The sequence below is a fragment of the Novosphingobium piscinae genome, assembly GCF_014230355.1.
GTDB lineage: Bacteria > Pseudomonadota > Alphaproteobacteria > Sphingomonadales > Sphingomonadaceae > Novosphingobium > Novosphingobium piscinae.
Window position 1 is genome coordinate 1 of record NZ_JACLAX010000016.1, and the last position, 57671, is coordinate 57671.

Here is a 57671-nt window from a genome sequence, read left to right on the forward strand (position 1 = left end):
GCCGGGACCGCCTCGGCCCGCGCCGAGGCCGCGGCCAGCCAGGCCCAGGCCGCCGCGAGCGCCGCCGCCGAGGCGCGCGGCAGCGTGGCGACCCTCGCCGCCCACCCCGTGCCCGAGGGCTTCCGCAACGGCGCCACGACGATCCGGCTGGGCGGCTACCTCAAGCTGATCGCGGCGTTCAGCCGGTTCGACCGGGGCTCGGTGCCGAGCAACACGCTCGGCCGCGATTTCTACCTGCCGCAGGTCATCCCGACCACGCCGGGCGGGCAGCCCTTCAGCTCGGAGGACTTCACCGCCAAGCAGACCCGACTGTGGCTCAGCTTCGCCTCGGCGGTCGCCGGCCACTCGGTGAAGGGCTATCTCGAGACCGATTTCCAGACCACGCCCAGCCCCTCGGCCAGCGTCGTCGGCGGTGGCTCGCAGCGCACCACCAACGGCTATACCCTGGCGCTGCGGCGCGGGACGCTGACGGTCGACCGCTTCACCTTCGGCCAGGACTGGACCACCTTCCAGTACACCGGGGCCCTGCCGGAAAGCACCGACTATGTCGGCGGGGCCGAGGGCACGGTCTTCGTCCGTGAGCCGTTGATCCGCTATTCCGCCCCGCTGTCGCGCCAGGTGACCCTGCATCTCGGGGTCGAGAACCCGGAAAGCGCGCTGGCCATGGCCGGGACGGCGGCCATCATGGAAAGCGGCACCGACCACTGGCCCGACCTGACCGCCCGGCTGGTCTACACCGGACACCGCGGCGAGCTCTCGCTGGCCGGGCTGGTGCGCCAGGTCCGCGGCGAGAGCACCGGCACCGCGCTGGTCAACAACACTGCCAATACTGGCGCGGTCGGGCGCGGCGTGACCGCCACCGGGCTTGGCGCCAGCCTTGGCGGCAAGCTGTTCCTCAACGCCGCCCAGACCAGCGACCTGCGTTTCATCGCCGCCTATGGCCAGAACATCGGCCGCTATGTCGGGCTCAACTTCGCACCCGACGCGGTCTATGATCCGGCCAGCAACAGCCTGCGGCCGGTGGACGTCTTCGCCGCGCTGGTCTCGGCCCACGTCGCGCTCGCGCCGCAGCTGCGGTTCAACCTGATGGGCAGCTACCAGGCGGTGCACTATGCCCCCGGCCTGACCCGCGCCCAGCTCGGCGGCCTCAACAAGCAGGCCTACAGCGCCGCCGCCAACCTGTTCTATTCGCCGCTGCCGATGATCGATCTGGGTCTCGAGTATCGCCATGGGGCGCGAACCGTGATCAATGCGACAACGCCGGGAGGCACGGCGACCGGCCGGGTCGACCGGGTCGAGTTTGCCGCCAAGTACAGCTTCTAGGGACATAACGAGGAGAGGTTCCATGCCAAGACTGGAGATACCCGACGACGTCTCCGCCCTGCCGCGGCACCACCAGGCCACGCACAGCGAGAAGCTGATCATCACCGCGTCCTCGCTCGGCACGGTGTTCGAATGGTACGACTTCTACCTCTACGGCCTGCTCACCGCGATTATCGCGGCCAAGTTCCTGACGGGGCTGAACCCGACCACCTCGTTCATCATGGCCCTGCTGGTCTTCGCCGCGGGCTTCATCGTCCGGCCCTTCGGCGCGCTGGTGTTCGGCAAGATCGGCGACACCTTCGGGCGGCGCTACACCTTCATCATCACCCTGCTGGTGATGGGCCTCTCCACCTTCCTGGTCGGCTGCCTGCCCACCTACGAGACCGCCGGCGTCGCCGCGCCGATCATGCTGGTGGCGCTGCGCATGTGCCAGGGGCTGGCGCTGGGCGGCGAGTATGGCGGCGCGGCGACCTACGTGGCCGAACATGCCCCGAACGGGAAGCGCGGGTTCTACACCAGCTGGATCCAGATCACCGCCACGGCCGGACTGGCCATGGCGCTGCTGATCGTCATCACCGTGCGCTCGCCGGTGACCGGCGTGGGCGAAGAGGCGTTCAAGGACTGGGGCTGGCGGATTCCCTACCTGATCTCGGGCCTGTTCCTGGCGATCGGGCTGTGGCTGCGGCTGAAGCTGCACGAAAGCCCGGTGTTCCAGAAGATGAAGGCCGAGGGAACCAATTCCAAGGCCCCGCTGACCGAGGCCTTCGGCGAGTGGAAGAACCTCAAGATCGTGCTGATCGCCTTCTTCGGCGCGATCGCCGGGCAGGCCGTGGTCTGGTACACCGGCCAGCTCTATGCGATGTACTTCCTCGAGAAGATGCTCAAGGTCGATGGCCTCACCGCCAACAGCCTGACGATCATCGCCCTGCTGCTCGGGACCCCGTTCTTCCTGGTGTTCGGCGCGCTGTCGGACCGGATCGGGCGCAAGCCGATCATCATGGCCGGCTGCGCGCTGGCCGCGGTCACGCTGTTCCCGGCGTTCCATGCCCTGACCGACGCGGCCAACCCCGCGCTGGCCCAGGCCCTGGCGACGGCTCCGGTCACGGTCACCGCCGATCCGGCCGAATGCTCGTCACAGTTCGACCCGGTGGGCGCCAACAGGTTCGACACGACCAGCTGCGACATCGTCAAGAACGCGCTGGCCAAGGCGGGGATCAACTACGAGAACGTCGCCGCCCCGGCAGGGACCATCGCCGCGATCACGATCGGTGCGACCACCGTGGTGGCGCCGGATCCGGCCAAGGTCACGGGTGACGAGAAGAAGCAGGCCATCGCCGCCTTCACCGCCCGGGTCATCGGCGCGCCGGCGGTCAAGGCCAGGCCGGCCGAGGGCGGCAAGCCCGCGGTCGCGGCCAAGGAGGCCGTCGTGGGTGAGCTCGCCAAGGTCGGCTACCCGACCAAGGCCGATCCGGCGCAGATCAACAGGCCGCTGGTGATCGCGATCCTGTGGTACCTCGTGCTGCTGGTGACCATGGTCTACGGCCCGATCGCGGCCATGCTGGTGGAGCTGTTCCCCAGCCGCATCCGCTACTCGTCGATGTCGCTGCCCTATCATATCGGCAACGGCTGGCTGGGCGGGCTGCTGCCGGCGATCGGCTTCGCCATGGTGGCGGCCAACGGCAACATCTATCACGGCTTCTGGTACCCGGTCATCGTGGCCGCGGCGACGCTGGTGATCGGGCTGGTGTTCCTGCCCGAGACCGCGCGGCGCTCGATCGACGGGTAAATGAGCCAGGGGGCGGTGTGGTTCGGCACCGCCCCCTTCGCCCTCTCTCCTCGCGGAGAGCGGGCTTTTCTGGGCCTGAAATCCGCGCATCTTGCGCTCGATCAAGGCCAGGTGCCGGTCCGTGCTGCAAGTGCGAAGTCATCGATCCAACGGAGACCTGCGATGACCGCTCTCGCCACCCTCACCAAGCTGACCACCCGCACCGGGCTGGTCCTGACCGTCCGTCCCGCGACCACGGCTGACGAGCCGGCGCTGGCCGCCTTCTTCGACGCGGTCAGCGCCGAGGACCGCCGCTTCCGCTTCTTCGCCGCTGCCGCCCATGTCAGCCATGACCAGCTTGAGCCGCTGATCCACGCCGACCACTTCCGCTCCGAGAGCTATCTCGCCTTCGACCAGGCGGATGGCGCACTGGTCGCCTCTGCCCTGCTCGCCTGCGACAACGCGCTGGAGACCGCGGAGGTCGCGGTGTCGGTCCGGGGCGATCGCAAGGGACGCGGGATCGGCTGTGTCCTGCTCGATCACCTCGCCCATGAGGCCGCGCGCCGCGGGGTGCGCCGGGTGATCGCGATCGAGAGCCGCGACAACCACGCCGCGATCGCGGTCGAGCGCGACGAGGGTTTCGTGCCCGAGCCCTTCGACGGGGATCCGACTTTGGTCGTCCTTGCGAAGACCCTGCGCTGAGGCGCAGGGTCTGCCGGAACCGGGCGGCCCCGTGAGCCCGCCCGGCCGGAACAGGAGAGGGCAGATGAGCGAGGCCTATACCCGCGCCTGGCAGGCGAGCATCGCGCAGCCGGAGGCGTTCTGGCTAGGGGCGGCGCAGGCCATCGACTGGAGCAGCCCTCCCGCCGCGGCGTTCGATCCGGCGCGCGGCTGGTTCCCCGGCGGCCGGCTCAACACCGCGTACAATTGCGTCGACCGCCATGTCGCGGCGGGGCGGGGCGATGCCCTCGCGCTGATCTACGACAGCCCGGTCACCGCCACGGTCACCCGCACCACCTATGCCGAGCTGCAGCACGAGGTCGGCCGTGTCGCCGCCATGCTGGCGCATCTGGGGGTGGAGCGGGGCGACCGGGTGGTGCTCTACATGCCAATGATCCCGCCCACGGTCTTCGCCATGCTGGCCTGCGCGCGGCTGGGGGCGGTCCATTCGGTGGTGTTCGGCGGCTTCGCCCCGCTCGAGCTGGCCAAGCGGATCGACGATGCGACGCCCAAGGTCCTGCTCACCGCCTCCTGCGGGATCGAGGGCGCCCGGACGATCGCCTACCAGCCGCTGGTCGACGAGGCGCTGGCCCTGGCCCGCCATGCGGTCGACCATGTCGTGGTCTATCAGCGTGAGCGGCTGGCGGCCGAGCTGAGCGGTCCGCGCGATCACGATTGGCAGTCCCTGCGAGACGCGACGGCTGCCGATCCGGTCCCGCCCGCCGTGGCGGTCGCCGCCGACGATCCGCTCTATATCCTCTATACCTCGGGCACCACCGGCACTCCCAAGGGCGTGGTGCGCGAGCACGGCGGCCATGCGGTGGCGCTCGCCTGGTCGATGGCCAACATCTACGGGATCGGCGCGGGCGACGTGTTCTGGGCCGCCTCGGACGTGGGCTGGGTCGTGGGCCACAGCTATATCGTCTATGCCCCGCTGCTGGTCGGGGCGACCACGGTGCTGTTCGAGGGCAAGCCGGTCGGCACCCCCGATCCGGGCACCTTCTGGCGCACCATCGTCCGCCACGGGGTCAAGACCTTCTTCACCGCCCCCACCGCGATCCGCGCGGTGCGCAAGGAGGATCCCGAGGGCCGCTTCCTGGCCGAGATCGGCACCGGCCCCTGCCAGGCGATCTTCCTGGCGGGCGAGCGCGCCGATCCCGAGACCATCGCCTGGGCCGAAGCCAGGACCGGGCTGCCGGTGATCGACCACTGGTGGCAGACCGAGCTGGGCTGGCCGGGCGTCGCCTCGTGCGCGGCGCTGGGCGATCTGCGCCGCCGCCGCGGCTCGGCGGGATTCCCGGTGCCGGGCTACGAATTCGCGATTCTTGACGAAAGCGGCCACCCGCTCCCGACCGGGCAGAGCGGGGCCGTGGCGATCAAGGCGCCGCTGCCGCCCGGCGCCTTCCGCACCTTGTGGAACAACCCGGCCGGCTTCGCGAAGAACTTCGCCGCCTTCCCCGGCTGGTACGAGACCGGGGACGCCGGGTTCTTCGATGCGGACGGGTTCCTCCACATCATGGGCCGCACCGATGACATCATCAATGTCGCCGGGCACCGCCTGTCGACCGGGCAGATGGAGCAGATCGTCGCGACGGTGGACGGGGTGGCGGAGTGCGCGGTGATCGGCGCGGACGATGCGCTGAAAGGCATGATCCCGATCGCCTTCGTCGTGCCGCGCGCCGGCGCCGGGGGCGATGCCACCCTGCCCGCCCGGGTCATCGCCGCGGTGCGGGGCGAACTGGGCGCGGTGGCGGCGCTCAAGACCGCTTTCGTCGTGCCGCAATTGCCCAAGACCCGCTCGGGCAAGATCCTGCGCAACCTGCTGCGCAAGATCGTCAACGGCGAGGAGGCCCCGACCCCGCCGACGATCGACGATCCGGCCGTGCCTGACCTGCTGCGGGCAGCGGTGCTCGGGGAGAAGGTCTAGCCACTCTGGGGACCGCCAGCGCGTGGCCTTCGACAGGCTCAGGCTGAGCGAGCCACGGGTATGGGACTTCCATGAACCATGCCTAAGCCGTGCCACAGGTTGGCCGCAGCCTGATGTTGCTCAGCACAACACCCGCTCAGCCTGAGCCTGTCGAAGGCCACGCGCGGCCGCTGATCCCGGGCTGGGCCAAGCCCGAGCCCGCGCTCAGTTCTTCTTCGGCACGCTGAACGATCCGCTCACCCGGCCACCGGGGGCGGCGCTGCCCGCCTTGGCCGTGCCCCGCCCGTCGACGCTGGCCAGCCCGCTGTTGAGATCGATCACCAGCCGGCCGCCGTTCAGCGTGTCGGTCCCGCGGTTGAGCGAGACGTTGCCGGCCATGGTGATCACCCGGCGGTTGAAGTCATAGACCGCCACGTCGCCGCGGGCGGTCTGGCCGCCGCGGGTCACGGTGACCCCGCCGGTGGCATCGATCCGCTGGATCTTGACCCCGCCGTTGTCGGTATAGGCCACCGTGGTGCGCGCCGCGCGCAGCTTGAGGTCACCCTGCGTGATGTCGACATTGCCGGCCAGGACCACGCGGTTCGCCTTGTCCTGCAGCACGATGCTGTCCGCCGCATAGTCGACCGGGGCATTGCTGTTGAACCCGCTCAGCGACTGCGCCCCGGCCTCTCCCGCGCCGGTGGCGAGGACTGCGAACAGGGCCAGGCCAAGGCCGATCGACAGGCGATGCAGCCGCGGGGCGGCGCAAGGTAACATGGGCGGACAAGCAGGCATGGGGGGCTTCTAGACCATCGCACGGCAAACAGGGAACGGCTTTTTCCGCAGCCGACGCCCGGTAGGGCGGCTTAGCGGGCGGGGGGCGTGCCCTGCATGCGCAGCCGCGCCCGGCCCCTGAGCGCCACGACCCGCGCGTCAAGGTCGGCCTCGATCCGCTCGGCGCTGAAGGTCCCGCTCGGTACGGCGCCGGCCACGCCGCCGGTGCCGGTGACCTGCTGGCGCTTGAGATCGATCAGCACATTGCTGGTGGTCATGCGGTAGCCGTCGGCAGCGCGGAAATCGATCGGGCCTGCCACATCCATGGTATTGGCGCGGATATCGTAGCGCGCCGAACCGGCCTTGAGCTCGGCCGGGCCGTCGCTCAGCAGGATGCGCGCCGACAGGTCGTTCATCTCCACCTCGGGCAGGCTGTTCGAGCGCTGGACGGCCTGGCCGGCGGTCACCGAGAAGGGCCGCCCGCGCTTGTCCTCGCCGCGGTACATCGCCTGTTCGACCCGCAACCGCTCGGAGGTGAGCGCCACCTTGTTGCGGTCGAGCAGGAAGCTCACCTCGCCGCGCGGGAACAGCGGGGTAATCACCATCACCGCTGCCACCGCGCCGATCCCGGCGGGGAGGAACCGCGCAAGGAATCCCACCAGCCGGTCGTGCGAGCCACCCGGCATGGCGAAGAGCCGGCGGCGGTTGCGGATCAGGTCAGCCTGGTCGGTCATGGGTCTCGGTCCGGGGCGCGCGCGCCCCTACTCGTGGCTGAAGATGTCCTTTTCGGCCCAGCCGGCAAGGTCGAGCCGGGCCCGCATCGGCAGGAAATCGAAGCAGGCCTGGGCCAGTTCAGTGCGCCCCTCGCGGGCCAGCCGCTCGACGAAGATCGCGTGCATGGCGTGGAGATAGCGCACATCCGAAGCGGCATAGTCCTGCTGCGCATCGCTCAGCACCGGGCCGCCCCAGTCGCTCGACTGCTGCTGCTTGGAGATCTCCTTGCCCAGCAGCTCGCGCACCAGCTCCTTCAGCCCGTGGCGGTCGGTGTAGGTGCGCACCAGCTTGCTGGCGATCTTGGTGCAGAACACCGGAGCGGCGGTGACGCCCAGGTAGTGCTCGATCGCGGCCAGGTCGAACCGCGCGAAATGGTAAAGCTTGAGCCGCGCGGGATCGCTCAGCACCGCGCGCAGGTTGGGCGCGGCATAGTCGGAGCCCGGCTTGAAGCGGACGAGGTGCTCGTCCGGCCCGCCGTCCGAGATCTGCACCACGCAGAGCCGGTCGCGCGGGGTGATCAGCCCCATGGTCTCGGTGTCGATGGCGATGGGCCCCGGGGCAAGCACGCCTGCGGGGAGATCTTCTTCGTGGAGATGGACAGCCATGGTCCCGGTGCTTAGGCGCAATGCCGGGCAAGCGAAAGCCCCCGCAAAGCAATGTGAGGCCGCGATGCTGCAGTCGGTTCCCCCCTCCTGGCGCGATGCGCTGGCGCCGGTGCTGTCCACCCCCCAGGCGCGCCAGCTGGGCGGCTTCCTCCAGGCCGAGGAGGCCGCCGGCAAATGCATCTACCCGCCGCGCGGGACCCGGCTCGCCGCACTCGAGCTGACCCCGCTCGACGCGGTCAAGGTGGTGATTCTCGGGCAGGACCCCTACCACGGCCCGGGGCAGGCGCACGGGCTGTGCTTCTCGGTCCAGCCGGGGGTCAAGGTCCCGCCCAGCCTGGTCAACATCTACAAGGAACTGGAAAGCGACCTCGGCCTGCCGCGCCCCGCGCACGGCAATCTGGTAGCCTGGGCGCGGCAGGGGGTGCTGCTGCTGAACAATGCGCTGACGGTCGAGGACGGCCGGGCCGGATCGCATGCCGGCAAGGGCTGGGAGCCGATCACCGACGCCGCGGTCGCCGCGGTCGCGGCCAAGCCCGAGCCCTGCGTGTTCCTGCTGTGGGGTAGCCACGCGAGGAAGAAGGCGCTGGCCGTGCCGGGCCTCGCGCAGAGCCATCACCTGGTCCTGACCGCGCCGCATCCCAGCCCGCTCTCGGCCCATGCCGGCTTTCTCGGCTGCCGCCACTTCAGCCAGGCCAACGCCTTTCTGGAGGCGCAGGGGCGCGGGGCGATCGACTGGCGGGTCTAGAGCCTGTCCTGTTTAGGTGGATACGCCGTGACGGAGCCGATTTTGGCTCAGGGCGAGGAGCGAGGAGGGAGCTATGCCGTGGCATAGTGACCGACGAGGGACGCTGCAATGGGCCAAAATCGGCCCGCCCCAAGGGGTTGGGCGGAGCGGGTCGGTGGCCGCGTTGCGCCGCTTGCAGGGGCAACCAGCCCCTGCGGCGCGCCGCGCCTCCCCACCGACCCGCTCCGCCCAATCCCGGCGCACCCACCTAAACAGGACAGGCTCTAGCCGCGCCGCTACCGGTCGAGCGCGGCGAGCGCGATCTTGATGTAGGTCTGATCGTCGCCGGTTCCGCTCACCGCGATCGCGCCGACGAAGGCGCCCTTGACGAAGATCGGCTCGCCCCCGGCCAGTAGCGTGAGACCGGCCGAAATGAAGGCTGTGGCGAGCGGCAGGTTGGGGGTGCCGCTTTCCAGGAAGGTGCCGGTCGGGATCTGCATCTTGGCCGCGCTCGAGGCCTTGGCCAGCGCCGCTTGCAGGCTGCCGAGATCGGCGCCGTCCATGCGCTTGAGCGCGATCAGGTTGGCGCCGCGGTCCACCACCGCGATGGTCACGGCGTTGCGGGTCCGTTCGGCCTCGGCGGTCACGGCATCGACCATCCGCTGGGCCCCGGCCGCGCTCAGCGTCGGGACCAGCAGGGTTGTGCTTTTGGCCTGATCGACCGGCGGCCGGTTGAACACCGGGGGCGGACCGCCGCTGGCCGGGGCCTGGGCGGCCAGCGGCGCGGCCAGCGCGGCCACAACCGCCACCATCGCCTGCCTGATCCACATGCTCGTCTTCATCGCCGCGTCTCCTGGCTCGTTTGCCCCAGCCTAGCCCCGCGTCCCGAGCAAGGGAAGTCGCGCCCGCCGGGCGTCCTCAGTTGCCTGCACTGCGGCCGGGCAGGGCGTGGTGATAGAAATGGGTATCCACCGCCATGCGGGGAAACTGCGCCGGGAGCGTTTCCGCGGCGATCGGCGCGAACCCGTGTTTCGCGTAGAAGCGGTGCGCGGCGTGAAGGCGCTCGATCGTGCCGAGATAGATGTCGGTGAGGCCATGGGCGCGGGCGTGGCCAAGCAGGGTTGCCAGCAGCGCGGCGGCGGTACCGGCCGCGCGCCCGCGCGCCGCAGGGGCGACGAACATCTTGCGCAGCGCCGCCTGGCCGCCGCCGAAGTCCTTGAGCGCAATCGTGCCGACCACCAGGCCGCCCGCCTCCGCCACCCAGAACCCGCCACCCCCGCGCTGGTAGAAGTCCGGGATATTGGCCAGGTCGGGCTGGTCCTCCGCGGTGATCGCAATGCCGAACTCGCCGCGTTGGATGCCGACGATCAACGCGACCACGGCCGCGTGATCCGCCGGGTGGAACGGGCGGATCACGCCAACCGCCGCACCGCTTCCTCGCGCCCGATCAGCGGCAGCAGCGCGGCCATGTCGGGGCCGTGCTCGCGCCCGGTCAGGGCGAGACGCAGCGGCAGGAACAGCGCCTTGCCCTTGCGTCCGGTGCGCGCCTTGAGCGTGCCCGTCAGATCCTTCCAGACTTCGGCCGACCAGTCGAGCCCGGCCAGGACCGCCGCCGCCTCGGCCAGATAGGCGCGGTCCTCGTCGCCCAGGTCCGCTGGCGCCACGGGGCCGGTCACCACCTGCCACCAGTCCGCCGCCTCGCCGATATGCGCCAGGTTCGGGCGGATCGCCGCCCAGCCGGCCTCGTCCATCCCCGCGGGCAACAGGTGCGCCACCCGCGCGAAGGGCAGCTGGTGGACGATCTGGGCATTGAGCCGGTGCAGCTCGGCCTCGTCGAAGCGCGCGGGCGCGCGGCCGAAGGTGGCCAGATCGAACCCGGCCGCCAGCGCCGCGCGGTCAGCCACCGGCTCGACTGGTTGCGAGGTGCCGAGCCGGGCAAGCAGGGCCAGCAGCGCCTCGGGCTCGATCCCCGCCGCGCGCAGCTCCGCCACCCCCAGCGAGCCGAGCCGCTTGGACAGTTTGCCCTCGCTGCCCACCAGCAGCGCCTCATGCGCGAAGGCCGGCGGCACGGCGCCGAGCGCGGTGAACATCTGGACCTGCACCGCGGTGTTGCTGACATGGTCCTCGCCGCGCAGCACCTGGGTGACTCCCATGGCGATATCGTCGATCACCGAAGGCAGCATGTAGAGCCACGAGCCATCGGCGCGGCGCACCACCGGGTCGGAGAGCTGCGCCGGATCGAACCGCTGCGGCCCGCGGATGCCGTCGTCCCAGGTGATCGTCTCGGCATGGTCGAGCTTGAAGCGCCAGTGCGGCGCCTCGCCGGCCGCCGCCCTGGCGGCATGGTCGGCCTCGCTCAGCTCCAGCGCGGCGCGGTCGTAGACCGGCGGCAGCCCGCGCCCCAGCCGGACCTTGCGCTTCAGCTCCAGCTCCTGGGCGGTTTCGTAGCAGCGATAGACCCGCCCGGCCGCGACCAGCCGCTCGAACTCGCGTTCGTAGAGGGCGAACCGGGCTGACTGGCGTTCCTCGCCGTCGGGTACCAGCCCCAGCCAGGCCAGGTCGGCGCGGATCGCGGTGACATGGTCCTCGCGGCTGCGCTCGGCATCGGTATCGTCGATCCGCAGCAGGAACCGCCCGCCGCCGCGCTTGGCGAGCAGCCAGTTGTGCAGGGCCGTGCGGATGTTGCCGACATGCAGCAGCCCGGTGGGCGAGGGCGCGAAACGGGTGACGGTGGTCATGCTCCGCGCCCTACCGCGCCGGGGGGCGGATGGCCAGCGTCGGGCATAGTGGTCCGCGCCGCGGCTCGATCACCCGTTCGACCGGGCGATCACCGCGCGGCGATGGCTTCGCGCTCCGAGCGACCTATGCGCGAACCCCTAAGCGCTCCGGAAGGAATGGGTGATCGGATAGCGCCGGTCGCGGCCGAAGTTGCGGCTGCCGAGCTTCACCCCCGGGGGGGCCTGGCGGCGCTTGTACTCGGCCAGGTTGAGCAACCGTTCGATCCGCGCGACGGTCTCGCGGGCGAAGCCTTCGCTCACCAGCTGGGCCACGCTCTTCTCGTGCTCGACCAGGCCGAGCAGGATCGCGTCGAGCTCGTCGTAGGGCGGCAGCGAATCCGAATCCTTCTGGTTCTCGCGCAGCTCGGCGGTCGGCGGCTTGGTGATGATGGTCTCGGGCATCACCGGGCCGTCCGGCCCCAGCCCGATCTTCGGGCGGTGGGCGTTGCGCCAGCGCGAGATGGCAAAAACCGTGGTCTTGTAGGCGTCCTTCAGCGGATTGTAGCCACCCGCCATGTCGCCATAGATCGTGGCATAGCCGACGCTCATCTCGCTCTTGTTGCCGGTGGTCAGCAGCATCGGCCCGAACTTGTTGGACAGGCCCATCAGCGTCACCCCGCGGATGCGGCTCTGCAGGTTCTCCTCGGCCAGATCGGGCGCGCGCCCGGCGAAGGTCGGGGCGAGCATGCCGGTGAAGGCCTCGACCGCCGGTCCGATCGGGATCGTGTCATGGCGGCAACCGATCAGCCGGGCGCATACGGTCGCGTCATCCAGGCTTTCCCGGCTGGTGAAGCGGCTGGGCAGCATGACCGTCCAGACCCGTTCCGGCCCCAGCGCGTCGGCCGCGATCGCCGCGCAGATCGCGCTGTCGATCCCGCCTGACAGGCCCAGCACCACGCCGGGGAAGCGGTTGCGGTCAACATAGTCGCGCAGCGCCAGCACCATCGCGCAGTAGATGTCTTCGGGGTGATCGGCCAGCTTGGCCACCTCGCCGCGGTCGCAGCGCCAGCCCTGCGCGGTGCGGGTCCAGCGGGTCTCGACCACCTGCTCCTCCCAGTCGGCCAGCTGCACCGCCAGGCTGCCATCCCCGTTGATCACGAACGAGGCGCCGTCGAACACCAGCTCGTCCTGCCCGCCGACGCGGTTGAGGTAGGCCAGCGGCAGCTTGGTATCGACCGCGCGCAGCTTGGCCACGCCATCGATGCGCAGCGTGTCCTTGTCGATCTCGTAGGGGCTGCCGTTGGGCACGATCAGCAGCTCGGCGCCGAAATCGGCCAGGTGGCGGCACACGTCGGGCTGCCAGATGTCCTCGCAGATCGGCACCCCGATCATCACCCCGCGGAACACGATCGGCTCGGGCAGGGGGCCCGGCTGGAACAGGCGCACCTCGTCGAAGGTGCCGTAATTGGGCAGCTCGTGCTTGAAGCGCACCGCGGCGATCTTGCCCTGGTCAAGCAGGGCCACGCCGTTGTGCAGCGCCCCGTCGCGGACGAAGACCGAGCCGACCAGCATGGCCGGGCCGCCGTCGGCCGTCGCCTCGGCCAGCGTCTGCAATTCGGCCGCGGCGCGCTCGATCAGCGCGGGCTTGAGGATCAGGTCCTCGGGCGGATAGCCGATCAGGTGCAGCTCGGGAAAGACGATCAGGTCGGTCCCCCGCGCCCGTTCACGCGCGGCGAGCATGGCGGCGGCGTTGCCGGCGAGATCGCCGACCACCTGGTTGAGCTGGGCAAGCGTGATGCTGAGGGTATCGACCATGCGCCTTCCTTAGGAAGGCAATGGGCAGGGGGCAATCGGCTTGCTGGGGCAGGGGTGGCGGAAGACACTGGCCAGGCACAGCGGCAGGGCCGTCGGGGCCTCCCGGGACATGCGGAACCGGGTTGAGCCTAATCGTCGCCCCGGACTTGATCCGCGGCCCAGCTTCGGCTCTGGCCGAAAGCGGGCGCAAGCGGGTCCCGGGTGAAGCCCGGGACGACGAGAGTTCAGCGGTCGACGGACGCGCGGCTGGGTCTACTTCCCCGTAGCGTAGGCCTTGACCAGTTCGGTCAGCATGGTCCGCGCGGTGTAGACGCCCTGGACGCTGATGCGCTCGTTGAGCCCGTGGGTGCCGTTGCCGTCGGGATCGCCGATCACGCCCGGCGGGCCGTAGGAAGGGATGCCGATCGCCGAGAGGTAGATCCCGTCGGTCGCGCCGGTCGACATGAAGGGCACCAGCGGGGCCTTGGGATAGTACTTGGCGGCAATTGTCTGCGCCGGGCCGACGATCTTGGGATCGAGCGGCGGCGGGGTGCCCGGAGGGCCGCGGTCGTCGGCCAGCGCCACGGTCATGCGCGGATCGGCGATCACCCGTTCCAGCTCCTTGCGCACGTCCTCGATGGCTACGCCCGGGAAGATCCGGCAGTTGACGTTGGCGGTGGCGCGCTGCGGCAGGGCATTGTTGGCATGGCCCGCGCTGACCAGGGTGGCGACGCAGGTGGTGCGCAGCATCGAATGGAACGACTTGTCGGTGTTGAGCAGCGCCTCGGCCGCCTTGTCGCCCGGATTGGCGGCAATCGCCTCCATCGCCTTGCCCAGCTCGCCGCCGCGCGCCTTGCCGGCCTGGCTGAAGAAGGTGCGGGTGGTGTCGTTGAGCATCACCGGGAAGTCGAAGTCGCGCAGCTTCACCATCGCGTCCGACAGCTCGTAAATCGCATTGTCGCGGACCGGGGCCGACGAGTGGCCGCCCGGGTTGGTCGCCTCGATCCGGAAATTGGCCACGACCTTCTCGCCGACGTGGAGGTTCTGCACCACCACGCTGCCCTTGCCGTCGGTGCGGCCGCCGCCGCCCTCGTTGAGCGCGAATTCGGCCGCGATCAGCTCGGGCTTGTTCTGCGTCAGCCAGCGCGCGCCGTTGAACGCGGTCGAGGTTTCCTCGCCGCAGGTCAGCGCCAGCTTGATCGTGCGCGGCAGCTTGGTGCCCTCCTTGCGGAAGCGGGCGAGCATATCGACCCAGATCGCGTCCATCGCCTTCATGTCGGCGGTTCCGCGGCCGTAGAAGTAGCCGTTCTCCTCGATCAGCTTGTAGGGATCGCGGGTCCAGTCCTCGCGCTTGGCCACGACCACGTCGAGGTGGCCCAGCAGCAGCATCGGCTTCAGCGTCTTCGACGTGCCCGCCAGGGTGACGACGATGCCGCCCTCCTTCGGCGCCTCGGGCACGGCGAAGCGGTAGATCTCGGCATCGCCGAAGCCCGCGCCGCGCAGGTGCGCCTCGATCTTGTAGGCCAGCAGGGTGCAGCTGCCGGTGGTGATCGAGGTGTCGGTCTCGATCATCTCCTGGTACAGCGCGCGGAAGGCGGCGACGTCGGGGGCCAGCGCCGGGGCCGAGGCTGCCGGTTGGGCCAGCGCCGGGGCGGCCAGGCTGGCCGCCAGCACCAGGGTTCCGGCCGTTCCGGCCGTTCCGGCCAATGCCCGCTTAATCCGCTTCATCGTGTTTGCCCCTCTGGCCCCTTTGGCCGTGGCGCGCATGGTGCCCCAAGGGGAGGCCCAGGCCAAGGGGGAATGCTTGCCTTGGTGGGCAGATGGCGTGGTAGAAATGCTCCCCAAGACGATCCCCTAACTCACCCAAGCCCGCTCAGCCTGAGCCTGTCGAAGGCCACAGTCGACATTGCCCGCCTCCAAACCACGCCTCAACTCCCCATCCCCCCAAACGAAAAGCCCCGCCGGATCGCTCCGGCGGGGCCTTCTGTCTCACTCAGACTGAGAGACTTACGCCTCGTCGCCCTCGATCAGGTAGTCGCCGGCATCGGCGTCGGTGCCGTGGGTCTCGCCCTCGACCGCCGCCAGCGGATCGTCGCCGATCGCCGCCTCGGGCCCCTGGGCCAGTTCGGCCGCGTGCTCTTCCGCCGCCGAATCCGGCGCGATCAGCGCTTCCTGCAGCTTGCGGTACTGCGCGCGCAGCGCCGCATCGCGGCTGGTCGCCGCCACGCGCAGGCGGTTCATGCCGGCGCCGGTGCCGGCCGGGATGAGCCGGCCGACGATCACGTTCTCCTTGAGCCCGATCAGGCTGTCGCGCTTGCCCTCGACCGCGGCCTGGGTGAGCACGCGGGTGGTCTCCTGGAACGAGGCCGCCGAGATGAACGAGCGCGTCTGCAGCGAGGCCTTGGTGATGCCGAGCAGCACCGGCTTGCCCTCGGCCGGCTTCTGGCCGGGGGCGAGCTTGGCGTTGTACTCGTCCATCTCCTGGCGATCGACCTGCTCGCCGGCGAGCAGCACGGTGTCGCCGCCGTCGGTGATCTCGACCTTCTGCAGCATCTGGCGAACGATCACCTCGATGTGCTTGTCGTTGATCTTCACGCCCTGCAGGCGGTAGACCTCCTGGATCTCCGCAACGAGGTACTCGGCCAGGGCTTCGACGCCCATGACCTCGAGGATGTCGTGCGGATCGGGCGAGCCCGAGATCAGGTTGTCGCCCTTCTTGACCCAGTCGCCCTCCTGGACGTCGATCACCTTCGACTTGGGGATCAGGTATTCCACCGGATCGCCCTCCTCGGGGATGATCGCGATCTTGCGCTTGGCCTTGTAGTCGCGGACGAATTCGATCCGGCCCGAGATCTTGGCGATGATCGCGTTGTCCTTCGGCTTGCGCGCCTCGAACAGCTCGGCCACCCGCGGCAGACCGCCGGTGATGTCGCGGGTCTTGGCAGCTTCGCGGCTGGCACGCGCCAGCACGTCACCGGCCTCGACCGCCTGGCCATCCTCGACCGACAGCGTGGTGCCCGGCGCCATCAGGTAGCGCGCGGCCTCGCCCGACTGCTCGTCGAGCAGAGTCAGGCGCGGACGCAGGTCTTCCTTCTTGGCGCGGCCACCGGCGCGGTTCTCGGTCACCACGCGCTGCGCGATGCCGGTCGCCTCGTCGGTCAGCTCGGTCATGGTCCGGCCGTCGATCAGGTCCTGGTACTTCACGACGCCCGACTTCTCGGTGATGATCGGGGTGGTGAAGGGGTCCCATTCGGCCAGGCGATCGCCCTGGCTGATGATCGCGCCGTTCTCGTGCAGCAGGTGGGTGCCGTAGGGCACGCGGTGCATCGCGCGCTCGCGGCCCTCGCTGTCGAGCACCACGATCTCGCCGTTGCGGGCCAGCGACAGCCGGCGGCCGCGCTTGTCCGTGATCGTCGGGATGTCGCGATACTGCACGGTACCGTCGCAGATCGCCTCGAGGTGCGACTGCTCGTTGACCTGCGCCGCACCGCCGATGTGGAAGGTGCGCATGGTCAGCTGGGTGCCCGGCTCGCCGATCGACTGGGCCGCGATCACGCCGACCGCCTCGCCGATGTTGACCGGGGTGCCGCGGGCCAGGTCACGCCCGTAGCAGGTCGCGCAGACGCCCTGTTCGGCCTCGCAGATCAGCGGCGAGCGGATCCGCGCGCCCTGGACGCCGGCGGCCTCGATCTTGGCCACGGCCGGCTCGTCGAGCAGGGTGCCCTTGGCCACCAGCACGGCGCCGGTCTTGTCGACGATGTCCTCGGCCAGGGTGCGGCCGAGGATGCGCTCGCCGAGCGAGGCGATGGTCGAACCGCCCTGGACGATCGCGCGCATTTCCAGCGCCCGTTCGGTCCCGCAGTCCTGGATCACCACCACGCAGTCCTGCGACACGTCGACCAGACGGCGGGTCAGGTAGCCCGAGTTCGCCGTCTTGAGCGCGGTGTCGGCCAGACCCTTGCGGGCGCCGTGGGTCGAGTTGAAGTATTCAAGGACGGTCAGGCCCTCCTTGAAGTTCGAGATGATCGGCGTCTCGATGATCTCGCCCGAAGGCTTGGCCATCAGGCCGCGCATGCCCGCCAGCTGCTTCATCTGGGTCGGCGAACCACGCGCGCCCGAATGGCTCATCATGTAGATCGAGTTGACCGGCTTCTCGCGGCCATGCTCGTCCACCGGGGTGGCGCGGATCTCGTCCATCATGGCGGCGGCCACCTGGTCGCCGCAGCGGCTCCAGGCGTCGATCACCTTGTTGTACTTCTCCTGCTGGGTGATCAGGCCGTCCTGGTACTGCTGCTCGTAGTCGGCCACCAGCGCCTTGGTCTGCTCGACCAGCTCATCCTTGCTGTCGGGGATGATCATGTCGTCCTTGCCGAACGAGATGCCGGCCTTGAACGCGTGACGGAAGCCCAGCGCCATGATCGCGTCGGCGAACAGCACCGTGTCCTTCTGGCCGGTGTGACGGTAGACCTGGTCGATGACGTCGCCGATCTCCTTCTTGGTGAGGAGCCGGTTGACCACCTCGAAGGGCACCTTGGCGCTCTTCGGCAGGCACTCGCCGATCAGCATGCGGCCCGGGGTCGTCTCGAACCGCTTGATGTAGGTCACGCCGTTCTCGTCGGTCTGCGGCACGCGCGCCGTGATCTTCGAGTGCATGGTGACCGCACCGGCCTCGAGCGCCTGGTGCACCTCGGCCATGTCGGACATGATCATGCCCTCGCCGGGCTCGCCCTTGCGGTCCATCGACAGGTAGTAGAGCCCCAGCACCATGTCCTGCGAGGGCACGATGATGGGCTTGCCGTTGGCGGGGCTGAGGATGTTGTTGGTCGACATCATCAGCACGCGCGCTTCGAGCTGGGCTTCGAGGCTGAGCGGCACGTGGACGGCCATCTGGTCACCGTCGAAGTCGGCGTTGAAGGCCGAGCAGACGAGCGGGTGCAGCTGGATCGCCTTGCCCTCGATCAGCACGGGCTCGAAGGCCTGGATGCCGAGGCGGTGCAGGGTGGGGGCGCGGTTGAGCAGCACGGGGTGCTCGCGGATCACCTCGTCCAGGATGTCCCAGACCTCCTTGCGCTCCTTCTCGACCCACTTCTTGGCCTGCTTCAGGGTCATCGACAGACCCTTGGCGTCGAGCCGGGCGTAGATGAACGGCTTGAACAGCTCGAGCGCCATCTTCTTGGGCAGGCCGCACTGGTGCAGCTTGAGCTCGGGACCGGTCACGATCACCGAACGGCCCGAATAGTCGACGCGCTTGCCGAGCAGGTTCTGGCGGAAGCGGCCCTGCTTGCCCTTGAGCATGTCGGACAGCGACTTGAGCGGACGCTTGTTGGCGCCGGTGATGACGCGGCCGCGGCGGCCGTTGTCGAACAGCGCGTCGACCGCTTCCTGCAGCATGCGCTTTTCGTTGCGCACGATGATGTCGGGCGCGCGCAGCTCGATCAGCCGCTTGAGGCGGTTGTTGCGGTTGATCACGCGGCGGTACAGGTCGTTGAGGTCCGAGGTGGCGAAGCGGCCACCGTCGAGCGGGACCAGCGGACGCAGCTCGGGCGGGATGACCGGCACGACCTCGAGGATCATCCACTCCGGACGGTTGCCCGAATCGATGAACGATTCGACCACCTTGAGGCGCTTGATGATCTTCTTCGGCTTCAGCTCGGACTTGGTCTCGGCCAGCTCCTTGAGCAGGTCCTCGCGCTCCTGCACGAGGTCGAGGCTCATCAGCATGTGCTTGACCGCCTCGGCGCCGATCCCGGCGGTGAAGGCGTCCTCGCCGTACTCGTCCTGGTACTCGTAAAGCTCGTCCTCGGTGAGCAGCTGGTACTTCTCGAGCGGGGTCAGGCCCGGCTCGGTGACCACGTAGCTCTCGAAGTAGAGGATGCGCTCAAGCTGCTTGAGCTGCATGTCGAGCAGCAGGCCGATGCGCGAGGGCAGGCTCTTCAGGAACCAGATGTGCGCGACCGGGGCGGCCAGCTCGATGTGGCCCATGCGCTCGCGGCGGACCTTGGTGACGGTGACTTCGACACCGCACTTCTCGCAGACCACGCCCTTGTACTTCATGCGCTTGTACTTGCCGCACAGGCACTCGTAGTCCTTCACCGGGCCGAAGATGCGGGCGCAGAACAGGCCGTCGCGCTCGGGCTTGAAGGTCCGGTAGTTGATCGTCTCGGGCTTCTTGATCTCGCCGAACGACCACGAGCGGATGCGCTCGGGGCTGGCGATGCCGATCTGGATCTGGTCGAAGGTTTCGGGCTTCGCCATCTGGTTGGTGAACTTGGTCAGGTCGTTCATATTTCGCTCCAGTTCCCCTCCCGCAGGCGGGAGGGGTTAGGGGAGGGCATGTTCAGTCTGGGGAGGTGCTTGCCCTTACAGGCCCTCCCCCGGCCCCTCCCGCACGCGGGAGGGGAGATCGGCTCACTCCGCGGCTTCGGCCAGCCCGCTGTCGTCGTCCTCGTCGAGCGAGGACAGTTCGACGTTGAGGCCGAGGCTGCGCATTTCCTTGACGAGCACGTTGAAGCTCTCCGGGATCCCGGCCTCGAAGGTATCGTCACCCTTGACGATCGCCTCGTAGACCTTGGTGCGGCCGACCACGTCGTCCGACTTCACCGTGAGCATCTCCTGCAGCGTATAGGCGGCGCCGTAGGCCTGGAGCGCCCAGACCTCCATTTCGCCGAAGCGCTGGCCGCCGAACTGCGCCTTGCCGCCCAGCGGCTGCTGGGTGACGAGGCTGTAAGGCCCGATCGAACGCGCGTGGATCTTGTCGTCGACCAGGTGGTGCAGCTTGAGCACGTACTTGTAGCCCACGGTCACCTTGCGGTCGAAGGCCTCGCCGGTGCGCCCGTCATAGAGCGTCACCTGGCCCGATTCATCGAGCCCGGCGAGCCGCAGCATGGCCGAGACGTCGGCTTCCACCGCGCCGTCGAACACCGGGGTGCCCATCGGCACGCCGCCGCGGACGTTCTCCGCCAGGTCGACGACCTGCTCGGGCGTACGGCCCTGGATCTCGGCGGAATAGTTGTCGCCGTAGATCTCGACCAGCAGCTCGCGGACCGCTTCCGGCGCCTGGCCGGCCACGGGGTTCGGGTTGGCCTCGCGCCAGGCATCCAGCGCCGCACCGACCCGCTTGCCCAGACCGCGCGCGGCCCAGCCGAGGTGGGTTTCGAAGATCTGCCCGACGTTCATGCGGCTGGGCACGCCCAGCGGGTTGAGCACGAAGTCGACCGGGGTGCCGTCTTCCAGGAAGGGCATGTCCTCCTGCGGCAGGATGCGGCTGATGATGCCCTTGTTGCCGTGACGGCCGGCCATCTTGTCGCCCGGCTGCAGCTTGCGCTTCACCGCGACGAAGACCTTGACCATCTTGAGCACGCCCGGCGCCAGCTCGTCGCCGCGCTCGAGCTTCTCCTTGCGATCCTCGAACTTCTCCTGGATCGCCTTCACGGCATCGTCGTACTGGCCCTTGAGCGCCTCGATCTGCCCCTGCGCGGCGTCGTCCGCGACGGCGAACTTCCACCACTCGTAGCGCTCGGCCTCGGCGAGCACCTCGTCGGTGATCTCCACGCCCTTCTTCACGCCCTTCGGCGCCGCCGCGGCGACCTGGCCGAGCAGCATCTCGCGCAGGCGGTTGAAGGTGGCGCGGTTGAGGATCGCGCGCTCGTCCTCGCGGTCCTTGGCGAGGCGTTCGATCTCCTCGTTCTGGATCGCGCGGGTACGGTCGTCGATCTCGATGCCGTGGCGGTTGAACACGCGCACGTCGACGATCGTGCCCGAGACACCCGGGGGCAGGCGCAGCGAGGTGTCGCGCACGTCGCTGGCCTTTTCGCCGAAGATCGCGCGCAGCAGCTTCTCTTCCGGGGTCATCGGCGATTCACCCTTGGGGGTGATCTTGCCGACCAGGATGTCGCCGGGGTGCACTTCGGCGCCGATGTAGACGATGCCCGCCTCGTCGAGGTTGCGCAGCGCTTCCTCGCCGACGTTGGGGATGTCGCGGGTGATGTCCTCGGGCCCGAGCTTGGTGTCGCGGGCCATGACCTCGAACTCCTCGATGTGGATCGAGGTGAAGACGTCGTCCTTCACGATCCGCTCGGAGATCAGGATCGAGTCTTCGTAGTTGTAGCCGTTCCAGGGCATGAACGCGACCAGCACGTTGCGGCCCAGGGCCAGCTCGCCCAGCTCGGTCGAGGGACCGTCAGCGATGATCTCGCCGGCCTCGATCAGATCGCCCACCTTCACCAGCGGACGCTGGTTGATGCAGGTCGACTGGTTCGAGCGTTCGAACTTCTGCAGGCGGTAGATATCGACGCCGGACTTGCCGGCCTCGATCTCGCCCGCGGCGCGGATCACGATGCGGGTGGCGTCGACCTGGTCGACCACGCCCGAGCGCAGCGCGGCGATCGCCGCGCCCGAATCGCGCGCCACGGTCGCTTCCATGCCGGTGCCGACGAAGGGCGCCTCGGCCTTGACCAGCGGCACGGCCTGGCGCTGCATGTTCGAGCCCATCAGCGCGCGGTTGGCGTCGTCGTTCTCCAGGAACGGAATGAGCGAGGCGGCGACCGAGACCAGCTGCTTGGGGCTGACGTCCATCAGGGTGACCTGCTCGCGCGGGGCCATGACGAACTCGCCGCCCTCACGCGCCGAGACCAGCTCTTCCACGAACGAGCCGTCCGCGTTGAGTTCGGCCGAGGCCTGGGCGACGGTGTGCTTCTGCTCCTCCATCGCGGAGAGGTAGACCACCTCGTTGGTGACCTTGCCGTCGATGATCTTGCGGTAGGGCGTCTCGATGAAGCCGTACTTGTTGACCCGGGCGAAGGTGCTCAGCGAGTTGATCAGGCCGATGTTCGGGCCTTCGGGCGTCTCGATCGGGCAGATCCGGCCGTAGTGGGTCGGGTGCACGTCGCGCACCTCGAAGCCGGCGCGCTCGCGGGTCAGACCGCCCGGCCCGAGCGCCGAGACGCGGCGCTTGTGGGTGACTTCCGAGAGCGGGTTGGTCTGGTCCATGAACTGGCTGAGCTGCGACGAGCCGAAGAACTCGCGCACCGCGGCCACGGCCGGCTTGGCGTTGATCAGGTCGTTCGGCATGACCGTCGACACGTCGACCGAGCTCATCCGCTCCTTCACCGCGCGCTCCATGCGGAGCAGGCCGACGCGGTACTGGTTCTCCAGCAGCTCACCCACCGAACGGACGCGGCGGTTGCCGAGGTTGTCGATGTCGTCGACCTCGCCCTTGCCGTCCTTCAGGCTCACCAGCTCCTTGACCACGGCCAGGATGTCCTCGGTGCGCAGCGTGGTGATCGTGTCCTCGGCGTCGAGGCCGAGGCGCATGTTCAGCTTCACGCGGCCCACGGCCGAAAGGTCGTAGCGGTCGGCGTCGAAGAACAGGCCGTCGAACAGGGCCTCGGCGGTCTCGCGCGTCGGCGGCTCGCCGGGGCGCATGACGCGGTAGATGTCGGCCAGCGCGTGGTCGCGATCCGGGGCCTTGTCGGCCTTCAGGGTGTTGCGGATCCACGGACCGGTGTTGATGTGGTCGATGTCGAGCAGCTCGATCCGGTCGATCCCGGCCTTGTCGAGCGCGTCGAGGTTCTCGGGGGTGACCTCGTCACCGGCCTCGATGTAGATCCGGCCGGTCGCCTCGTTGATCAGGTCGTGCGCCGAATAGCGGCCGAAGATCTCCTCGGTCGGGATCAGCAGCTCGACCAGACCGTCCTTCTGCGCCTTGTTCGCGGCGCGCGGGCTGATCTTGGTGCCGGCCGGGAACACGACCTCGCCCGACTTGGCGTCGACGATGTCGAAGGCCGGCTTGGCGCCGCGCCACTGCTCGACCTGGAACGGCACGCGCCACCCGCCTTCACCGCGGTTCCACGAGACGGTCTCGTAGAAGTGGTTGAGGATGTCCTCGTCGTTGAGGCCCAGCGCGTGGAGCAGCGCGGTGACCGGCAGCTTGCGCTTGCGGTCGATGCGGACGTTGACGATGTCCTTGGCGTCGAACTCGAAGTCCAGCCACGAGCCGCGGTAGGGGATCACGCGGGCGGCGAACAGGTACTTGCCGCTGGAGTGGGTCTTGCCGCGGTCATGGTCGAACAGCACGCCGGGCGAACGGTGCATCTGGCTGACGATCACGCGCTCGGTGCCGTTGATGAAGAACGTGCCGTTCTCCGTCATCAGCGGCATGTCGCCCATGTAGACGTCCTGCTCCTTGATATCGAGCACCGAGCGGGTCTCGGTCTCGGCGTCCACCTCGAACACGATCAGGCGCAGCGTCACCTTCATCGGAGCGGCATAGGTGATCCCGCGCTGGCGGCACTCGGTCACGTCGTACTTCGGCGCTTCCAGCTCGTAATGCACGAAGTCCAGCTCGCTGGTGCCGGCAAAGTCGCGGATCGGGAAGACCGAGCGCAGGGTCTTCTCCAGACCCGAGACATAGCCGGTGGCCGGGTCCGACCGCAGGAACTGCTCGTAGGACTCGCGCTGCACCTCGATCAGGTTCGGCATCTGCACCACTTCGTGGATGTCGCCGAAGATCTTGCGGATGCGCTTCTTCCCCGACACGCGCGCGGCGCTGGAGCTGGGGGTCTGGGCCTTGGTTGCCATGGAGGAGTATCTCGCCTCTTCGCTCGGTGCCGGGGGAAGGGTCCGCCCGGCGAAAAATCGTGTCACGCGCGGCGGTGACCATGCCGACGCGAATCGGTCGGACGCGCCCCATCCCTCACGGGATCGGCTGTCCGAACCGGTTCGCATCACGCATGAAAGCCCGGTTTTCCGCTTCCTTCCTGGGTCGGCCCCCGCGCATGGGCCGCCTTGCTCGAAGCGTTGGGCGAGCGGCGCATATAGGCGAAGGGTGCGCGAAGTCAAGGATTTGGGGGGTGGATCGGGGGTGGGCGGGCAGGGCGCGCGGCCTTCGACAAGCTCAGGCTGAGCGGGGTCTGGCGATGGGGCTGCATTGCCGCACACCCACACTCAAGCCCGCACCTACACCCGCTCAGGCTGAGCCTGTCGAAGCCCACGCGCCAGCGCCTGCCCGAAACTCAGCCGCGACATCGCGCCAGCTCGGACACCCGCGCCCAGTCTCCCTCCACCAGCGCCTGCTTTTTCGCCCTGCTCCAGCCCTTGAGCCTGCGCTCGGCGGCGAATGCGTCATCGCGGGTCTGGAAGGTGTCGGACCACAACAGGGTCACGGGCAGGCGTTTGGCCGTATAGCCGCCCAGCGCACCCGTGGCGTGCTGCGCCATCCGCCTTTCCAAATCGTCGGTGTGGCCCACGTAGTAGCTGCCGTCGTTGCAGCGCAGGAGATAGGCGTAGAAGGCCACGCGTTCTTGTCTAGCGTCGGCGCGTGGCCTTCGACAAGCTCAGGCTGAGCGGGGTTTGGTGATGGGGTGGAGGTTCCGTTCGGGCACCCACACCCACACCCGCTCAGGCTGAGCTTGTCGAAGCCCACGCGCCAACCCAGGCCCCGCGGGCCCATCCCCTCACTCCGGCGCCGGAAATCGCGTCTTGAAGTGAAAGGCCTTTGCGCTCGGGCCATAGCGGTCGAGCACCCACAGCTTGGCGAGCCCCTCCTCGATCGGTGGGCGGTGTCCGGCCGGGACCCACCACAGCGCATGGTAGGCGCCGTCGAACCGTTCGAAGTATTCGCGCCGGCGGGCCATCTCGGGCGCGTGGGCGCTCTGGTAGACATAGGCGTGGAGCGAATCCGGGTCGGTCCAGACCGAGATGTTGACCAGCAGCAGCGGATCGGGCGCCGGCTGGATCGCGGTGGCGTTGCCCTCCTCGGTCTGCAGCCGCCAGACGAAGCCGGGCGAACGGTCGGCCAGGGCGTTGATCCGGGCGAGGGCCGCGAAGAACGGGGCGACGCGCGGATCGCCCTCGGGCGCGACCAGCCGGGCGATGTTGATCTGGGCAAGGTGCCAGCCTGTTGCGTCGGTCATCGTGGTCCGTCCTCCTCGTCCCGCAGGGGTGTCGACCCGCCCCGATCATGCCCGCAGCCCGGCGGGTCGGGCAAGGGGGGTGGGGAGGGGGGCAGGTGAGCCTGACCGTCCTTCGTATCGTTTTTCGATATTATTGATTGACGATATGCCCGACTCGGTATATTGAATATCGATATTGAGCTTATCGGAGAACAACCAATGGCCGCCAACCGTGCCCCGCTCGCCGCGCTCCTGCTGGCCGTGCTTGTCGCCGTGCTGTGGAGCCCCCCGCTGACCATTCAGGTGCACGTCGTGCTGGGGGCCACCACGGCCCCCCACAGCGCCTGACCCATCCATTCCCAGGAGGAAAACATGTCTCTCAGACCCAAGGATCCGCTGCTGGCCGCGGCCCGCGTCGTGCTGATGATCGCGATGGCGACGATGGCCGTGGCCTGCGCCGCCATGGTGATTGCCGTCCCGGCCATCATCGTGTTCAAGACCGCCGTGCTCGCGGAACTGTCCAGCAAGGCCGTACCGGGCGAGGCGCTGTGGGCGCTGGTCCTGATCCTGCTGCTCGCCGCGCTCTGCACCGCGCTTGGCTTCCTGTTCTTCCGCCACATGTACCGCATCGTCGGCACGGTCGCCGATGGCGACCCGTTCATTCCCGCCAATGCCAGCCGGCTCAGCGCGATGGGCTGGATCGTCGTGGCGGTGAACGTGGCCGGCATCCCGCTCGTGTCCACCCTGCGCTGGCTGGAGAGCGTGAGCGAACACATGCACACCGAGGCCGGCAACGATGTCGATGGACTGCTCCTCGCCCTGGTCCTGTTCATCCTCGCCCGGGTGTTCCGCGAAGGCACCCGCCTGCGCGACGAAGTGGAAGGGACGGTGTGATGCCGGTGACCGTCAAGCTCGACGAGCTGCTCTACCAGCGCCGCATGACGCTGACCGAACTGGCCGAACGGGTGGACATCACCCTGGCCAACCTCTCGATCCTCAAGACCGGCAAGGCCAAGGCGATCCGCTTCTCCACGCTCGAGGCGATCTGCCAGGTGCTCGAATGCCAGCCGGGCGACCTGCTGGGGTTCGAAGCCGAAGCCGAAGCCGAAGCCGAAGCCTGAAGGCCGTCCTGTCCTACCGGCCGCGCGGATGCCATGCTCCGCGCGGCTCTTTCTCACTGTCAGGCAAACGCACTTGGGCGCGATCTTCGCGCGCGAACTTTACACTGCGCGCTCGTGTGAACTTCGCGAAGTTCAGAACAGGCCCGGGATCAGCCGCCAGCGCACGGTCTGCATGTAGGCGGCATAGTCGGCGTCCTGCGCCAGCAGCCGCTCTTCCGCCAGCAGGCGCAGGATCTGGGCCCACCAGCCGATCGCGTAGATGACGATGTTCATCGGGTGAAACATCAGGATCATCACCGCGAGATGGACCAGCGCATAGCCCGCGTACATCGGATGGCGCACGAAGCGGTAGGGGCCCGAGATCTTGACCCCGCGGTTGGCCGGGGCGACCCCGAACGAGCGGCGCAGCACCAGCTTGGCCCAGGCCTGGATCAGGTTGCCGGCCACGGCCAGGAAGACCCCCAGCGGGATCAGCGCGGGCACCAGGGCCACGCCCGGCAGGACCAGCAGCCCGGCGCAGGTCGCGGTCATCGCCAGCAGCCAGTCGCCCAGGTCCATCGAAAGCTTGTCGGTCGGGCGGCGGATCAGGGTGAAGACCGCGACGGCGGTTTCCGAGATCAGCAGCAGCGGCGCCCAGGGATTGCCCGAGAGCTCGACCCGCGAGGCCAGCACGATCCACAGCAGCACGATCGCCACCTGCTCGGCCCGGTCGAGCACGGCGGGGCGCAGCCAGGCGGGCGGCTTGCTCAGGGTGGTGGTGGTCATTGCATGGAGCCCTCGTGACAGTGCCGTCCGGGGTGCCAGAACGCGGTTAACAAAGCGTTAGGTGGGCTGCCGGAGGGGCGGCCCGGTCCGGCCGGTCCGGAGCGCCTTCCTTGACTCGGCCCGCGCTTGCGCCTAACCGCCGCCCCGACCGAACGGGATTCGTCCCGCCGGTCATCCGTCCGAGACCGCTGGTGCGGGGGTTTGCCCCGCTTAATCTCCAGCCTAGACGGGGAAAAGAGTTTTACCGCCCGCGCCGTCAGGCGTGGTGCTTCGCGCGGCTCCCGCTTTCCGGGGCGTGCACCTCCTTCCCCTTCAACGGACTCGCCCGTGTCGCTCCGGCGGCACGGATCCCTGCTTTCGCAGGGACAAGCAACGTAGCCGGTCGCCCGTTCGCGGGCGGCCAATGTGAAGGAGTAAGGCATGGATCGTTCGCAGAAAGCCGAATCGGTCGCATCGCTGAACGCGACTTTCAACGAGGTCGGCGTGGTGGTGATCACCCGCAACCTCGGCATGACGGTGGCCCAGTCCACCGCCCTGCGCGGAAAGGTGCGCGAAGCGGGCGCGACCTACAAGGTTGCGAAGAACAGTCTTGCCAAGCTTGCCGCCAAGGACACGGCCTACGAGGGGATCATCGATCTGCTCACCGGCCCGACCGCGATCGCCTCGTCGGTGGATCCGGTCGCTGCCGCCAAGGCCGTGGTCGATTTCGCGAAGACCAACGACAAGATCGAAATCGTTGGTGGTTCGCTAGGATCGGTCGTCCTCAACGCTGACGGGATCAAGGCGCTCGCCACGATGCCGTCGCTGGACGAGATGCGCGCCAAGCTCATCGGCCTCGTTCAGGCTCCGGCCACGAAGATCGCCCAGCTCTCGACCGCTCCGGCGGCCAAGCTGGCCCGCGTCTTCCAGGCCTATGCCGACAAGGCTGCCTAAGACTGTTCGTACCCATTCCCGGAGGGGTTGCCCTTCCGGTCCATCAATCAGGAGTGAAGCATCATGGCCGATATCGCCAAGCTTGTTGAAGAACTGTCGAAGCTGACCGTCCTCGAGGCGGCTGACCTTGCCAAGGCCCTCGAGGAAGCGTGGGGCGTCAGCGCCGCCGCTGCCGTCGCCGTGGCCGCGCCGGCCGGTGGTGGCGAAGCCGCCGCTGCCGTCGAGGAGCAGACCGAATTCGACGTCATCCTGACCGGCGACGGCGGGAAGAAGATCCAGGTCATCAAGGAGGTCCGCGCGATCACCAACCTGGGTCTGACCGAAGCCAAGACCCTGGTCGAGAGCGCCCCGAAGGCGATCAAGGAAGGCGTCTCGAAGGCCGAGGCCGAAGAGATCAAGAAGAAGATCGAGGAAGCCGGCGGCACCGTCGACATCAAGTAAGCCGTTCCGGGGTCATCCCGGACAGGCACGAAGGGCGGTCCCGTGGGGCCGCCCTTTTTCGTGGGCGGCGCAGCGCGTGCTTTCCAACCCCGGCGCGGGGGCCTATCGGCTGGCCGCGATGGCCCGCTCTGCCCCCTCCCGTGCGCGCCGCGCCGAATTCGCCGCCACCCTGCGGCTCGCCGGCCCGCTGGCCGCGGCCAATGTGCTGCAGATGCTGGTCTATGCGATCGACGTGGTCTTCGTCGCCCGGCTCGGATCGGAACCGCTCGCCGCCGCCAGCCTCTCGACCGCGCTGTTCGGGCTGATCGCCTGGAGCTTCTCGGGCCTGACCGGTGCGGTGGCCCCGCTGATCTCGGCCGAGCTGGGGCGCCGCCGCCATGCCGTGCGCGAGATCCGCCGCAGCGTGCGCATGGCGCTGTGGCTGGCCATGGCCTGCGCGGCGGTGGGCATGCTGGTCTGCGCCGGGGGCGAGCGGCTGATGCTGGCGACCGGGCAGGCCCCGCGGGTGAGCGCCCAGGCCGGCGCCTTCCTCGCGGTGCTGATGCTGGCGCTGCCGCCGATCATCGCCGGCAACGTGCTGCGCACCTTTGTCTCGGCGATGGGCCGCCCCTATTTCGCCACGGCCATCACGGCGCTGGCGATCGCGGTCAACACCCTCGGCAATCTGCTCTTCGTGTTCGGCTATGGCGGGGCCCCGGCGCTCGGACTGGTCGGTTCGGCGGTGTCGAGCGTGCTCACCGCGGTGGTCACCCTGCTCGCCTATGTCGTGGCGATCCGCCGCGACCGGCGTCTGCGCCGCTATCACCTGTTCGGGCGGCTGTGGCGGGCGGAGTGGTCGCGCCTGGCCGAGCTCCTGCGGATCGGCCTGCCGATCGCCGCGACGATCCTCGCCGAGGCCGGGCTGTTCAGCGGCGCGGCCTTCCTGATGGGGCGGATCGGCGAGGCGCAGCTGGCCGGGCACACCGTGGCGCTGCAGGTCGCGGCCTTCTGCTTCCAGATCCCCTTCGGCGTAGGCCAGGCCGCGACGATCCGGGTCGGCTACCATTTCGGGGCGGGCGACCGGGCCGGGGTGGCCCGCGCCGGCTGGGCCGCCCTGGCGATCGGAGTGGGGGTCATGGCCTGCACCGCCGGGACCATGTTGCTGGTCCCGCGCAGCCTCGTGGCGCTCTACGTCGACCTCGCCGATCCGGCCAACGCCGCGATGATCGGCTTCGCCACCCAGTTCATGCTGGTGGCCGCCGCCTTCCAGCTGTTCGACGGGATCCAGGCGGTGGCGGCCGGGGTGCTGCGCGGGTTGCAGAATACTAGCGTGCCGATGGTGATCGCCCTGTTCGCCTACTGGGTGCCGGGCGCGGCAGCGGCGATCGGACTGGGCCTGTTCACCCCGCTCGCCGGGCTGGGGGTGTGGCTGGGCCTGCTGATCTCGCTGGTGGTGGCCGCTACCCTGCTGCTGTGGCGCTGGGCCGCGCGCGAGCGGCTCGGGCTGGTCCCGGCCTGACCGTTCAGCCCAGCAGGTCGGCCGCGAGGGCTTCCGCCACCTTGATCCCGTCGACCGCCGCCGAAAGGATCCCGCCGGCGTAGCCCGCGCCTTCCCCGGCGGGGTAGAGCCCGCGGGTGTTGAGGCTCTGCAGGTCCTGGCCGCGGGTGAAGCGCACCGGCGAGGAGGTGCGCGCCTCGACCCCGGTGAGGATCACGTCGGGATGGTCATAGTCCTTGATCTGGCGGCCGAATACCGGCAGCGCCTCGCGGATCGCGGCAATCACGAAGTCGGGCAGGCACAGCGACAGGTCGGTCAGGGTCACCCCCGGCTGGTAGCTCGGCACGACTGCGCCGAAGTCGCCCGACGAGGGCCGCCCGGCAAGCAGATCGCCCACCTTCTGGCCCGGCGCGCGGTAGTTGCTGCCCCCGGCGACGAAGGCCGCGCTTTCCCACCTGCGCTGGAAGTCGATCCCGGCCAGCGGCCCGCCCGGATAGTCGCGCACCGGATCGATATCGACCACCAGCCCCGAGTTGGCGTTGAACTCGGCCCGCGAGTACTGGCTCATCCCGTTGGTGACGACCCGGCCCTCCTCGCTGGTCGCGGCCACCACGCGCCCGCCCGGGCACATGCAGAACGAATAGACCGTGCGCCCGTTGCTGGCGCGGTGGCTGAGCGCATAGGCCGCCGCTCCCAACACCTTGTTGCCCGCGTTAGGGCCATAGCGGGCGCGGTCGATCCAGCCCTGCGGATGCTCGATCCGGACCCCGATCGCGAAGGGCTTGGCCTCGGCATGGACCCCGCGATCGTACAGCGCGTGGAACGTGTCGCGCGCCGAATGGCCCACCGCGCAGATCACATGGCGCGCCGCCAGGAAGGAGCCGTCCGACAGGTGCAACCCGGCCAGCCGGCGCCCGCCATCGGCCGCGGTCTCGATCGCGAAGTCCTCGACGCGGGTCTCGAAGCGGTATTCACCGCCCAGGCTCTCGATCGTCTCGCGGATCGACATGACCATGGTGACCAGCCGGAACGTGCCGATATGCGGGTGTGCCTCGGTCAGGATGTCCTCGGGTGCGCCGGCCTTCACGAACTCGGTCAGGACCTTGCGCGACAGGTGCCGCGGGTCCTTGATCCGGCTGTAGAGCTTGCCGTCCGAGAAGGTGCCTGCGCCACCCTCGCCGAACTGGACGTTGCTTTCCGGCTTCAGCTCGGAGCGGCGCCACAGCCCCCAGGTGTCCTTGGTCCGCTCGCGCACGGCCTTGCCGCGCTCGATGATGATCGGCCTGAGCCCCATCTGCGCCAGGATCAGCGCCGCCATTACCCCGCAGGGACCGGCCCCGATCACCACCGGCCGCTCGCCGGCATAGCCTTCGGGCGCGCGCACCGGAAACCGGTAGGAGGTATCGGGGGCGGGCCGGACATGGCTGTCGCCGGCATGCCGGGCGAGCACTGCCGCCTCGTCACGCACCACCAGGTCGAGCACGTAGACCAGCTTGATCGCGGTCTTCTTGCGCGCGTCGTTGCCGCGGCGGACCACGCTGAACCGCTCGAGCTGGCCGGGCGCCAGACCCAGGCGGGCAACGACCGCCGCCTCGAGCGCGGCGGGTTCGTGGTCAAGGGGCAGGGCGAGATCGGACAGCCGGATCATCGCGCTGCGCTAGCGCGGTTGCCGCGGGGAGGGAAGGGTGCCCGCAAGTCCGACCGTTCAGTCGAGCCCATCAAGCAGGGCTGTGAGGTCGAGGACGGGTGGTGGAGCCGCGGGAGCCAGTCTCACGAGGCGCGGCCGGCTGGTGCGCGACCACTGCCAGCGACCAAGCCGGACAAAGCTGTGATGGGCCAGCACGGTGCCCCCCATCCGGCGGTGCGCGGTAAGCGCTGGCAGGTTGTAGTCGGCGATGCGGCTGAGCGAATGCGAGAAACCATGGCCCTCCATCCACGCGCCAACACCGGCCCAGAGCGCCGCGAAGCTTCGCCCCATCCGACGGCTCGGCTCGATCCACAGCCCGGTGTCCCAGCAGCACCGGGTCGGCAGCTGGAAGCGGACGGCCACTTCGTCCTCATGGTAGGATCCGGCCCCGAGCCAGACCACCCCGGTCAGCGCGCTGCGCGGCTCGAACACCCCCAGGCAGGTCAACCCGGCGGCGAAACGCCGCGCCTGCGTGGCCGGGTCGGCATCGACCGTGTGGCCCGCAAGCGCGGCAGGGTCGAGCACCTCTACCCGGTAGCCGCGCGGCATCACCGGCAGGCTGGCGCGCGGCTGGGCGAGGATCGCGTAGCGGTGGAATCCGGCCAGCCGCGATGCGCGCGCCAGGCGTGCGGCCAGGTAGGACGAAGTGCCCAGTACACCCAGCATTTCGACGGTATGGCTCAGCGGCATGGCGGCCGGCTTAAGGCAGCTTCCCTAAGGAAGCGCAAAGCTGCGGTTCAGGCGCAGCCCTCCACCAGCCATAGCGCCGGCGGCCGCCCGAGATGGATCAGCGCGACCCGCCGCTGGCCGTCGATCTCGAAGCGCAGGCCCGGGGTCATGGTTCCATCGTCCGGCGAGGTCAGGGTCCCGGCCGGGGGGGCGTCATACTTGTGCGGCTCGGCCTCGAGTTGGGGATAGGCGGCGCGAACCGCGGTGGCGCTGCTGCCCGGGCCGACCCCGCCGGGCAGGCGTTGCCCCGAACCCGGACCGAAGGTCACCCGCTCCAGCCGGCCGGCGATGACGATCGCATAGCTGTCCGGAACCTGCGCCGACCGGTAGATCGTGCAGCCGTCCGCGGGCTGGCCATCGCCCGGCTCTGCCGTGGCCTGCCAGCTGCTGCCAGCCGGGATCGGGGCGCCGAAGCGCAGCCCGGCCAGAGCCGGCAGGCCGGCGGCGATCCGTTCGGCCGAAGGGGCTCGAGGCAGTGCGGCCGCCGCCACCGGGCCTGGCACCACTAACGCTGCGGCGGTTGTGCTCGGCGGGCCTGCCGGCGCGGTGCGTTCGGGCGCCTCGCCGCAGGCGCCAGGCAGGACCAGCGACGCGGCGAGCAACCAGCGGCGGCTGGCCGCAACGCCCGCCCGCAGCGGGCAGGAGCGGTTCAATCGAACGGGGCGGACCTTGCGGCCCGTCCCCGTGATCGCTGCCAGCGGCACGCGCCTCAGCGCGGCAGCTGGCTGGTGCCCATCAGCGCCAGATCGACCGCGCGCGCCGCCTGGCGGCCTTCGCGGATCGCCCAGACCACCAGGCTCTGGCCGCGCCGCATATCGCCGCAGGCGAAGATCTGCGGATCGCTGGTCTGGTAGTCGGCCACGTTGGCCGCCACGTTGCCGCGGGGATCAAGCGCGACTCCGGCCTGATCGAGCAGGCCCTGCTTCTTCGGTCCCACGAAGCCCATGGCCAGCAGGATGAGGTCGGCCTTGAGCGTGAACTCGCTGCCCGGGATCTCCTGCATCTTGCCGTCGACCCACTCGATCCGCACGCATTCAAGCCCGCTCACGTCGTTTTCGCCGACCACGCGCTTGGTCAGCACGGCGAAGTCGCGCTCGCAGCCTTCCTCGTGGCTCGAGGAGGTGCGCAGCTTGAGCGGCCAGTTGGGCCAGGTCAGCGCCTTGTCCTCCTTCTCGGGCGGCTTGGGCATGATCTCGAGCTGGGTGACCGAGAGCGCGCCCTGGCGGTTCGAGGTGCCGACGCAGTCCGAGCCGGTATCGCCGCCGCCGATCACGATCACGTGCTTGCCGGTGGCGGTCAGCGACCCGCGCGGCGCGGCGCGCAGCTCGTCGTCGCCGGCATTGCGCTTGTTCTGCTGGGTCAGGAACTCCATCGCCAGCCGCACCGAGGGCAGTTCCGCGCCGGGGATCTCGAGCTTGCGCGGATCCTCGGCGCCGCCCGCCAGCACGATCACATCGAAGTTCGCCTTGAGCGAATCGACCGAGACATTGACCCCGATCTCGGTCGAGGTGCGGAACTCGACCCCCTCGGCCTCCATCTGGACGGCCCGGCGGTTGATCAGGTGCTTCTCCATCTTGAAGTCGGGGATGCCGTAGCGCATCAGCCCGCCGATCCGGTCGTTCTTCTCGAACACGGTCACCGAGTGGCCCGCCCGTGCCAGCTGCTGCGCCGCAGCGAGGCCGGCCGGCCCCGATCCGACCACGGCCACGGTCTTGCCGGTGCGCTCGGCCGGAACCTGCGGCGTGATCCAGCCCTCCTGCCAACCCTTGTCGACAATCGCGCACTCGATCGACTTGATGGTGACCGGCTGGTCGACGATGTTCAGCGTGCAGCTCGCCTCGCACGGGGCGGGGCAGATGCGGCCGGTGAACTCGGGGAAGTTGTTGGTCGAATGCAGCACTTCCAGCGCATTCTTCCAGTCGCCCTCGTAGACCAGATGGTTCCAGTCCGGGATGATGTTGTTCACCGGACAGCCGTTGTGACAATAGGGAATGCCGCAGTTCATGCAGCGCGAGGCCTGAGCCTTGAGCTCGGGCTCGGCGTGCGGGACGACGAACTCCTTGTAGTGCTTCAGACGCTCCTTCGGATCCGCATAGCCGCGGTCCTTGCGGTCAAGCTCGAGAAAGCCGGTTTCCTTGCCCATGATTAGCTTACCCTAACTTATTCTGCGGCCACCGAGGCGGCGGCAAGCCGCTCGGCCTCGAGTTGCTTGAGTGCCTTGGCGTAGTCGCGCGGCAGCACCTTCACGAACTTCGCCAGCGCCGTGTCGAAGTCGTCCAGCAGGGCGCGGGCGCGCTTGCTGCCGGTGTGCAGGTGATGGCGTTCGAGCAGGATGCGGATGCGGTCGGCATCGTGGCGGAGCATGTCGCCCATGCCCGGATCGCCGGCGCCATTGGTCCGCTGCTGCGGCCGTCCGGCACCCTCGTCCTCATCGCGCCCGGGCGCCACCGGCAGCAGGTCAACCTGCGCCGGGTTGCACAGCTGCGCGAACTGGCCAGCCTCGTCATAGACATAGGCGACGCCGCCCGACATGCCCGCGGCGAAGTTGCGGCCGGTCTTGCCCAGCACCAGCACGACGCCCCCGGTCATGTATTCGCAGCCATGGTCACCGGTGCCCTCGACCACCGCGACCGCGCCCGAATTGCGCACCGCGAAGCGCTCGCCGGCCACGCCGTTGAAGAACGCCTCCCCGGCGATCGCGCCATACAGCACCGTGTTGCCGACGATGATGTTCTCGGTCGGCTCGCGGTCGACATGGGTCGGCTGGCGCACGATGACCCGGCCGCCCGAAAGGCCCTTGCCGACATAGTCGTTGGCATCGCCGGTCAGGTCGAGCGTCACGCCGTGGGCGAGGAAGGCGGCGAACGACTGCCCGGCCACCCCGGTGAGGGCGATGTTGATCGTGTTGTCGGGCAGCCCGGCATGGCCGTAGCGCCGCGCCACCTCGCCCGAGAGCATGGCTCCCACCGTGCGGTTGACGTTGATCACCTTGCGCTCGATGCGCACCGGCGCCTTGCTGTCCAGTGCCTCGGCGGCGGCGGCGATCAGCTCGTTGTCCAGCGCGTGCTCAAGCCCGTGATCCTGGCGGCCCGACCAGTTGAGCGTCGTGCCCGGAACCGGATCGACCTGGTGCAGCAGCCGCGACAGGTCGACGCCCTGCGCCTTCCAGTGGTGGATCGCCTTGCGCGTGTCGAGCCGGTCGACCCGGCCGACCATCTCGGCCAGCGTGCGGAAGCCCATCTCGGCCATGATCGCCCGCAACTCCTCCGCAACGAAGAAGAAGTAGTTGATCACGTGCTCGGGCTGGCCGGTGAAGCGCGCGCGCAGCACCGGGTCCTGGGTGGCGACGCCAACCGGGCAGGTGTTGAGGTGGCACTTGCGCATCATGATGCAGCCGGCCGCAATCAGCGGGGCTGTGGCAAAGCCGAACTCGTCGGCGCCGAGCAGCGCGGCCACCGCCACGTCACGTCCGGTGCGCAAGCCGCCGTCGGCCTGGACGCAGACCCGGCTGCGCAGGTTGTTGAGCAGCAGGGTCTGCTGGGTCTCGGCCAGGCCGATCTCCCAGGGCGATCCGGCATGGGTCAGCGAGGTCAGCGGCGAAGCGCCGGTGCCGCCCTCGTAGCCCGAGATCGTGATGTGGTCAGCCCGCGCCTTGGAAACGCCGGCGGCGACCGTGCCGACCCCCACCTCGGACACCAGCTTGACCGAGATCCGCGCCTTGCCGTTCACGTTCTTGAGATCGTGGATCAGCTGGGCGATGTCCTCGATCGAATAGATGTCGTGGTGCGGCGGCGGCGAGATCAGGCCGACTCCCGGGGTCGAGTGGCGGGTCGCGCCGATCGTCTTGTCGACCTTGTGGCCGGGCAGCTGGCCGCCCTCGCCAGGCTTGGCGCCCTGGGCCATCTTGATCTGGATGTCGTCGGCATTGACGAGGTATTCGGTGGTCACGCCGAAGCGGCCCGAGGCCACCTGCTTGATCGCCGAGCGCATCGAATCGCCGTTGGGCAGGGGCAGGAAGCGCTTGGGATCCTCGCCGCCCTCACCCGTGTTCGACTTGCCGCCGATCCGGTTCATGGCCAGCGCGAGGGTGGTGTGCGCCTCCCATGAGATCGATCCGTAGCTCATCGCCCCGGTGGCAAAGCGCTTGACGATCTCGCTCGCCGGCTCGACCTCCGAAATGTCGAGCGGCCGCTCAGCCTTCTTCAGCTCCATCAGCCCGCGGATCGTCAGCATCCGCTCGGACTGGTCGTTGATGGTCTGGGCGAACTCCTTGTACTTGTCCGGCATGTTGCCGCGCACGGCATGCTGGAGCGCGGCGATGTTCTGCGCCGTCCAGGCATGCTCCTCGCCGCGCAGGCGCAGACCGTACATCCCGCCCACATCAAGCATGTTGCGGTAGATCGGGGCATCGCCATAGGCGGCGGCGTGGCGGCGCACGGTCTCCTCGGCCACTTCCTGCAGCCCGACGCCCTCGATCGTCGTGGCCGTGCCGGTGAAATAGGCCTCGATGAACTTGCTCGACAGGCCGACGGCGTCGAAGATCTGCGCGCCGCAATAAGACTGGTAGGTCGAGATGCCCATCTTGGACATGACCTTGAGCACGCCCTTGCCGATCGCCTTGATGTAGTTCTTCTGCACCTCGTAGGTCGACAGCGGCAGCGCCTTGCGCACGCGGATGTCCTCGAGGGTCTCGAAGGCGACATAGGGGTTGATCGCCTCGGCGCCGTAGCCCGCCAGCACGCAGAAGTGGTGCACCTCGCGCGCCTCGCCGGTTTCGACGACCAGCCCGGTCTGCATGCGCAGGCCCTGACGGACCAGGTGGTGGTGCACCGCGGCCGTCGCCAGCAGCGCCGGCATCGGAATGCGGTCCGGCCCCTGGGCGCGGTCCGACAGGATCAGGATGTTCTTGTCGGCCAGGACCGCGTCGGTCGCCGCCCAGCACATTTCCTTGATCGCCATCTCGAGCCCGGCGGCGCCGGTGGCGGCGTCCCAGGTCATGTCGATGGTGTGGGTGCGGAACGCCCCATCCAGCGCCGCCTCAACCGAACGGATCTTGGCGAGATCGGCATTGGTCAGGATCGGCTGGTCGACCTCGAGCCGCTTGTGGCTGCCGGCGTCATGGCCGAGCAGGTTGGGGCGCGGGCCGATCATCGAGACCAGGCTCATCACCAGCTCCTCGCGGATCGGGTCGATCGGCGGGTTGGTGACCTGGGCGAAGTTCTGCTTGAAATAGTCGTAGAGCAGGCGCGAGCGGTTCGACAGCACCGCGATCGGCGTGTCGGTGCCCATCGAGCCGATCGGATCGTCGCCCTGCAGGCCCATCGGCTCGAGGAACTTGCCGACGTCCTCCTGGGTGTAGCCGAAGGCCTGCTGGCGCCTAAGAAGTCCATCGGCTCGCAGGCTGGTCGTCTCGACCGGCAGCTGCGCCAGCTCGGGCTCGACCTCGGTCAGGTCCTTGAGGTTGTACTGGGCCGCCTCGAGCCACTCCTCGTAGGGCTCGGCACTGGCGAGCTGGGCCTTGATCTCCTCGTCCTCGATGATGCGACCTTCCTGGAAGTCGATCAGCAGCATCTTGCCCGGCTGGAGCCGCCACTTGCGGACGATGTTGTCCTCCTTGATCGGCAGGACGCCGCTTTCGGAGGCCATGATCACCAGATCGTCCGCGGTCACGCAGAACCGCGCCGGGCGCAGGCCGTTGCGATCCAGCGTCGCGCCGATCTGCTGGCCATCGGTGAAGGCCACGGCGGCCGGGCCGTCCCACGGCTCCATCAGCGCGGCGTGGTATTCGTAGAAGGCGCGGCGCTTGGGGTCCATCAGCGGGTTGCCGGCCCAGGCTTCGGGGATCAGCATCATCACCGCATGGGCCAGGCTGTAGCCGCCCGCGACCAGCAGCTCGAGCGCGTTGTCGAGGCAGGCCGTGTCCGACTGGCCGTGCGGAATCAGCGGCCACATCTTGTCGAGATCGGGGCCGAGCAGCTCCGATTCCATCGTGCGGCGGCGTGCGTTCATCCAGTTGACGTTGCCGCGCACGGTGTTGATCTCGCCGTTGTGGGCGATGAACCGGAACGGGTGGGCCAGCTTCCAGCTCGGGAAGGTGTTGGTCGAGAACCGCTGGTGGACGAGGCCGAGCGCCGAGATGCAGGCCGGATCGCGCAGGTCGTCGTAGAACGAGCCGACCTGGGTGGCGAGCAGCAGCCCCTTGTAGACGATCGTCCGGGTCGAGAAGCTGGGCATGTACAGCTGGGCCACGCCCGGCAGCCCGTGCTTCTCGGCCAGGGCCGCGAGCGGATTCTGGGTCTGCTTGCGGATCGCCAGGATCTTGCGCTCGAAGGCGTCCTGGTCAGCGCAGTTCTCGCCGCGTGCGACGAAGCACTGGCGGATCACCGGCATCGATTCGAGCACGGTCTTGCCGAGGCCGTCGACCGTCACCGGCACGTCGCGCCAGCCGAGCAGCTTCTGGCCTTCCTTGGCGATGAACTTCTCGAAGGTCTCGACGATCAGCGCCCGGCTCGGCTCGTCCTGCGGCAGGAAGCACATCGCCACGGCATAGTCGCCGGGCTGGGGCAGGGCCACGCCGGCCCCGGCGGCCCAGTTGCGGAACAGCTGGTCGGGCAGCTGGATCAGGATGCCCGCGCCGTCGCCCAGCAGCGGATCGGCCCCGACTGCGCCGCGGTGATCGAGGTTTTTGAGGATTTCCAGCGCCTGGGTAATGATCGCATGGCTCTTGGCGCCCTTGATATGGGCGACAAAGCCGACACCGCACGCATCGTGCTCGTTCCGTGGATCATAAAGGCCCTGGGCCTGCGGAAATCCCATCGATTTTCCTATCCTGTGCGCCGGACGCCCCCCATCGGCGCCGGTTCCTTGGCGAGTATTAAAACACGACTCACCTGGCCGCAAAATGCGGAGATGTGTCGCAGATTGCGCCCATGACGACAGGATCGTGATTTTGCAACCGCGAACCGCGCGGTCGCGTGTCCCCCGTCGCGAATTCGCGGGGGCCAGACGGCATTTCGGGCCGGACGGTGCTGGAGGCCGGACGCGGCGTCGGGGCAGCGCGGGAGGGCCGCGCGCGGGCCCCGGGGGTCAGGCGGCGCCGCTCATCCGCTGCAGTGCGGCAAGGGCATGGCGCAAGGCGTCCTCGGTCACCTCGGCCGGGGATCCGGCAGGCGCCGCGGCCGCCAGGCCCTCCGCCGGGCGCGAGCTGGGCTTGATGTCGAGCAGCGAGGCGAAGCGGTCCTCGCGCTCGGCAGCGCGACCGCCGCGGTCGACTGCCCCTTCTGGCTGCGCCACGGGCTCGGCTGGCGTCGACGCGGGCGCGGTGGCGGCGAGGCTCAGCCCGCGCGGGGCGAGCGGCGAGGCGGGCGCCGGTACCTGGTCCGGCTCCTCGGCCGAATCGAACCATTCGATCTGCCCGCCGGGCCGCCCAGGCCGGAGCATGGCCGGCATGTCGAACGGCCGGCCACGCGGAAGTTCGACCGGATGGGGATCGGCAAACGGAGCGACCGTCGCGGGGGGCGGTTCCGTTGCGGGCATCGCGGCGGCAGCGGCCAGCATCGCCCCTTCCGCCATCGTATCCGGGGCCGCAGCGGGAGCCGGCGACTCGGGCATCGCGGCGACCTCGCGGTCGCGGCGATCGGCCAGGGCCAGGGCGAAGCGTTCGACCAGCTCGACCACGCCGAGCGCCTCGAGCGGCGCGGCGCGCAACACCTGCGCGGCCGTGCCGGCGCGCGGGACCAGCCGCCGCGACGGAACCTCCGGGGCATTGGCCTGCCCGGCTGTGGCCGGGCCTGGGTCCGGGGCAGCCGGGGGGACGGTCTGCGGCAGGGTGATGGCGGTCTGCGCGTCAACCGCGGGCGGCGCTGCCGGGGCGTCCGCCGCCGGGGTGTCGGATAGCACGGCGGCGGCCGGTTCAAGCGGCGCGATCAGCGGATCGACCGCCTCTAGCTCGCCGAGGTTGAGGATCGCCGGAGTGGGGATGACCAGCGGCATCGGCGCGGCGAAGGGGTCGCTGGCCTCGTTCGCGGCGAGCCCGGGGCCGAAGCCGCGGCGGCGCGCCGGCTGGGCCTCGCGGGCGGCGTCGAGCCGCGCCAGATCGTCGTTGTCCTCGGCCAGCGCGTCGAGTCCGAAGGGGAGCGGGGCGGTGCGCGGCGCAGCCTTGGGCGCGGCGCGCTGCGCCGACCTGGCGAGCGGGCGGCCGCGGGCCGGGCGCCGCGCGACGAGGCGGGCGAGGATGAACCCGGTCAGCGCGCCCAGTCCGGCGAACAGGACGGCCACCAGCAGCCGCGCGGTGAAGCCCAGCGGCGGGGCGGCGGCGGGAACCACGAGGTCAAGCTGCAGCCAGTGCACCCCGGCCTCGAGCACCTCGGCGCGCAGCGCCATGCTGCCCATGCCGAACAGGGCCGCGAACCACACTGCGATGGCGGCGGGGAACAGCGGGTGGCTGCTGATCGGGGCGCTTGCCCCCGTTCTTGCCCCTGTCCTTGCCCTAGCCTGTTGCGTCATCTGCGAAGCCATTGTCCCACGGTTCGGGCGCACATCACGCCGCAACAAGGCGGTGGCGCCGATTCCTTGCGTCTAGCACGGTTTGGTAAACGGCTTGATAACGACTGACGTTGCTGGCCCAGTCGTGCCGCGCGCGGACATGGTCGCGGCCGTTGATCCGCAGGCGGTCCCATTCGCCGCGCCGGTCGGCCAGATCGGCCAGGGCGGCGGCACAGGCGGCGGCGCTGTCGGGGCTGAACAGCATCCCGTTGACCCCGTCGGCGATCAGTTCACGGTGGCCCCCGACCGCCGAGGCGGCGACAATCTTGCCCTGAGCCATGGCCTCGAGCGGCTTGAGCGGGGTGACCAGCTCGGTCAGCCGGCTGGCCTTGCGGGGATAGGCCATGATGTCCATCAGGCCATACCACCGCTCGACCTCGCGGTGCGGCACGCGGCCGGTGAAATGGATCGCCCCGGCGGCGGGCGAGGCGGCCGCCCGGGCGCGCAGCGCGCTGTCCATCGGTCCGCCGCCGACCAGCAGCAGCCGCGCGCCGGGATGGTGCGCGATCAGGGCGGGCATGGCCTCGATCAGCACGTCCAGCCCCTCGTAGTCGTAGAAGCTGCCGATGAAGCCCACCACCGGCCCGTCGGCCGCGGTCCCGGTCAGGCCCAGCTCGGCCGCCAGCGCGGCGTCGCGTGGCGCCGGGGTGCCGAACAGCGCCAGATCCACCCCGTTGGGGGACAGCGTGATGCGGGATCCGGGCACCCCGCGCGCGATCAGGTCGTCGCGCAGGCCCTGGCAGATCGTCACCACCGCATCGGCCCCGGCGACCACCCGGTTCTCGAGGCTGCGGGTCAGCCGGTACTTGAGCGAACCGGCGCGGCTGGTGCCGTTGCCGACCGCGGCATCCTCCCAGAACGCGCGGATCTCGTAGACCACCGGCAGGTCGAGGTTGCGCCCGGCGCGCAGTGCGGCGAGGCCGCACAGCGCCGGGGAATGGGCATGGAGCACGTCGGGCAGCCAGTCGCGCCCCAGCGCCTCGATCGCGCGGGCCAGCTGCGCGATCTCGCGCCACTCGCGCAGCCCGGCCGGTCCGCCCGGCAGCCCGGGGGTGCGGTGGAACAGCAGCCCGTCCTCGTCGTGGAGCGGCGCCTCGGCCGCGCCCTGGCGCAGCCCGGTGATGCCCCGCACCTCGATCCCGGCCGCTTGCTGGGCCTTCATGATCGCGCGGGTGCGGAAGGTGTAGCCGCTGTGCAGCGGCAGCGAATGATCCAGGATGTGCAGGACGCGAAGCATGCCCCGGGTGCTAGCCGCTAAGGCTTAACGCGCCGTCAACCGCGCGCGTGTAGGGCCGTCCGGGCATGGTTGACATCTTCTCGCTCGCGCTGACCCACGCGCTGCTGGCGCTGGCCGCCTGGCGCCTGCTGTTGCGTGACGATCTCGACCGCGATCCCGTTCCCGCGCCGCCTCCCGCGCCCGCGCCCGCGCCCGCACTCGGCCTCCCGGCCGAGCCCGCGACGCCCCCTGCCGGGACTGATCCTCGTCCGGTCCGGCGCCTGATCGCGGAGCCGCGCGACCATGCTTGATCTCGCGCTCGCCGGCTTCTTCTTCGCGCTGCTGGCGCTGGGGCTGCGTCGGCCGTTCGTCTGGGTTCTGGCCTACCTCTACGTCGATGTGCTGATGCCGCAGAAGATCTCGTACTTCCTGCTGGCCTCGCTGCCGGTCTCGCTGATCGTGTTCGTTCTGGCTTTCGGCGGGTGGCTGGTGCTGGACGACAAGACCGGCGGCCGCCTGTCATGGCGCCAGGGGCTGATCCTGTTCCTGCTGCTCTATTGCGGGGCGACCACGCTGTCGGCCGATTTTCCCGAAGCGGCGGCGGAAAAGTGGGCCTGGGTCTGGAAGACGCTGGTCTTCGCGCTGTTCCTCCCGCTGGTCCTGCGCACCCGGCTGAGGATCGAGGCGGCAGTGCTGTTCCTGGTCCTCTCGGCCGGGACGATCGTGATCAACGGCGGGATCAAGACGCTCGCCGGCGGCGGCGGCTATGGCGAACTGCGCACGCTCGTCTCGGACAATGCCGGGCTGTATGAGGGCAGCACCCTGTCGACCGTGGCGATCGCGATCATCCCGCTGATCGCCTGGCTGGCCCGCCACGGCACGGTGTTCCCGCCGAGCCGGCTGGTCACCCTGTTCGCCGTGGCGCTGGGCTTCGCCTGCTGCCTGATCCCGATCGGCACGCAGACCCGCACCGGGCTGATCTGCCTGGTGCTGCTGGCCGTGCTGGCACTGCGCTCGGTCAAGCGGCGCATGCTCTACCTGGCCCTGATGGCCACGGCGGCGCTGGCCGCCTTGCCCTTCCTGCCCGAGAGCTACACCGCGCGGATGAGCACGATCGAGAACCACGCATCCGACCAGTCCGCCTCGACCCGGGTCGCGGTGTGGAAGTGGACGCTGGGCTATGTCCAGGATCACCCGTTCGGCGGCGGCTTCGATTCCTACCGCGGCAACCGGGTCACTGTGGTGATGCGCGATGTCTCGACCAGTGGTAACCAGACCTCGATCAGCGAGCGCGTCGCCGAGGACAAGGCGCGCGCGTTCCACTCGGCCTATTTCGAGATGCTGGGTGAACAGGGCTGGCCCGGCCTCGCGGTCTGGCTGGTGCTGCAGCTGTCCGGGCTGGTCGAGCTCGAGCTGGTCCGCCGCCGCCTGCGCCGCAGCACCGATCCCGCGGACCTGCGCGACCGCGCGCTGGCCCAGGCGCTGCAGTCTGGTCACTGCGTCTACCTGTTCGGCGCCCTGTTCATCGGCATCGCGTTCCAGCCCTTCGTCTTCATGCTGATCGGCCTGCAGATCGCACTGTGCGGGCAGGTCAAGCGCCGCCATGCCGCGACCGTCGCAACTGTCGCGCCCCGACCGCGCTGGCGCCGGCCGCTGCTGCGGCTGCCGGTCCGGCGGCCGCGCGCGGTGTGGCCGTGACCGCCGCCGCCCCCCGGCCGACCCCGCGGCTCGAGGCGCTGACCGGCCTGCGCGGCCTGGCGGCCTGGTACGTGGTGTTCTACCATCTGCGCCTGTCGCTGACCGGGCTGCTGCCGGCACCGGCGATCGCCGCCCTGGCCAAGGGCTATCTCGCGGTCGACCTGTTCTTCATGCTTTCGGGCTTCGTGCTCTGGCTCAGCTATGCCCCCGCGCTGGCCGCCCCGACCACGGACAGCGTCGTCCGCTTCTGGTGGCGCCGGATGGCGCGGATCTGGCCGCTCCACGCGGTGGTGCTGGCGGGCTTCGTCGGCCTGGCCGCCGTGCTCGCGCTGACCGGGCGTGACACGGCCGGCTATCCGCCGGCCGAGTTGCCCTTGCACCTCTTGCTGGTGCAGAACTGGGGCTTCACCCCCGACCTTGCGTGGAATCACCCGGCCTGGTCGATCAGCGCCGAGATGGCCGCCTATCTGCTGTTCCCGCTGCTCGCCTGGTGCGGGCGGGGCGCCTGGCCCGTCGGACGGGTGCTGCTGCTCGCGGCGCTGCTGCTTGGCGGCCTGCATGCCCTGTTTGCAGCGCACGGGGCCGATCGGCTGGGCGCCGCGATCCCCACGCTCGGTCTGCCGCGCTGCCTGCTGGAGTTCACGCTCGGCACGCTGCTCGCCCGGCTATGGTTGGGCTGGCACGATCATCCCTGCGCTGCCCGGCGCGCCGGGCAGCTGGCGGCGGGCGCCGGGCTGACCGGCCTGGCCGGCTGGGCGCTGGCGCTGCCTGAGACCGCCTGGGTGCCGCTGGCCTTCGCCCAGGCGCTGCTGGCCCTCGCGCTCGATCGCGGCCGCCTGGCGCGCGGACTGGCGCACGGCCCGCTGCACTGGCTGGGCGAGGTCAGCTATTCGACCTACCTGTGCCATTTTGGGCTGTTCATCGGCTTCAAGCTGCTGTGGGTCGACGCGACGCTCCAGCTCGACGCGGTGCGGCTGGCCGGCTTCGTCGGCCTGTTGCTCGGCGTCTCGGCGCTGGGTCACCGCCTGGTCGAGCTCCCCGCCCAGCGCGCGCTGACCAGGCTGGCGCCAGCCCGGCGCCTGCGCCCCGGGGCGGCCTAGACCCCGTTTTCACCTGAGCGGACACAGTGGCTGGTGCCGCTTCCACGGCAGTGAAGGCGGGGCCAGCCGGCGGTCACCGCTGGACTGCCGTGCTCAGCCCTCGCGGCTGCGGTGGCGGGCGATGAAGGCTTCGACCTGGGGCGCGATCCGGGTCCGCCAGCGGCTGCCGTTGAAGATCCCGTAGTGGCCGACCTCGGGCGCCAGCAGGTACTGCTTGCGCGATTCGGCCAGGCCTGTCGTCAGCTTGAGCGCCGCCTTGGTCTGGCCGATGCCCGAGATGTCGTCGTTCTCGCCCTCGATCGCGAGGATCGCGGTGTCGGTGATCGCGCCCAGGTCGATGACCTGGCCGCGATGCTCGAACTCGCCCTTGGGCAGGGTGTGGCGCTGGAACACGTGCTCGATGGTCTGGAGATAGAACTCGGCCGTCATGTCGCAGACCGAGCGGTACTCGTCGTAGAAAGCCTTCTTCGAATCGGCACTCTCGCCGTCGCCCTCCACGAGGTGCTGGAACATCTGCCAGTGGCTCATCATGTGGGTCTGCAGGTTCATTGAGAGGAACCCGGCGAGCTGGAGGAAGCCCGGATAGACCCGCCGGCCCGCACCGGGATAGCCCAGCGGCACGGTGGCGATGACGTTGTGCTTGAACCACGAGAGCGGGCGGTTGACCGCGACGTCGTTGACGCTGGTCGGGGCCTCGCGGGTGTCGATCGGGCCACCCATCATGGTCAGCGTGGCGGGGCGGCAGGGGTGCCGGTTGGCGCCCATCACCGCGGTGGCGGCCAGCGCCGGAACCGAGGGCTGGCAGACCGCGAGAACGTGGGTGCCGGGGCCGAGATACTCGAGGAAACCGACCAGATAGTCGATGTAGTCATCGAGATCGAAGGGGCCCTCGTCGGTCGGCACCTGGCGGGCGTCGGCCCAGTCGGTGATGAACACTTCGGCGCGCTCGAGCAGCCGGGCGACGGTTCCGCGCAGGAGGGTGGCGAAGTGGCCGCTCATCGGCGCCACGACCAGCAGCCGCGGGGCATCGGCGGGCAGGCCGGGGTGGCTGAAGCGCAGCAGGTTGCCGAACGGCCGGCGCAGCACGATCGCCTCGGTGACCGGATGGCTCTGTCCGTCGACCGTGACCGTGGCGATGCCGAAGTCGGGCTTGCCGCGCGGCGCGGCGGCATGGGCGAACACGTCGAGCGCCGAGGCCATGACCGGCCCGAGGCCCATGTAGCCCATCGGCAGGCTGGGGTTGTTGAGCAGCTCGGCGGTGACCGAGGCCCAGGCGCTGGCCCCGGTCAGCATCGCCCGGTTCAGTTCATAGGCGTTGTACAACACGTTGGTATTCCTGTCCTGCGGCGCGCTTGGGCGCTTATATCTGGGGAAGAGATGATCCTCTCCGGCTCTTTTTGCAATGCAACAATAGTTGCCGACGCGGGTTAATTTTCGTCAAGTCCGCCGGTGCATCTTTTTCCGGAGCCCGCGCTGCGCTAGGGGCCGCACCATGGCCCGCCGTCCCTCCGCCGCCCGTACGCTGCCGTCCGATACCCCGGAAGGCAAGCCGGCGCGCAACCTTGGCCCGCTGCGGATGGTCTGGGCCATGGCTGGCCGCTATCCGCGACAGATCCTCTATGCGGCCACCGCGCTGCTCACCTCCTCGCTGGCGACCATGGCGATCCCGATGCGCGCGCGCATGATCGTCGATCACGGCTTCGGTGCCGGCGCCAGCACCGCCGAGATCAACCGTGCCTTCCAGGGCCTGCTGGTGATCATCGTCGTGCTCGGTCTGGCCACGGCGGTGCGCTTCTACTGGGTTTCCTGGCTGGGCGAGCGCGTCGTCGCCGATCTGCGCGAGGCGGTGCAGCGCAACCTGCTGCGGCTGCCCCCGAGCTTCTTCGAGGCGAACAGCCCGAAGGAGATCTCCTCGCGGATGACGTCGGACACGTCGCAGATCGAGGTGGTGGTGGGCACAACGGTGTCGATCGCGCTGCGCAATCTGATCACCGGGATGATCGGAACCGGCTACCTGTTCTATCTCTCGCCCGGCCTGACCCTGCAATTGGTGATCGCCATTCCCTTGATCATCGCGCCGATCGTCTGGTTCGGGCGGCGCCTGTCGAAGGCCTCGCGCATCAGCCAGGACCGGGTCGCCGATGTCGGAGCGCTGGTCACCGAGGTGCTCGGGGCGATGCGCGTGGTGCAGTCCTTCAACCAGGAGGCGCGTGAAGCCGACCGCTTCGCCAGCTCGGCCGAAGCCATCTTCGCGGCGGCCCGGCGGCGCATCAGGATCCGCGCGGTGATGACCGCGCTGGTCATGGTGCTGGTGTTCGGTTCGATCGCCGTGATCATGTGGCAGGGCTCGATCAGCGTCGCCACGGGGGCCCTGAGCAGCGGCACAATCACCGCCTTCGTGCTCACCGGGCTGCTCGTCGCCGGGGCGTTCGGAGCGCTCACCGAGGTCTATGGCGACCTGTTGCGCGGCGCCGGTGCGGCCAGTCGGCTGAACGAACTGCTCAACGAGCGGCCGTTGATCGCCGCGCCCGAGCGGCCGATCGCGCTGCCCGCCCCGCCGCGCGGCCAGCTGAGCTTCGAGAAGGTGTCGTTCCGCTACCCCAGCCGGCCGGACGCGGCAGCGATCGGCGAATTCAGCCTGACCATCGAGCCCGGGGAGACCGTTGCCCTGGTCGGTCCCTCGGGCGCCGGCAAGTCGACCGTGTTCCAGCTGGCCCAGCGGTTCTACGACCCCCAGGTCGGCACGATCAAGCTCGACGGGGTGCCCCTGGTCTCGGCCGATCCGGCCGAGGTGCGGCGGCGCATGGCGATCGTCCCGCAGGAGGGCGTGCTGTTCGCCGCCAGCGCGCGCGACAATCTGCGCTATGGCAACTGGGACGCGTCGGACGAGGCGATCTGGGAGGCGGCCCGGGCCGCCAATGCCGAGGACTTCCTGCGCGCGCTGCCGCAGGGCCTCGACAGCTTCCTCGGCGAAAACGGCGCGCGGCTGTCCGGCGGGCAGCGCCAGCGCATCGCCATCGCCCGTGCACTGCTGCGCCAGGCGCCGATCCTGCTGCTCGACGAGGCCACCAGCGCGCTCGACGCCGAAAGCGAACGGCTGGTCCAGGATGCACTCGACCGCCTGATGGCCAGCCGCACCACGCTGGTCATCGCCCACCGCCTGGCCACCGTGCGCCAGGCCGACCGTATCGTCGTGATGGACGGGGGGCGGATCGTCGAGGAGGGGACCCACCAGCGCCTGGTTGCGGCGGGCGGGCTCTATGCCCGGTTGGCCTCGCTGCAGTTCGACGAGCAACGCCTCACCGCGCTCTGATCCGGCCCGCGCCGGGCCGAGAGGGCTGTTGCACCGGCGGGGCGGCGCGATATGAAGGCGTCATGGTTACAGCCGTAACTGTTTCGTGTTCCTGTTGAACGGACCCAAGTTACTCATGAACAAGCCCTTTCTGCTTGCGGCCAGCAGCCTTGCGCTGGTCCTGACCGCCTCCGGCCCGGCACTGGCCCAGACCGCTCCCGCCACATCTGCCGCCCCCGCCGCCACTGCCGACACCGGCGACTGGGGCCGCGCCGGCCTGCAGACCCAGTGGATCGATCGCTCGGTCCGGCCGGGGCAGGACTTCTTCCGCTATGTCAACGGCAAGTGGATCGACCAGTTCGAGATCCCGGCCGACCGCACCGGCTGGGGCTCGTTCCACCAGCTTGCGGCGCTGTCGGAAACCCGGGTGCGCGCGATCATCGATGATCTGGTGGCGAGCAAGCCCGCCCCTGGCAGCAACGAGGCGCGGCTCCTCGCCGCCTACAGCGCCTTCATGAACGAGGGTGCGATCGAGCAGGCCGGCCTCGCCCCGGCCCGCCCGGTGCTCGACCGGATCGCCGCCGCGCGCTCGGCCGACGATCTGCTTGTCCTGTTTGCCGCGCCCGGCCTGCCCAGCCCGATCAACGGCAGTGTCGATGCCGATCCCAAGCAGAGCGACCGTTACGTCCTGCAGCTCGACCTGGGTGGTCTGGGCCTCCCCGATCGCGACTATTATCTGTCGGACAACCCCCGCTTCCCGCCGATCCGGGCGCAGTACAAGGCTTTCACCGCCATGCTGCTGGGCGAGGCCGGAATCGCCGATCCGCAGGGCATGGCCGAGCGGATCTACGCGCTCGAGACCGAGCTGGCCCGCGCCGCCTGGGATCGCACGATCACCCGCGATCCGGACCTGACCTACAACAAGCTGACCATGGCCGAGGTGGCCGCGCTGCCGGGCGGCGCCGATCTCGCCACGTTCATCCGGGCCTCCGGCCCGGGCGCCGCGGCCGCCAGCGTGGTGACGATCAGCGAGCTGCCGCTGACCCCGGCCGAGGTCGCCCAGGCGCGCCTCACCCCGGATGAGCTCAAGGCCAAGGTCGGGGGCGGGTTCCCGGCGGCGCTGGCGCTGATCCGCAGCCAGCCGGTCGAAGTGTGGAAGGCCTGGCTCGCCGCGCGGTTCCTGTCGGCCCATGCTTCGGTCCTGCCGCGGCGCATCGACGATGCCAACTTCGCCTTCTACGGCAAGCTGCTGTCCGGCCAGCCCGAGCAGCGCGCCCGCTGGAAGCGCGGTCTCGATGCGGTCCAGCGCCAGCTCGGGGATCTGCTCGGCCAGATCTATGTCGCGCGCTATTTCCCCGCCGCCAACCGGGCGGCGATGACCGACCTGGTCGGCAACCTGCGCAAGGCGATGGCTGCCAACCTGGCCGAGCTCAAGTGGATGGGGCCAGAGACCCGCAAGCAGGCCGAGGCCAAGCTGGCGGCCTTCACGCCCAAGATCGGCAGCACCGACCAGTGGAAGGACTATGCCGGGCTGACCATCACCGCGACCACCGCCTTCGCCAACGACATGGCCGCCGCGGAATGGCATTCCGCCTTCGCGGACAAGCGGATCGGGCAGCCGATCGACCGCAGCGAGTGGTACATGCAGCCGCAGACGGTGAATGCCTACTACAGCCCGCAGCGCAACGAGATCGTCTTTCCTGCCGCGATCCTCCAGCCGCCGTTCTTCAATCTCTCGGCCGATCCGGCGGTGAACTATGGCGGGATCGGCGCGGTGATCGGGCACGAGATGGGCCACGGGTTCGATGATCAGGGCGCGAAGTTCGATGGGACCGGCAACCTGCGCGACTGGTGGACCGCGGCTGACAAGCGCAACTTCGTGGCCCTTACTGACCGGCTGGTGGGGCAGTACGACAAGCTCTGCCCGTTCGACGGCGGCAAGACCTGCGTCAACGGCAAGCTGACCCTGGGCGAAAACATCGGCGATCTCGGCGGGCTCAGCCTGGCCTACCGGGCCTACAAGCTCTCGCTCGGGGGCAAGCCGGCTCCGGTGATCGACGGCCTGACCGGTGACCAGCGCTTCTTCATGGGCTTTGCCCAGGTCTGGCGGTCGAAGTACCGCGAGGAGACCGCCCGGCAGCTGCTGCTGGTCGATCCGCACTCGCCGGCGATGTACCGGGTCAACGGCATCGTCCGTAACTTCGACGAATGGTACAAGGCCTTCGGGGTCAAGCCGGGCGACGCCCTGTACCTGCCGCCGGCCGAGCGCATCCGCATCTGGTGACGGCGCGAGAGCGCAGGGGGCGCTGATCACGGCGACCCCTGCGCGTCCCCCGGGTCAGGCGAGGGAGGACAATCCTGAGGCCGGGGTGTGCAGCCCCGGGACCCTCGGGACATTTGCGCAATCCTGACCGGCGCACCTTGCCAGTGCCTCCCTCGCCCGGCATGACCCGGCGCCATGACGCAGACCATCACCGCCGTCCTGCTCGGCATCGTCGAGGGCCTCACCGAATTTCTGCCGGTGTCCTCGACCGGCCACCTGATCCTTGCGACCGAGCTGTTCGGCTTCGACGCCGATCACTGGAAGGTGTTCAACGTGGTCATCCAGCTCGGCGCGATTCTGGCCGTGGTGGTGCAGTACTGGCGCACGTTCTGGGCCGTGGGCATGGGTCTGCTCCGGCTCGAACCGCTCAGCCTGGCCTTCCTGCGCAACCTGCTGCTGGCCTTCCTGCCTTCGGTGGTGATCGGGCTGGCCGCCAAGCGCTATATCGACGTGCTGCTCGGCAGTCCGCTGGTGGTCTGCGCCGCGCTGGTGCTGGGGGGCTTCGCGATCCTGGCGATCGAACAGAGAGCCAGGCCCGGCCCGGCGACCGGGATCGGCCAGTTGCCCGCGCGCCAGGCGATCGGGGTGGGGCTGGTCCAGTGCATCGCGATGATCCCCGGCGTCAGCCGCTCGGGGGCGACGATCATGGGCGCGCTGGCGATGGGGATCGAGCGCCGCACCGCCGCCGAATTCAGCTTTTTCCTGGCGATTCCGACCATGCTCGGCGCCACGGTGCTGGAGCTGCGGGACAACGGCGCGGCCCTGATGAGCGGCGCGGGGCCCGTGGGCTGGAGCGAGATCGCGATCGGCTTCGCGGTGTCGTTCGTGGTCGCACTGGCGGTGATCAAAGGCTTTGTCGCCTACGTCAGCCGCCGCGGCTTCGCGCCCTTCGCCTGGTATCGGATCGTCGCCGGACTGGCCGCGGGCGCCTTCCTCCTGCTGCGCTGAACCCCGTCCCGCCGCACCGTGCGGCCCGGGATTCGTCGCCCCTCGAGGAACCGTCCTCTTTCCCGGGACTTTCACTGCAGACAGCGACTTGCCGTCAGCAGCACAAGGAAAAGGTCATGGGCCTCATCATTCTCATCATCGTTGGCGGCATCCTCGGCTGGCTTGCCGGCATCGTGATGCGCACCGACGGCCAGCAGGGCGTCCTTCTCAATGTCGTCGTGGGGATCGTTGGGGCCGTGCTGGCCGGGTTCATTCTCAACCCGCTGATCGGCGGTGGCAACATCGTGTCCGGGGACTTCTCGGCCAGCGCCCTGCTGATCTCGTTCATCGGCGCGGTCGTGCTGCTCGCGATCGTCAATCTGGTGCGCCGCGGCTCGGTCCGCTGAGACGCGACATCCTGGCCGGCGTTAAGGCGGTCGCAACACTTTCGTCGTCTTTTCGCGCTACCAGCGGGACCATGCCCTGATCTCTCGCAAAAGGGGCAGGGCAGCCGGGGTGTCGCGGCTCGGCGCCAGTTCGGTGATTCGCGAATCGGGCGAGATCAGGCCCGCTGCGATTGAGAATGCCGCCGATCGCAACGGGCGCTGTTGGGCCCGCGGCGGTCCGGTATCAAGGCCGACGGGATGCGCATATCCCGTCGGCCTTGACTTTCGGGTGATTCCCCCGCAGAGGCCGCAACCTTGCCGGGCGGCGCTACGCTAGCGCCGCTCGATCCGTTTACACTGCTTGCTTAGGAACGCGTCGCCATGGCGAAGCCCGCAACCGTCAAGATCCGGCTGGTCTCCACCGCCGACACCGGCTTCTTCTACGTCACCAAGAAGAATCCGCGCAACACGACCGAGAAGTTCGTGTTCAAGAAGTACGATCCGGTCGTGCGCAAGCACGTGGAATTCAAGGAAGCGAAGATCAAGTAAGCCGCGTGGCCCGGTTCCCCGGAACCGGGCAGGTTCACGCCGAGTTCAAGGCCCATCCGCAAGGAGGCGGCATGAACAGCTTGATCGTCCCAGTCCGCGCGGCCCTTGGCCGCATCCTTTCCGGCGCCGCGGTTTCCGCGGCGCTTTGCCTGTCGGCCCCGCTCGTCGGTGCCCTGGCCGGCCCCGCCCCGGCGGCGGCGCAGGGTGCGACCGACCTTGATCTGGCGGTGGGCGCGCTGCGCGCGATCACCACGCTGCAGGCCGACTTCCAGCAGACCGACCGCAATGGCCAGCGCGTTGCCGGCAAGCTCACGCTCAAACGCCCGGGCAAGATCCGCTTCCAGTACCAGCCCGGCGTGCCATTGCTGATCGTCGGCGATGGCAAGGCGCTGACCCTGGTCGACTACGAGGTCAAACAGGTCCAGCGCTGGCCGATCCGCAACAGCCCGCTCGGCGCGCTGCTCGATCCCACCCGCGACGTGAAGCGCTTCGGCACGCTCCAGCCCAGCAGCGACCCCGCGATCGTCTCGATCGAGGTGCGCGACCGCGGCCACCCGGAGTACGGCGTGATCACCCTGATCTTCCAGCGCAAGGCCGATGCCCCGGGCGGGCTCGAGCTGGTCAGCTGGGTCTCGCTCGATTCGCAGAACCGGCGCACCACCATCCGGCTCGCCAACCAGCGCTATGGCATGGCCGTCGACGACAACGCGTTCCGCTTCAACGATCCCCGTCCCGCCACCCGTCGATAGCGCGCAACGGCTCATCGCCGTCCGCCCCATTTGCGCGACAAAGGGCGACAATTCTGCCGGTTTCGTTCACCGGGGAGCAAGCGAGCAGCGGCTAGACAGGTTCTCGACAAGGCGATCGGAAGCGGGTTTCCCCCCTGTTGCCCGAGCTTCCCTGGTGGTTGCCCTGTCACAGCGTGACGAACGCGACAAGGAACCCTCGTGCCACTGCCCCCGGCACGAGGGTTTTCCTTTGTTCCGGTGCGGCCATGCTGGCCGACGCCCTGACCATGCCATCCGGAAACCGGGAGCGCGCTTGGGCACTGGAAAACCGCGGCGCCGCTCCCTAAAGCCGGGCGATGATTTCGATCGCCACCTGGAACATCAATTCCGTCCGCCTGCGCGCCGATCAGGTGGTGCGCTTCCTGCGGCAGGAAGCCCCCGACGTGCTCTGCCTGCAGGAGATCAAGTGCGCCGAGCACCTGTTCCCGCACGAGGTGTTCGAGGCGGCGGGCTATGCCCACCGCGTGGTCCACGGCCAGAAGGGCTATCACGGCGTCGCCACGCTCAGCCGCATTCCGCTGCGCGAGATCGCCCGGCATGACTGGCAGGACAACGGCGAGGCCCGCCACATCGGGGTCGAACTGCTCGGGCCGGGCCAGGGCCTTGTCCTCGAGAACGTCTATATCCCGGCCGGTGGCGACATTCCCGATCGCGCGGCCAATCCCAAGTTCGGCCAGAAGCTCGATTTCCTCGCGCGGATGACGCGCTGGGCCGAGACGATCGACCGGCCGACGCTGATCGTCGGCGATTTCAACATCGCCCCGCTCGATTGCGACGTCTATGATCACAAGGCCCTGCTCAAGGTGGTCAGCCACACCCCGCTCGAGGTGGAGACGCTGCAGCGCTTCGCCGATGCCCACGGCTGGGTCGATCTTGGCCGCAAGCACATTCCGGCGCCCGAGCGCAACTGGACCTGGTGGTCCTACCGCACCTACTGGCAGGAGAAGGACCGCGGCCGCCGGCTCGACCACATGTGGGCTTCGCCCGCGCTGGCGGCGCAGTCGCGTGCGCATCGCTTCGTCGAGGAGACCCGCCGCTGGGACCAGCCGTCCGATCACGTGCCGCTGGTCACGGAGTTCGCTCTTTGACCGTTGATCCGGCCGGCGCCCCCCGCCGCGTCGCGCTCGCGCTCGATGCGCTGCGCCACGGCTGGGCCGTGCTGGTCGACGGGACGCTCGCCCTGCTGCCGGCCGAGACCGGCTTCGGTCCCGGAGCGACCGCGCCGCACATGCTGATCTCGGCCGCGCGGGCGGTGACGCTCAAGCTGGCCAACCAGCGCGAGGCCGCCGTGCCCGAGGCGCCGGTGCTGATCCGTGCGGCCGCGCCGTTCGACCTGGCCGAGGCCCGCGTCCTGGCCGATCCTGCGCTCGACCTGACCCATCCGTTCAAGGGTCCGTTCCGCGCCGAACCCTTGCCCGATCCGGTCGCGGCGGCGACCGCGATGGAGCTGGCCCGGCTGGCCGGGATCCTGCCGGCCTTCCTGGTCCTCGCCGCGGTGCCGGACGAGGTCCAGGCCGTGGGCACGGCCGACCTCGCGGCCTGGCGGGACACCGCACATCTCGTCATCGCCAGCCGCGCCCGGCTCCCGGTGGCGGCCTGCGAGGAGGCCGAGATCGTCGCCTTCCGTGCCCGCGACGATCTGCGCGAGCATGTCGCGCTGGTGATCGGCACCCAGCGCGGCGACCGCGCGCCGCTGGTGCGGCTCCATTCCGAATGCCTGACCGGCGATATCCTCGGCAGCCTCAAGTGCGATTGCGGGCCGCAGCTCCACGCCGCGCTGGCGGCGATGGCCGCCGAGGCGGCCGAGGGCGGCTGGGGCGTGCTGCTCTACCTGCGCCAGGAAGGGCGCGGGATTGGCCTGGTCAACAAGCTGCGCGCCTACCGGCTGCAGGACCTGGGTTTCGATACGGTCGATGCCAACAACCGGCTTGGCCTGCCCACCGAGGCGCGCGATTTTCCCGTGGCGGCGCGGATGCTCGAGCTGCTCGGGGTCGCGGCGGTCCGGCTGATGACCAACAATCCCGCCAAGGTCGCGGCGCTCGAAGGCGTGGGGGTGACCGTGGCCGAGCGGGTGCCGCACCAGCTGCCCGCCAACCCCCACAACGCGCGCTATCTGGCCACCAAGCGCGACCGGACCGGCCACCTGCTGGGCTAGCCGGTCCGGCGCGCGGGCGGCGTCAGAACGCCGGCCAGAGCAGGCCGAGCAGCACGGCGCCAAGCGCCGCGGCAACCGCGAGGCCGCGCAACCAGTCGGCCAGGCGGAGCCGGTCGAGGTGATCGGCACGGAACTGGCAGTAGGCTGCGGTGACGTCCGGATTGCTGGCGATCAGCCCGACATCGAGCGCCGAGGCTTCGGTGGTGAAGTAGTTCGTCAGTTCGGCGAGGGCCGCCGGGTTCAGATGGGGATAGCGCGCCAGTGCGCGCTCGATGTCAGCCCGGCGCGCGGCGCGGGCAGCTTCGGATTCAGCCATGGATGGGCTCCTGATGCTTGCGGGGGAAACGGCAAGGATCAGGCGTGGGGCGGGGCGCGGGGTCCGGCTGAGGGGGGCAGATAGGGGAAGGGCGGAGGGCCGGTCGAACGCGGCCGCATCCAGGGCTGGGGCTGCCGGGCGGCCGCCTCGCGGGCCAGCGGCCGGGGCATCGCATAGGGCCGCGGGGGCAGCGGCATGGCCAGTCCGGGCTGCGCCTCGGCCTGCTGCGCTCGGGCCAGCGCCACGTCGACTGTCGCGGCACTGAACGCCGATCCGCGCTGCGGCGTGAACGGCGCGCTCACCGGCGCGAGCGCCTGCAGGCAGGCCGCGGCGAGCAGCAGCAGCGCCAGCCCTGCGAACAGGCGGCGGCGCAGCGCGCAGGGGACGGCGGGCAGGCTCATGCCCCGCCGCCTATCGCCGGGGGGATGCGCTGGCAAGTCGCGGCGCGGTGGGTCAGTCGGTGCCGGTGTCCTGGGGCGGCCGGCCGCGGCGCGGCGGTGCGGTGCGTCCCGGATGGATCCCGCGCCGCCCGAGCGCCTCGCGCAGCAGCACCTCGACCTGCGCGTTGACCGAGCGCAGCTCGGCCGCGGCGAGTCGTTCGAGCGCGGCGTGGAGTGCCGGATCGAGCCGCAGCGGGAAGGACTTGCGGGCAGGGCCGGTCATGCGCGGGCGCGGCCGGGCCTACTGGTACAGGGTGCCCGTGTTGAGCACCGGCTGCGCCTCGCGCTCGCCGCACAGCACCACCATCAGGTTGGACACCATGGTCGCCCGCCGCTCGGGGTCGAGTTCGACCACGTTCTTCTCGGACAGCTGGTTGAGCGCCATCTCGACCATGCTGACCGCACCTTCGACCAGCTTCTTGCGCGCGCTGATCACCGCCTCGGCCTGCTGGCGGCGGAGCATGGCGCCGGCAATCTCGGGGGCATAGGCCAGGTGGGTCAGGCCACAGTCATCGACCGTGATCCCCGCCACGGCGAGACGCTGGTTGAGCTCGTCGCGCAGCTCGGCCCCGACCTGCTCATGGCTGCCGCGCAGGGTGACCTCGTGGTGCTCGATATCGTCATAGGGATAGCGCGAGCCGATCGATCGCACCGCGGATTCGATCTGGACGACCACGAAGGCCTTGTAGTCGTCGACGTCGAACAGCGCCTGGGCCGTGTCGGCCACGCGCCACACGACGTTGCTGGCGATCTCGATCGGGTTGCCTCGCAGGTCGTTCACCTTGAGCTTTTCCGAGACCATGTTGTTGGCCCGCACCGAGATCCGGGTCTTGCCCATCCACGGCCAGACCCAGCGCAGCCCGGCATTGCGGTCGGTGCCGCGATAGGATCCGAACAGGGTGATCGCTGCCGCCTGGTTGGGCTGGATCATGTAGAAACCCTTAGCGATCACGATCAAGGCCAGCGGCATCAGCACGATCGAGCCAAGGAAACCGGGCACTGCGTCGTCTCCGGGCGCGGCGGTGCCGAAGGTGGTGATGCGCAGCACCAGCAGGAAGGCCAGGGCCAGGAAGATCACCAGCATGAGATAGCCGCTGGTGCTCCAGGCCACCCGCTCGCGGGTCGAGGCCATCGGATCACCGGACAGGACTTGGTCGCCAGACATCGCCGTTCTCGCTTTAAATATGATATCGTATTTATATCACCAGCGTCGGTATTCGGTCAATCGCAACAAAACATTACAGAACAGACGTCCGATATCCGACTGTGCTGGGCTATACCGTTGTGTACGGACCGGGCCCCTCTGGCGCGGCATCGTGACAACCGGTTCACCTCCCCCCGACCCCGGTTGCCATGGCCTGAACAGGCAGATGCCACGTGATGTCGGACCGTATCGGATGCTGTCGATGCCGGACCATGGGCTTCCCCATCATACCCCTCCCCGGCATCGGCACATCCGATTGAAGCACGCCAGTTGCGAAGAGGAGCTAAACCCATGTCCAGCTACGCCTACCGTCTGATGGAGCGTCACCAGCAGCTCGATGCCGAACTGCGCGAGGCGATGGCCCAGCGCGCCGTCGATCCGACCCGGATCGTCCGGCTCAAGAAGCTCAAGCTGCTGATCAAGGACCGGCTCAGCCGGCTGATGCACGGCGCGGCGCACCGCGTCTGACGCGGTGGCCCGGCCGCGGCCGTCCGCCCGCCGGCTCCGGGCCGTGGACCAGGCTCAGAGCCGGCGGATGACGGCGAGGAAAGCCTCGCCATAGGCGGCCAGCTTGCGGTCGCCCACGC

At 69.4% G+C, this 57671-nt stretch carries 49 protein-coding genes (1 of these 49 running past the window's edge); 23 read left to right on the forward strand and 26 right to left on the reverse strand.

All coding sequences use genetic code 11. The features are described 5' to 3' along the window. The 4 genes from H7F53_RS13725 to H7F53_RS13740 all read left to right on the forward strand — a co-directional run. The coding region (locus H7F53_RS13725; RefSeq protein WP_185680073.1) for a hypothetical protein at positions 1–1323 on the forward strand (1323 nt) is incomplete at its 5' end. 22 nt (positions 1324–1345) lie between these two features. Beyond that, positions 1346–3109, forward strand: a complete 1764-nt coding sequence (locus H7F53_RS13730) for an MFS transporter (protein WP_185680074.1) — start codon at positions 1346–1348, stop codon at positions 3107–3109. Positions 3110–3271: 162 nt separating this feature from the next. After that, positions 3272–3790, forward strand: coding sequence for a GNAT family N-acetyltransferase (locus H7F53_RS13735; protein WP_185680075.1), 519 nt, complete (start codon positions 3272–3274; stop codon positions 3788–3790). Positions 3791–3854: 64 nt separating this feature from the next. Further along, positions 3855–5735 carry an AMP-binding protein gene (locus tag H7F53_RS13740; protein ID WP_185680076.1) on the forward strand — a complete coding sequence of 627 codons (1881 nt, stop codon included), beginning with the start codon at positions 3855–3857 and terminating at the stop codon, positions 5733–5735. A 204-nt stretch (positions 5736–5939) separates the two neighbouring features. On the opposite strand, the gene H7F53_RS13745 is transcribed toward H7F53_RS13740, so the two are convergent. The 3 genes from H7F53_RS13745 to H7F53_RS13755 form a co-directional block, all read right to left on the reverse strand. Continuing rightward, positions 5940–6491 carry an LptA/OstA family protein gene (locus H7F53_RS13745; RefSeq protein WP_185680077.1) on the reverse strand — a complete coding sequence of 184 codons (552 nt, stop codon included), beginning with the start codon at positions 6489–6491 and terminating at the stop codon, positions 5940–5942. An 89-nt stretch (positions 6492–6580) separates the two neighbouring features. Further along, positions 6581–7222, reverse strand: a complete 642-nt coding sequence (locus H7F53_RS13750) for an LPS export ABC transporter periplasmic protein LptC (protein ID WP_185680078.1) — start codon at positions 7220–7222, stop codon at positions 6581–6583. Between the two features lie 27 nt (positions 7223–7249). Beyond that, on the reverse strand, positions 7250–7867 hold the full coding sequence (locus H7F53_RS13755) for a ribonuclease D (RefSeq protein ID WP_185680079.1): 618 nt from the start codon (positions 7865–7867) through the stop codon (positions 7250–7252). 64 nt (positions 7868–7931) lie between these two features. On the opposite strand from H7F53_RS13755, the gene ung reads away from it, so the two are divergent. Beyond that, a complete protein-coding gene (gene ung / locus H7F53_RS13760) occupies positions 7932–8612 on the forward strand; it encodes a uracil-DNA glycosylase (protein ID WP_185680080.1) in 681 nt (226 codons plus the stop codon). Between the two features lie 275 nt (positions 8613–8887). Here the strand turns inward: ung and H7F53_RS13765 are convergent, their stop codons facing one another. The 9 genes from H7F53_RS13765 to H7F53_RS13805 all read right to left on the reverse strand — a co-directional run bounded on the left by H7F53_RS13765 (position 8888) and on the right by H7F53_RS13805 (position 25014). Then, positions 8888–9433, reverse strand: coding sequence for a GlcG/HbpS family heme-binding protein (locus tag H7F53_RS13765; RefSeq protein ID WP_185680081.1), 546 nt, complete (start codon positions 9431–9433; stop codon positions 8888–8890). A 76-nt stretch (positions 9434–9509) separates the two neighbouring features. Next, positions 9510–10007 (reverse strand): GNAT family N-acetyltransferase, encoded by a 498-nt coding sequence (locus H7F53_RS13770; protein ID WP_185680082.1) that lies wholly within the window; start codon positions 10005–10007, stop codon positions 9510–9512. Next, complete coding sequence (gene gltX / locus H7F53_RS13775) at positions 10004–11329, reverse strand: glutamate--tRNA ligase (protein WP_185680083.1); 1326 nt, start codon at positions 11327–11329, stop codon at positions 10004–10006. The genes H7F53_RS13770 and gltX overlap by 4 nt, the downstream gene beginning before the upstream one ends. A 138-nt stretch (positions 11330–11467) precedes the next feature. Further along, on the reverse strand, positions 11468–13123 hold the full coding sequence (locus tag H7F53_RS13780; RefSeq protein ID WP_185680084.1) for an NAD+ synthase: 1656 nt from the start codon (positions 13121–13123) through the stop codon (positions 11468–11470). Between the two features lie 252 nt (positions 13124–13375). Then, complete coding sequence (locus H7F53_RS13785) at positions 13376–14830, reverse strand: M20/M25/M40 family metallo-hydrolase (protein ID WP_185680085.1); 1455 nt, start codon at positions 14828–14830, stop codon at positions 13376–13378. Between the two features lie 279 nt (positions 14831–15109). Further along, positions 15110–19387 (reverse strand): DNA-directed RNA polymerase subunit beta', encoded by a 4278-nt coding sequence (rpoC, locus tag H7F53_RS13790; protein WP_185680086.1) that lies wholly within the window; start codon positions 19385–19387, stop codon positions 15110–15112. Between the two features lie 123 nt (positions 19388–19510). Next, positions 19511–23680 (reverse strand): DNA-directed RNA polymerase subunit beta, encoded by a 4170-nt coding sequence (gene rpoB / locus H7F53_RS13795; RefSeq protein WP_185680087.1) that lies wholly within the window; start codon positions 23678–23680, stop codon positions 19511–19513. A gap of 434 nt (positions 23681–24114) precedes the next feature. Continuing rightward, on the reverse strand, positions 24115–24396 hold the full coding sequence (locus H7F53_RS13800; RefSeq protein WP_185680088.1) for a GIY-YIG nuclease family protein: 282 nt from the start codon (positions 24394–24396) through the stop codon (positions 24115–24117). Between the two features lie 159 nt (positions 24397–24555). Beyond that, positions 24556–25014: a DUF3291 domain-containing protein gene (locus H7F53_RS13805; RefSeq protein ID WP_185680089.1), complete on the reverse strand. Its 459-nt coding sequence runs from the start codon at positions 25012–25014 to the stop codon at positions 24556–24558. 198 nt (positions 25015–25212) lie between these two features. On the opposite strand from H7F53_RS13805, the gene H7F53_RS17855 reads away from it, so the two are divergent. The 3 genes from H7F53_RS17855 to H7F53_RS13815 are packed head-to-tail and all read left to right on the forward strand — an operon-like array spanning position 25213 to position 26114. Continuing rightward, positions 25213–25341: a hypothetical protein gene (locus H7F53_RS17855; RefSeq protein ID WP_281384805.1), complete on the forward strand. Its 129-nt coding sequence runs from the start codon at positions 25213–25215 to the stop codon at positions 25339–25341. 24 nt (positions 25342–25365) lie between these two features. Beyond that, on the forward strand, positions 25366–25887 hold the full coding sequence (locus tag H7F53_RS13810; RefSeq protein ID WP_185680090.1) for a DUF2975 domain-containing protein: 522 nt from the start codon (positions 25366–25368) through the stop codon (positions 25885–25887). Next, the gene (locus H7F53_RS13815; protein WP_185680091.1) at positions 25887–26114 is read left to right on the forward strand and encodes a helix-turn-helix domain-containing protein; all 228 of its coding nucleotides are present in this window, start codon (positions 25887–25889) and stop codon (positions 26112–26114) included. The genes H7F53_RS13810 and H7F53_RS13815 overlap by 1 nt, the downstream gene beginning before the upstream one ends. A 132-nt stretch (positions 26115–26246) precedes the next feature. Here H7F53_RS13815 and H7F53_RS13820 read toward each other — a convergent pair whose 3' ends face one another. Continuing rightward, positions 26247–26879 carry a methyltransferase family protein gene (locus tag H7F53_RS13820; protein WP_185680092.1) on the reverse strand — a complete coding sequence of 211 codons (633 nt, stop codon included), beginning with the start codon at positions 26877–26879 and terminating at the stop codon, positions 26247–26249. A 420-nt stretch (positions 26880–27299) separates the two neighbouring features. Between H7F53_RS13820 and rplJ the strand changes: the two genes are divergently transcribed. From rplJ to H7F53_RS13835, 3 genes are all read left to right on the forward strand, one after another. Beyond that, positions 27300–27812 carry a 50S ribosomal protein L10 gene (gene rplJ / locus H7F53_RS13825; RefSeq protein WP_185680093.1) on the forward strand — a complete coding sequence of 171 codons (513 nt, stop codon included), beginning with the start codon at positions 27300–27302 and terminating at the stop codon, positions 27810–27812. 63 nt (positions 27813–27875) lie between these two features. Beyond that, positions 27876–28253: a 50S ribosomal protein L7/L12 gene (gene rplL / locus H7F53_RS13830; protein ID WP_185680094.1), complete on the forward strand. Its 378-nt coding sequence runs from the start codon at positions 27876–27878 to the stop codon at positions 28251–28253. Between the two features lie 118 nt (positions 28254–28371). Continuing rightward, positions 28372–29751, forward strand: a complete 1380-nt coding sequence (locus H7F53_RS13835; RefSeq protein WP_185680095.1) for an MATE family efflux transporter — start codon at positions 28372–28374, stop codon at positions 29749–29751. Between the two features lie 4 nt (positions 29752–29755). Here the strand turns inward: H7F53_RS13835 and H7F53_RS13840 are convergent, their stop codons facing one another. From H7F53_RS13840 to H7F53_RS13870, 7 genes are all read right to left on the reverse strand, one after another. Further along, the gene (locus tag H7F53_RS13840) at positions 29756–31378 is read right to left on the reverse strand and encodes an NAD(P)/FAD-dependent oxidoreductase (RefSeq protein ID WP_185680096.1); all 1623 of its coding nucleotides are present in this window, start codon (positions 31376–31378) and stop codon (positions 29756–29758) included. A gap of 57 nt (positions 31379–31435) precedes the next feature. After that, complete coding sequence (locus H7F53_RS13845; RefSeq protein ID WP_185680097.1) at positions 31436–32107, reverse strand: hypothetical protein; 672 nt, start codon at positions 32105–32107, stop codon at positions 31436–31438. 47 nt (positions 32108–32154) lie between these two features. Further along, on the reverse strand, positions 32155–32799 hold the full coding sequence (locus H7F53_RS13850) for a hypothetical protein (RefSeq protein WP_185680098.1): 645 nt from the start codon (positions 32797–32799) through the stop codon (positions 32155–32157). A 56-nt stretch (positions 32800–32855) separates the two neighbouring features. After that, positions 32856–34289, reverse strand: a complete 1434-nt coding sequence (locus H7F53_RS13855) for a glutamate synthase subunit beta (RefSeq protein ID WP_185680099.1) — start codon at positions 34287–34289, stop codon at positions 32856–32858. 17 nt (positions 34290–34306) lie between these two features. Further along, positions 34307–38962, reverse strand: coding sequence for a glutamate synthase large subunit (gene gltB, locus H7F53_RS13860; RefSeq protein WP_185680100.1), 4656 nt, complete (start codon positions 38960–38962; stop codon positions 34307–34309). 270 nt (positions 38963–39232) lie between these two features. After that, entirely contained in the window at positions 39233–40561 is a 1329-nt protein-coding gene (locus H7F53_RS13865; protein WP_185680101.1) for a hypothetical protein, read from the reverse strand. A 124-nt stretch (positions 40562–40685) separates the two neighbouring features. Further along, positions 40686–41927: a TIGR04063 family PEP-CTERM/XrtA system glycosyltransferase gene (locus H7F53_RS13870; RefSeq protein ID WP_185680102.1), complete on the reverse strand. Its 1242-nt coding sequence runs from the start codon at positions 41925–41927 to the stop codon at positions 40686–40688. A gap of 65 nt (positions 41928–41992) precedes the next feature. Here H7F53_RS13870 and H7F53_RS13875 point away from each other — a divergent pair, with 65 nt between their 5' ends. From H7F53_RS13875 to H7F53_RS13885, 3 genes are read left to right on the forward strand one after another with little or no spacing between them, the layout of a single operon-like run. Further along, the gene (locus tag H7F53_RS13875; protein WP_185680137.1) at positions 41993–42217 is read left to right on the forward strand and encodes a hypothetical protein; all 225 of its coding nucleotides are present in this window, start codon (positions 41993–41995) and stop codon (positions 42215–42217) included. Beyond that, positions 42210–43604 (forward strand): DUF5935 domain-containing protein, encoded by a 1395-nt coding sequence (locus tag H7F53_RS13880; protein WP_185680103.1) that lies wholly within the window; start codon positions 42210–42212, stop codon positions 43602–43604. Before H7F53_RS13875 ends, H7F53_RS13880 begins: the two co-directional genes overlap by 8 nt. After that, entirely contained in the window at positions 43601–44704 is a 1104-nt protein-coding gene (locus H7F53_RS13885; protein WP_343062077.1) for an acyltransferase family protein, read from the forward strand. The genes H7F53_RS13880 and H7F53_RS13885 overlap by 4 nt, the downstream gene beginning before the upstream one ends. Before the next feature lie 93 nt (positions 44705–44797). Here the strand turns inward: H7F53_RS13885 and H7F53_RS13890 are convergent, their stop codons facing one another. Continuing rightward, the gene (locus tag H7F53_RS13890) at positions 44798–46030 is read right to left on the reverse strand and encodes a polyhydroxyalkanoate depolymerase (protein WP_185680104.1); all 1233 of its coding nucleotides are present in this window, start codon (positions 46028–46030) and stop codon (positions 44798–44800) included. Between the two features lie 166 nt (positions 46031–46196). Between H7F53_RS13890 and H7F53_RS13895 the strand changes: the two genes are divergently transcribed. The 8 genes from H7F53_RS13895 to ribA all read left to right on the forward strand — a co-directional run bounded on the left by H7F53_RS13895 (position 46197) and on the right by ribA (position 55124). Next, positions 46197–48017, forward strand: coding sequence for an ABC transporter transmembrane domain-containing protein (locus tag H7F53_RS13895; RefSeq protein WP_185680105.1), 1821 nt, complete (start codon positions 46197–46199; stop codon positions 48015–48017). Between the two features lie 115 nt (positions 48018–48132). Beyond that, the gene (locus H7F53_RS13900; protein ID WP_185680106.1) at positions 48133–50280 is read left to right on the forward strand and encodes a M13 family metallopeptidase; all 2148 of its coding nucleotides are present in this window, start codon (positions 48133–48135) and stop codon (positions 50278–50280) included. Between the two features lie 174 nt (positions 50281–50454). Continuing rightward, positions 50455–51267 carry an undecaprenyl-diphosphate phosphatase gene (locus H7F53_RS13905; protein ID WP_185680107.1) on the forward strand — a complete coding sequence of 271 codons (813 nt, stop codon included), beginning with the start codon at positions 50455–50457 and terminating at the stop codon, positions 51265–51267. A gap of 116 nt (positions 51268–51383) precedes the next feature. Then, a complete protein-coding gene (locus H7F53_RS13910) occupies positions 51384–51653 on the forward strand; it encodes a GlsB/YeaQ/YmgE family stress response membrane protein (RefSeq protein ID WP_185680108.1) in 270 nt (89 codons plus the stop codon). 360 nt (positions 51654–52013) lie between these two features. Then, on the forward strand, positions 52014–52181 hold the full coding sequence (gene rpmG, locus H7F53_RS13915) for a 50S ribosomal protein L33 (protein WP_068089980.1): 168 nt from the start codon (positions 52014–52016) through the stop codon (positions 52179–52181). Positions 52182–52252: 71 nt separating this feature from the next. Further along, positions 52253–52930, forward strand: a complete 678-nt coding sequence (locus H7F53_RS13920) for a LolA family protein (RefSeq protein ID WP_185680109.1) — start codon at positions 52253–52255, stop codon at positions 52928–52930. A gap of 335 nt (positions 52931–53265) precedes the next feature. Continuing rightward, the gene (locus H7F53_RS13925; protein ID WP_185680110.1) at positions 53266–54057 is read left to right on the forward strand and encodes an exodeoxyribonuclease III; all 792 of its coding nucleotides are present in this window, start codon (positions 53266–53268) and stop codon (positions 54055–54057) included. After that, positions 54054–55124: a GTP cyclohydrolase II gene (ribA, locus tag H7F53_RS13930; protein WP_185680111.1), complete on the forward strand. Its 1071-nt coding sequence runs from the start codon at positions 54054–54056 to the stop codon at positions 55122–55124. The genes H7F53_RS13925 and ribA overlap by 4 nt, the downstream gene beginning before the upstream one ends. 22 nt (positions 55125–55146) lie before the next feature. Here ribA and H7F53_RS13935 read toward each other — a convergent pair whose 3' ends face one another. The 4 genes from H7F53_RS13935 to H7F53_RS13950 are packed head-to-tail and all read right to left on the reverse strand — an operon-like array spanning position 55147 to position 57045. Then, complete coding sequence (locus H7F53_RS13935; RefSeq protein WP_185680112.1) at positions 55147–55440, reverse strand: hypothetical protein; 294 nt, start codon at positions 55438–55440, stop codon at positions 55147–55149. Between the two features lie 38 nt (positions 55441–55478). Next, positions 55479–55841: a hypothetical protein gene (locus H7F53_RS13940; RefSeq protein ID WP_185680113.1), complete on the reverse strand. Its 363-nt coding sequence runs from the start codon at positions 55839–55841 to the stop codon at positions 55479–55481. Positions 55842–55893: 52 nt separating this feature from the next. Continuing rightward, on the reverse strand, positions 55894–56103 hold the full coding sequence (locus H7F53_RS13945) for a type II toxin-antitoxin system antitoxin (protein WP_185680114.1): 210 nt from the start codon (positions 56101–56103) through the stop codon (positions 55894–55896). Between the two features lie 18 nt (positions 56104–56121). Further along, the gene (locus H7F53_RS13950; protein WP_246438910.1) at positions 56122–57045 is read right to left on the reverse strand and encodes an SPFH domain-containing protein; all 924 of its coding nucleotides are present in this window, start codon (positions 57043–57045) and stop codon (positions 56122–56124) included. A gap of 330 nt (positions 57046–57375) precedes the next feature. Between H7F53_RS13950 and H7F53_RS13955 the strand changes: the two genes are divergently transcribed. Continuing rightward, complete coding sequence (locus H7F53_RS13955) at positions 57376–57552, forward strand: DUF465 domain-containing protein (protein WP_185680115.1); 177 nt, start codon at positions 57376–57378, stop codon at positions 57550–57552. A gap of 54 nt (positions 57553–57606) precedes the next feature. Here H7F53_RS13955 and recQ read toward each other — a convergent pair whose 3' ends face one another. Further along, positions 57607–57671 carry the 3' end of a DNA helicase RecQ gene (gene recQ / locus H7F53_RS13960; RefSeq protein WP_221773750.1) on the reverse strand. Its footprint extends 1741 nt past the window's final position, so 65 of the gene's 1806 nt are visible here — the last part of the coding sequence; its start codon lies beyond the right edge, outside the window; the stop codon is at positions 57607–57609.

Coding starts and splice junctions, on each gene's coding strand:
- H7F53_RS13745 (WP_185680077.1), bottom strand. CDS start 6,491: ATGTTACCTTGCGCCGCCCCGCGGCTGCATCGCCTGTCGATCGGCCTT.
- H7F53_RS13785 (WP_185680085.1), bottom strand. CDS start 14,830: ATGAAGCGGATTAAGCGGGCATTGGCCGGAACGGCCGGAACGGCCGGA.
- H7F53_RS13810 (WP_185680090.1), top strand. CDS start 25,366: ATGTCTCTCAGACCCAAGGATCCGCTGCTGGCCGCGGCCCGCGTCGTG.
- rpoC (WP_185680086.1), bottom strand. CDS start 19,387: ATGAACGACCTGACCAAGTTCACCAACCAGATGGCGAAGCCCGAAACC.
- H7F53_RS17855 (WP_281384805.1), top strand. CDS start 25,213: ATGGCCGCCAACCGTGCCCCGCTCGCCGCGCTCCTGCTGGCCGTGCTT.
- H7F53_RS13880 (WP_185680103.1), top strand. CDS start 42,210: ATGCTTGATCTCGCGCTCGCCGGCTTCTTCTTCGCGCTGCTGGCGCTG.
- H7F53_RS13870 (WP_185680102.1), bottom strand. CDS start 41,927: ATGCTTCGCGTCCTGCACATCCTGGATCATTCGCTGCCGCTGCACAGC.
- H7F53_RS13755 (WP_185680079.1), bottom strand. CDS start 7,867: ATGGCTGTCCATCTCCACGAAGAAGATCTCCCCGCAGGCGTGCTTGCC.
- rpoB (WP_185680087.1), bottom strand. CDS start 23,680: ATGGCAACCAAGGCCCAGACCCCCAGCTCCAGCGCCGCGCGCGTGTCG.
- H7F53_RS13780 (WP_185680084.1), bottom strand. CDS start 13,123: ATGGTCGATACCCTCAGCATCACGCTTGCCCAGCTCAACCAGGTGGTC.
- rpmG (WP_068089980.1), top strand. CDS start 52,014: ATGGCGAAGCCCGCAACCGTCAAGATCCGGCTGGTCTCCACCGCCGAC.
- H7F53_RS13815 (WP_185680091.1), top strand. CDS start 25,887: ATGCCGGTGACCGTCAAGCTCGACGAGCTGCTCTACCAGCGCCGCATG.
- H7F53_RS13735 (WP_185680075.1), top strand. CDS start 3,272: ATGACCGCTCTCGCCACCCTCACCAAGCTGACCACCCGCACCGGGCTG.
- H7F53_RS13820 (WP_185680092.1), bottom strand. CDS start 26,879: ATGACCACCACCACCCTGAGCAAGCCGCCCGCCTGGCTGCGCCCCGCC.
- ung (WP_185680080.1), top strand. CDS start 7,932: ATGCTGCAGTCGGTTCCCCCCTCCTGGCGCGATGCGCTGGCGCCGGTG.
- H7F53_RS13940 (WP_185680113.1), bottom strand. CDS start 55,841: ATGAGCCTGCCCGCCGTCCCCTGCGCGCTGCGCCGCCGCCTGTTCGCA.
- H7F53_RS13835 (WP_185680095.1), top strand. CDS start 28,372: ATGGCCCGCTCTGCCCCCTCCCGTGCGCGCCGCGCCGAATTCGCCGCC.
- H7F53_RS13845 (WP_185680097.1), bottom strand. CDS start 32,107: ATGCCGCTGAGCCATACCGTCGAAATGCTGGGTGTACTGGGCACTTCG.
- H7F53_RS13950 (WP_246438910.1), bottom strand. CDS start 57,045: ATGTCTGGCGACCAAGTCCTGTCCGGTGATCCGATGGCCTCGACCCGC.
- H7F53_RS13945 (WP_185680114.1), bottom strand. CDS start 56,103: ATGACCGGCCCTGCCCGCAAGTCCTTCCCGCTGCGGCTCGATCCGGCA.
- H7F53_RS13920 (WP_185680109.1), top strand. CDS start 52,253: ATGAACAGCTTGATCGTCCCAGTCCGCGCGGCCCTTGGCCGCATCCTT.
- rplJ (WP_185680093.1), top strand. CDS start 27,300: ATGGATCGTTCGCAGAAAGCCGAATCGGTCGCATCGCTGAACGCGACT.
- H7F53_RS13855 (WP_185680099.1), bottom strand. CDS start 34,289: ATGGGCAAGGAAACCGGCTTTCTCGAGCTTGACCGCAAGGACCGCGGC.
- H7F53_RS13925 (WP_185680110.1), top strand. CDS start 53,266: ATGATTTCGATCGCCACCTGGAACATCAATTCCGTCCGCCTGCGCGCC.
- H7F53_RS13765 (WP_185680081.1), bottom strand. CDS start 9,433: ATGAAGACGAGCATGTGGATCAGGCAGGCGATGGTGGCGGTTGTGGCC.
- H7F53_RS13910 (WP_185680108.1), top strand. CDS start 51,384: ATGGGCCTCATCATTCTCATCATCGTTGGCGGCATCCTCGGCTGGCTT.
- H7F53_RS13805 (WP_185680089.1), bottom strand. CDS start 25,014: ATGACCGACGCAACAGGCTGGCACCTTGCCCAGATCAACATCGCCCGG.
- H7F53_RS13840 (WP_185680096.1), bottom strand. CDS start 31,378: ATGATCCGGCTGTCCGATCTCGCCCTGCCCCTTGACCACGAACCCGCC.
- H7F53_RS13730 (WP_185680074.1), top strand. CDS start 1,346: ATGCCAAGACTGGAGATACCCGACGACGTCTCCGCCCTGCCGCGGCAC.
- gltB (WP_185680100.1), bottom strand. CDS start 38,962: ATGGGATTTCCGCAGGCCCAGGGCCTTTATGATCCACGGAACGAGCAC.
- H7F53_RS13750 (WP_185680078.1), bottom strand. CDS start 7,222: ATGACCGACCAGGCTGACCTGATCCGCAACCGCCGCCGGCTCTTCGCC.
- H7F53_RS13955 (WP_185680115.1), top strand. CDS start 57,376: ATGTCCAGCTACGCCTACCGTCTGATGGAGCGTCACCAGCAGCTCGAT.
- gltX (WP_185680083.1), bottom strand. CDS start 11,329: ATGACCACCGTCACCCGTTTCGCGCCCTCGCCCACCGGGCTGCTGCAT.
- rplL (WP_185680094.1), top strand. CDS start 27,876: ATGGCCGATATCGCCAAGCTTGTTGAAGAACTGTCGAAGCTGACCGTC.
- H7F53_RS13875 (WP_185680137.1), top strand. CDS start 41,993: ATGGTTGACATCTTCTCGCTCGCGCTGACCCACGCGCTGCTGGCGCTG.
- H7F53_RS13935 (WP_185680112.1), bottom strand. CDS start 55,440: ATGGCTGAATCCGAAGCTGCCCGCGCCGCGCGCCGGGCTGACATCGAG.
- H7F53_RS13905 (WP_185680107.1), top strand. CDS start 50,455: ATGACGCAGACCATCACCGCCGTCCTGCTCGGCATCGTCGAGGGCCTC.
- H7F53_RS13740 (WP_185680076.1), top strand. CDS start 3,855: ATGAGCGAGGCCTATACCCGCGCCTGGCAGGCGAGCATCGCGCAGCCG.
- H7F53_RS13895 (WP_185680105.1), top strand. CDS start 46,197: ATGGCCCGCCGTCCCTCCGCCGCCCGTACGCTGCCGTCCGATACCCCG.
- H7F53_RS13900 (WP_185680106.1), top strand. CDS start 48,133: ATGAACAAGCCCTTTCTGCTTGCGGCCAGCAGCCTTGCGCTGGTCCTG.